The 57,671-nt window shown below is 41.8% G+C and carries 58 protein-coding genes, 11 tRNA genes and 1 rRNA gene (2 of these 70 cut by a window edge); 5 read left to right on the top strand and 65 right to left on the bottom strand.

The features are described from left to right. The 3 genes from tsaB to BRLA_RS02130 form a co-directional block, all read right to left on the bottom strand. A protein-coding gene (tsaB, locus tag BRLA_RS02140; protein ID WP_003333527.1) for a tRNA (adenosine(37)-N6)-threonylcarbamoyltransferase complex dimerization subunit type 1 TsaB crosses the window boundary here: on the bottom strand, window positions 1-467 show its 5' portion. It extends 247 nt beyond the left edge of the window; only the first 467 of its 714 coding nucleotides appear in the window; its start codon is at window positions 465-467; its stop codon lies beyond the left edge, outside the window. Further along, entirely contained in the window at window positions 448-918 is a 471-nt protein-coding gene (gene tsaE, locus BRLA_RS02135; protein ID WP_003333528.1) for a tRNA (adenosine(37)-N6)-threonylcarbamoyltransferase complex ATPase subunit type 1 TsaE, read from the bottom strand. The genes tsaB and tsaE overlap by 20 nt, the downstream gene beginning before the upstream one ends. Window positions 919-983: 65 nt before the next feature. Continuing rightward, the gene (locus tag BRLA_RS02130; protein ID WP_003333530.1) at window positions 984-1,448 is read right to left on the bottom strand and encodes a SprT family protein; all 465 of its coding nucleotides are present in this window, start codon (window positions 1,446-1,448) and stop codon (window positions 984-986) included. 118 nt (window positions 1,449-1,566) lie between these two features. On the opposite strand from BRLA_RS02130, the gene BRLA_RS02125 reads away from it, so the two are divergent. Both BRLA_RS02125 and cmpA read left to right on the top strand, forming a co-directional pair. Next, entirely contained in the window at window positions 1,567-1,902 is a 336-nt protein-coding gene (locus tag BRLA_RS02125) for a hypothetical protein (protein WP_031411755.1), read from the top strand. A 111-nt stretch (window positions 1,903-2,013) separates the two neighbouring features. Continuing rightward, a complete protein-coding gene (gene cmpA / locus BRLA_RS23540; RefSeq protein WP_003333532.1) occupies window positions 2,014-2,139 on the top strand; it encodes a cortex morphogenetic protein CmpA in 126 nt (41 codons plus the stop codon). 71 nt (window positions 2,140-2,210) lie between these two features. Here cmpA and BRLA_RS02120 read toward each other — a convergent pair whose 3' ends face one another. From BRLA_RS02120 to pstB (BRLA_RS02080), 9 genes are all read right to left on the bottom strand, one after another. Then, window positions 2,211-4,370 (bottom strand): Tex family protein, encoded by a 2,160-nt coding sequence (locus BRLA_RS02120; RefSeq protein WP_003333533.1) that lies wholly within the window; start codon window positions 4,368-4,370, stop codon window positions 2,211-2,213. Window positions 4,371-4,599: 229 nt separating this feature from the next. Beyond that, the gene (locus tag BRLA_RS02115) at window positions 4,600-4,950 is read right to left on the bottom strand and encodes a type II toxin-antitoxin system PemK/MazF family toxin (protein ID WP_003333534.1); all 351 of its coding nucleotides are present in this window, start codon (window positions 4,948-4,950) and stop codon (window positions 4,600-4,602) included. 3 nt (window positions 4,951-4,953) lie between these two features. After that, window positions 4,954-5,253 carry a CopG family ribbon-helix-helix protein gene (locus tag BRLA_RS02110; protein WP_003333535.1) on the bottom strand — a complete coding sequence of 100 codons (300 nt, stop codon included), beginning with the start codon at window positions 5,251-5,253 and terminating at the stop codon, window positions 4,954-4,956. Between the two features lie 144 nt (window positions 5,254-5,397). Continuing rightward, window positions 5,398-6,603 (bottom strand): alanine racemase, encoded by a 1,206-nt coding sequence (gene alr, locus BRLA_RS02105; RefSeq protein WP_003333536.1) that lies wholly within the window; start codon window positions 6,601-6,603, stop codon window positions 5,398-5,400. Window positions 6,604-6,606: 3 nt separating this feature from the next. After that, window positions 6,607-7,050 carry a hypothetical protein gene (locus BRLA_RS02100; RefSeq protein WP_003333537.1) on the bottom strand — a complete coding sequence of 148 codons (444 nt, stop codon included), beginning with the start codon at window positions 7,048-7,050 and terminating at the stop codon, window positions 6,607-6,609. A 227-nt stretch (window positions 7,051-7,277) separates the two neighbouring features. Next, window positions 7,278-8,309, bottom strand: a complete 1,032-nt coding sequence (locus BRLA_RS02095; protein WP_003333538.1) for a DUF4367 domain-containing protein — start codon at window positions 8,307-8,309, stop codon at window positions 7,278-7,280. Window positions 8,310-8,630: 321 nt separating this feature from the next. Beyond that, window positions 8,631-8,957, bottom strand: a complete 327-nt coding sequence (locus BRLA_RS02090; protein ID WP_003333540.1) for a gamma-type small acid-soluble spore protein — start codon at window positions 8,955-8,957, stop codon at window positions 8,631-8,633. Window positions 8,958-9,167: 210 nt separating this feature from the next. Beyond that, a complete protein-coding gene (locus BRLA_RS02085; RefSeq protein WP_003333541.1) occupies window positions 9,168-9,500 on the bottom strand; it encodes an ArsR/SmtB family transcription factor in 333 nt (110 codons plus the stop codon). A 185-nt stretch (window positions 9,501-9,685) separates the two neighbouring features. Beyond that, window positions 9,686-10,438: a phosphate ABC transporter ATP-binding protein PstB gene (gene pstB, locus BRLA_RS02080; RefSeq protein ID WP_003333542.1), complete on the bottom strand. Its 753-nt coding sequence runs from the start codon at window positions 10,436-10,438 to the stop codon at window positions 9,686-9,688. A gap of 194 nt (window positions 10,439-10,632) precedes the next feature. Here pstB (BRLA_RS02080) and BRLA_RS02075 point away from each other — a divergent pair, with 194 nt between their 5' ends. After that, a complete protein-coding gene (locus tag BRLA_RS02075; protein WP_003333543.1) occupies window positions 10,633-10,827 on the top strand; it encodes a DUF378 domain-containing protein in 195 nt (64 codons plus the stop codon). A gap of 107 nt (window positions 10,828-10,934) precedes the next feature. Here the strand turns inward: BRLA_RS02075 and BRLA_RS02070 are convergent, their stop codons facing one another. From BRLA_RS02070 to BRLA_RS02045, 6 genes are all read right to left on the bottom strand, one after another. Beyond that, on the bottom strand, window positions 10,935-11,456 hold the full coding sequence (locus BRLA_RS02070) for a GerMN domain-containing protein (protein WP_003333544.1): 522 nt from the start codon (window positions 11,454-11,456) through the stop codon (window positions 10,935-10,937). Window positions 11,457-11,478: 22 nt separating this feature from the next. Further along, window positions 11,479-13,152, bottom strand: coding sequence for an N-acetylmuramoyl-L-alanine amidase family protein (locus tag BRLA_RS02065; protein ID WP_003333545.1), 1,674 nt, complete (start codon window positions 13,150-13,152; stop codon window positions 11,479-11,481). Window positions 13,153-13,417: 265 nt separating this feature from the next. Beyond that, a complete protein-coding gene (locus BRLA_RS02060) occupies window positions 13,418-13,759 on the bottom strand; it encodes a hypothetical protein (RefSeq protein ID WP_236867750.1) in 342 nt (113 codons plus the stop codon). Between the two features lie 155 nt (window positions 13,760-13,914). Then, window positions 13,915-14,172 (bottom strand): stage VI sporulation protein F, encoded by a 258-nt coding sequence (locus BRLA_RS02055; RefSeq protein ID WP_003333548.1) that lies wholly within the window; start codon window positions 14,170-14,172, stop codon window positions 13,915-13,917. A gap of 147 nt (window positions 14,173-14,319) precedes the next feature. Further along, the gene (locus BRLA_RS02050) at window positions 14,320-15,936 is read right to left on the bottom strand and encodes a peptide ABC transporter substrate-binding protein (protein WP_003333550.1); all 1,617 of its coding nucleotides are present in this window, start codon (window positions 15,934-15,936) and stop codon (window positions 14,320-14,322) included. A gap of 181 nt (window positions 15,937-16,117) precedes the next feature. Next, entirely contained in the window at window positions 16,118-17,755 is a 1,638-nt protein-coding gene (locus BRLA_RS02045) for a peptide ABC transporter substrate-binding protein (RefSeq protein WP_003333551.1), read from the bottom strand. A gap of 582 nt (window positions 17,756-18,337) precedes the next feature. Between BRLA_RS02045 and BRLA_RS02040 the strand changes: the two genes are divergently transcribed. Both BRLA_RS02040 and BRLA_RS02035 read left to right on the top strand, forming a co-directional pair. Further along, the gene (locus BRLA_RS02040; RefSeq protein ID WP_003333552.1) at window positions 18,338-19,498 is read left to right on the top strand and encodes a HesA/MoeB/ThiF family protein; all 1,161 of its coding nucleotides are present in this window, start codon (window positions 18,338-18,340) and stop codon (window positions 19,496-19,498) included. A gap of 15 nt (window positions 19,499-19,513) precedes the next feature. After that, the gene (locus BRLA_RS02035) at window positions 19,514-20,737 is read left to right on the top strand and encodes a PqqD family protein (RefSeq protein ID WP_003333553.1); all 1,224 of its coding nucleotides are present in this window, start codon (window positions 19,514-19,516) and stop codon (window positions 20,735-20,737) included. A 125-nt stretch (window positions 20,738-20,862) separates the two neighbouring features. Here BRLA_RS02035 and BRLA_RS02030 read toward each other — a convergent pair whose 3' ends face one another. From BRLA_RS02030 to BRLA_RS01800, 47 genes are all read right to left on the bottom strand, one after another. Continuing rightward, on the bottom strand, window positions 20,863-21,717 hold the full coding sequence (locus tag BRLA_RS02030; protein WP_003333554.1) for a MetQ/NlpA family ABC transporter substrate-binding protein: 855 nt from the start codon (window positions 21,715-21,717) through the stop codon (window positions 20,863-20,865). 31 nt (window positions 21,718-21,748) lie between these two features. Further along, complete coding sequence (locus BRLA_RS02025; RefSeq protein ID WP_003333555.1) at window positions 21,749-22,432, bottom strand: methionine ABC transporter permease; 684 nt, start codon at window positions 22,430-22,432, stop codon at window positions 21,749-21,751. Further along, entirely contained in the window at window positions 22,432-23,463 is a 1,032-nt protein-coding gene (locus tag BRLA_RS02020) for a methionine ABC transporter ATP-binding protein (RefSeq protein ID WP_164496772.1), read from the bottom strand. Before BRLA_RS02020 ends, BRLA_RS02025 begins: the two co-directional genes overlap by 1 nt. Window positions 23,464-23,690: 227 nt before the next feature. Then, on the bottom strand, window positions 23,691-24,725 hold the full coding sequence (locus BRLA_RS02015; RefSeq protein ID WP_119912794.1) for an LCP family protein: 1,035 nt from the start codon (window positions 24,723-24,725) through the stop codon (window positions 23,691-23,693). A 126-nt stretch (window positions 24,726-24,851) separates the two neighbouring features. Next, entirely contained in the window at window positions 24,852-25,130 is a 279-nt protein-coding gene (locus BRLA_RS02010; RefSeq protein WP_003344839.1) for a hypothetical protein, read from the bottom strand. 51 nt (window positions 25,131-25,181) lie between these two features. Next, window positions 25,182-27,947, bottom strand: a complete 2,766-nt coding sequence (locus tag BRLA_RS02005; protein WP_164496773.1) for a calcium-translocating P-type ATPase, SERCA-type — start codon at window positions 27,945-27,947, stop codon at window positions 25,182-25,184. A gap of 202 nt (window positions 27,948-28,149) precedes the next feature. After that, window positions 28,150-28,797, bottom strand: a complete 648-nt coding sequence (gene ytaF, locus BRLA_RS02000; protein ID WP_041751911.1) for a sporulation membrane protein YtaF — start codon at window positions 28,795-28,797, stop codon at window positions 28,150-28,152. Between the two features lie 216 nt (window positions 28,798-29,013). Next, window positions 29,014-29,445 (bottom strand): BrxA/BrxB family bacilliredoxin, encoded by a 432-nt coding sequence (locus BRLA_RS01995; RefSeq protein WP_003333562.1) that lies wholly within the window; start codon window positions 29,443-29,445, stop codon window positions 29,014-29,016. An 80-nt stretch (window positions 29,446-29,525) separates the two neighbouring features. Continuing rightward, the gene (gene rnjA, locus BRLA_RS01990; protein WP_003333563.1) at window positions 29,526-31,178 is read right to left on the bottom strand and encodes a ribonuclease J1; all 1,653 of its coding nucleotides are present in this window, start codon (window positions 31,176-31,178) and stop codon (window positions 29,526-29,528) included. Between the two features lie 324 nt (window positions 31,179-31,502). After that, window positions 31,503-32,279: a phosphate ABC transporter ATP-binding protein PstB gene (gene pstB, locus BRLA_RS01985; protein ID WP_003333564.1), complete on the bottom strand. Its 777-nt coding sequence runs from the start codon at window positions 32,277-32,279 to the stop codon at window positions 31,503-31,505. Between the two features lie 18 nt (window positions 32,280-32,297). Beyond that, window positions 32,298-33,188, bottom strand: coding sequence for a phosphate ABC transporter permease PstA (gene pstA / locus BRLA_RS01980; protein WP_003333565.1), 891 nt, complete (start codon window positions 33,186-33,188; stop codon window positions 32,298-32,300). Then, the gene (gene pstC / locus BRLA_RS01975) at window positions 33,188-34,114 is read right to left on the bottom strand and encodes a phosphate ABC transporter permease subunit PstC (protein ID WP_051876135.1); all 927 of its coding nucleotides are present in this window, start codon (window positions 34,112-34,114) and stop codon (window positions 33,188-33,190) included. Before pstC ends, pstA begins: the two co-directional genes overlap by 1 nt. Window positions 34,115-34,224: 110 nt before the next feature. Continuing rightward, complete coding sequence (locus tag BRLA_RS01970) at window positions 34,225-35,157, bottom strand: phosphate ABC transporter substrate-binding protein (RefSeq protein ID WP_003333567.1); 933 nt, start codon at window positions 35,155-35,157, stop codon at window positions 34,225-34,227. 256 nt (window positions 35,158-35,413) lie between these two features. Beyond that, complete coding sequence (locus tag BRLA_RS01965) at window positions 35,414-36,034, bottom strand: SCO family protein (protein WP_003333568.1); 621 nt, start codon at window positions 36,032-36,034, stop codon at window positions 35,414-35,416. A gap of 10 nt (window positions 36,035-36,044) precedes the next feature. Next, complete coding sequence (locus BRLA_RS01960) at window positions 36,045-36,467, bottom strand: hypothetical protein (RefSeq protein ID WP_003333569.1); 423 nt, start codon at window positions 36,465-36,467, stop codon at window positions 36,045-36,047. A gap of 19 nt (window positions 36,468-36,486) precedes the next feature. Continuing rightward, entirely contained in the window at window positions 36,487-36,798 is a 312-nt protein-coding gene (locus BRLA_RS01955; protein ID WP_003333570.1) for a rhodanese-like domain-containing protein, read from the bottom strand. Window positions 36,799-36,918: 120 nt separating this feature from the next. Then, a complete protein-coding gene (locus BRLA_RS01950; RefSeq protein WP_003333571.1) occupies window positions 36,919-37,938 on the bottom strand; it encodes a cytochrome d ubiquinol oxidase subunit II in 1,020 nt (339 codons plus the stop codon). A gap of 19 nt (window positions 37,939-37,957) precedes the next feature. Beyond that, on the bottom strand, window positions 37,958-39,274 hold the full coding sequence (locus BRLA_RS01945; protein ID WP_003333572.1) for a cytochrome ubiquinol oxidase subunit I: 1,317 nt from the start codon (window positions 39,272-39,274) through the stop codon (window positions 37,958-37,960). Window positions 39,275-39,668: 394 nt separating this feature from the next. Beyond that, on the bottom strand, window positions 39,669-40,247 hold the full coding sequence (gene lepB, locus BRLA_RS01940) for a signal peptidase I (protein WP_003333574.1): 579 nt from the start codon (window positions 40,245-40,247) through the stop codon (window positions 39,669-39,671). A gap of 49 nt (window positions 40,248-40,296) precedes the next feature. Further along, on the bottom strand, window positions 40,297-41,253 hold the full coding sequence (locus tag BRLA_RS01935; RefSeq protein WP_003333575.1) for a hypothetical protein: 957 nt from the start codon (window positions 41,251-41,253) through the stop codon (window positions 40,297-40,299). 68 nt (window positions 41,254-41,321) lie between these two features. Beyond that, on the bottom strand, window positions 41,322-42,101 hold the full coding sequence (locus BRLA_RS01930; RefSeq protein ID WP_003344864.1) for a hypothetical protein: 780 nt from the start codon (window positions 42,099-42,101) through the stop codon (window positions 41,322-41,324). Window positions 42,102-42,145: 44 nt separating this feature from the next. Further along, window positions 42,146-42,619: a hypothetical protein gene (locus BRLA_RS01925; RefSeq protein ID WP_003333577.1), complete on the bottom strand. Its 474-nt coding sequence runs from the start codon at window positions 42,617-42,619 to the stop codon at window positions 42,146-42,148. A 291-nt stretch (window positions 42,620-42,910) separates the two neighbouring features. Continuing rightward, window positions 42,911-44,095, bottom strand: a complete 1,185-nt coding sequence (locus tag BRLA_RS01920; protein WP_003333578.1) for an HD-GYP domain-containing protein — start codon at window positions 44,093-44,095, stop codon at window positions 42,911-42,913. A gap of 45 nt (window positions 44,096-44,140) precedes the next feature. Next, a complete protein-coding gene (locus BRLA_RS01915) occupies window positions 44,141-44,764 on the bottom strand; it encodes a response regulator (RefSeq protein ID WP_041751910.1) in 624 nt (207 codons plus the stop codon). Further along, a complete protein-coding gene (locus BRLA_RS01910) occupies window positions 44,736-46,316 on the bottom strand; it encodes a sensor histidine kinase (RefSeq protein ID WP_003333580.1) in 1,581 nt (526 codons plus the stop codon). Before BRLA_RS01910 ends, BRLA_RS01915 begins: the two co-directional genes overlap by 29 nt. A 442-nt stretch (window positions 46,317-46,758) precedes the next feature. Continuing rightward, complete coding sequence (locus tag BRLA_RS01905) at window positions 46,759-47,859, bottom strand: citrate synthase/methylcitrate synthase (protein WP_003333582.1); 1,101 nt, start codon at window positions 47,857-47,859, stop codon at window positions 46,759-46,761. A 425-nt stretch (window positions 47,860-48,284) separates the two neighbouring features. Continuing rightward, window positions 48,285-49,184, bottom strand: a complete 900-nt coding sequence (locus BRLA_RS01895; protein ID WP_003333585.1) for a LysR family transcriptional regulator — start codon at window positions 49,182-49,184, stop codon at window positions 48,285-48,287. Window positions 49,185-49,203: 19 nt separating this feature from the next. Then, window positions 49,204-50,307: an NAD(P)H-dependent flavin oxidoreductase gene (locus tag BRLA_RS01890; protein ID WP_003333586.1), complete on the bottom strand. Its 1,104-nt coding sequence runs from the start codon at window positions 50,305-50,307 to the stop codon at window positions 49,204-49,206. A 48-nt stretch (window positions 50,308-50,355) separates the two neighbouring features. Next, window positions 50,356-50,736, bottom strand: a complete 381-nt coding sequence (locus BRLA_RS01885; RefSeq protein ID WP_003344880.1) for a cupin domain-containing protein — start codon at window positions 50,734-50,736, stop codon at window positions 50,356-50,358. An 80-nt stretch (window positions 50,737-50,816) separates the two neighbouring features. Beyond that, a complete protein-coding gene (locus tag BRLA_RS22950; RefSeq protein WP_003333588.1) occupies window positions 50,817-50,993 on the bottom strand; it encodes a cold-inducible protein YdjO-related protein in 177 nt (58 codons plus the stop codon). Window positions 50,994-51,102: 109 nt separating this feature from the next. Beyond that, on the bottom strand, window positions 51,103-51,348 hold the full coding sequence (locus tag BRLA_RS01880) for a hypothetical protein (protein ID WP_041751909.1): 246 nt from the start codon (window positions 51,346-51,348) through the stop codon (window positions 51,103-51,105). Window positions 51,349-51,665: 317 nt separating this feature from the next. Next, complete coding sequence (locus BRLA_RS01875) at window positions 51,666-52,316, bottom strand: response regulator (RefSeq protein WP_003333590.1); 651 nt, start codon at window positions 52,314-52,316, stop codon at window positions 51,666-51,668. Further along, window positions 52,295-53,119, bottom strand: a complete 825-nt coding sequence (locus BRLA_RS01870; protein WP_003333592.1) for a sensor histidine kinase — start codon at window positions 53,117-53,119, stop codon at window positions 52,295-52,297. Before BRLA_RS01870 ends, BRLA_RS01875 begins: the two co-directional genes overlap by 22 nt. 215 nt (window positions 53,120-53,334) lie before the next feature. Further along, window positions 53,335-53,889, bottom strand: coding sequence for a signal peptidase I (lepB, locus tag BRLA_RS01865; RefSeq protein ID WP_041751908.1), 555 nt, complete (start codon window positions 53,887-53,889; stop codon window positions 53,335-53,337). Between the two features lie 652 nt (window positions 53,890-54,541). Then, entirely contained in the window at window positions 54,542-55,651 is a 1,110-nt protein-coding gene (locus BRLA_RS01860; protein ID WP_236867749.1) for a hypothetical protein, read from the bottom strand. Window positions 55,652-56,165: 514 nt separating this feature from the next. After that, window positions 56,166-56,239: transfer RNA gene (locus BRLA_RS01855), tRNA-Gly, on the bottom strand. A gap of 4 nt (window positions 56,240-56,243) precedes the next feature. Then, window positions 56,244-56,320 (bottom strand) — tRNA-Arg (locus BRLA_RS01850). 8 nt (window positions 56,321-56,328) lie between these two features. Then, window positions 56,329-56,404: transfer RNA gene (locus BRLA_RS01845), tRNA-Gly, on the bottom strand. Between the two features lie 104 nt (window positions 56,405-56,508). After that, window positions 56,509-56,584, bottom strand: a tRNA-Lys gene (locus tag BRLA_RS01840). Window positions 56,585-56,590: 6 nt separating this feature from the next. Beyond that, window positions 56,591-56,665, bottom strand: a tRNA-Gln gene (locus BRLA_RS01835). Window positions 56,666-56,672: 7 nt separating this feature from the next. Continuing rightward, a tRNA-Thr gene (locus BRLA_RS01830) sits at window positions 56,673-56,748 on the bottom strand. A gap of 36 nt (window positions 56,749-56,784) precedes the next feature. Then, a tRNA-Asp gene (locus tag BRLA_RS01825) sits at window positions 56,785-56,861 on the bottom strand. Between the two features lie 6 nt (window positions 56,862-56,867). Further along, window positions 56,868-56,944 (bottom strand) — tRNA-Met (locus BRLA_RS01820). Between the two features lie 18 nt (window positions 56,945-56,962). Then, a tRNA-Val gene (locus BRLA_RS01815) sits at window positions 56,963-57,038 on the bottom strand. A gap of 7 nt (window positions 57,039-57,045) precedes the next feature. Beyond that, window positions 57,046-57,122: transfer RNA gene (locus BRLA_RS01810), tRNA-Glu, on the bottom strand. A 12-nt stretch (window positions 57,123-57,134) separates the two neighbouring features. After that, window positions 57,135-57,211: transfer RNA gene (locus BRLA_RS01805), tRNA-Met, on the bottom strand. A 46-nt stretch (window positions 57,212-57,257) separates the two neighbouring features. Further along, window positions 57,258-57,671: ribosomal RNA gene (locus BRLA_RS01800) — 23S ribosomal RNA — on the bottom strand (it continues 2,516 nt past the right edge of the window).

Below are 57,671 nucleotides of genomic sequence, written 5' to 3'. Positions count from 1 at the left end.
GTTTCTTGTTGGAGCAGATCCAACCAATCTGTAAGCAATATAATTCGTTCAGGAAGCAAAGCGTCTAGCGTCTGACAATCCTTGCTTCGATACAGGCCTGTGTATACTTGACCTCGCCTTGCATCAAAGAGCGGGACAATTCCTCCTGTAAAAGAAAGAGCATTCATTCCTACCGCTTCTAGACTTGAGATACCAATCACAGGAATCCCAAGAGACCAAGCCATGCTTTTCGCCGTAGCTACCCCAATCCGAACTCCTGTGTAAGAACCAGGTCCCTTTGCTACAGCAATTCCTGTCAATTCTGCCGGGTCAATATTTAGTTCATCTAGCAGCGTGGATATCCCGTCCATTACTGTGACGGAATGATTTTTATTTAAATTACTTGTCCATTCTCCCCGCACTCGTGAATCATCGACCACAGCGACGCTAAGCACGAGATTGGAGGTATCAATTGCCAGCACGCACATGTTGATCAATCTCCTTACCTACCTGTTCACTTCGTTTTCCTACTACCTCAAGTCGGCATAGGCGAACATTCTCTCCTTGTTGAAGCAAATGAATCGTCATTCGATCCTCCGGTACATGATTCGGGATTAAAGAAGCCCATTCTACAACACAAACACCTTCACCATAAAAATACTCATCAAGCCCTAAATCATCCACCTGATCAGCGACCCGGTATACATCCATATGATAAAGCGGCAAACGTCCAGCATACTCTTTAATAATCGTAAAGGTTGGACTATTGACCACACGTTTCACCCCGAGTCCCCGTGCCAATCCTTGTGTAAACGTGGTTTTACCAGCCCCCAAATCCCCTTCCAACGCCAAGAAATCCCCTGGCATCAAAAGCTGAGCTAGTTTTTCTGCGAATTCCTGGGTCGCTTGCTGACTAGTAAATTCAAATTCATACGTCATTGCCTTGCCATTCCTCCATTCTTTTTATTATAGCCCTGTCGAAAATGGCATGTAAAGGCGGGTTCCTACCCCTGTGACAAGGGCTCGATACGTAATTTACCTCGACACCTGCCACACACATAGCGAGCTAGGTTAATCTTTCTCTTTCTTTTATACGAAAATCCACAGTCCGTGCAGATTAGTTGATAGCGATATGGCAGCACGATTTTTTGTCTGCTAAGTCTGGAGCAGTATCTTGCTCCACCTACCTGCTGTAATAATTGAATAAAATCCGGATCACGATGTCGATAGCCCTTTCCTTCCAGATGAAGGTGATAATGGCATAGTTCATGCTTAATGATACCAATCAGTTCTTCCTTACCATGTTCTTGAAGATGAAGGGGATTAAACTCAAGATCATGCGAACGCAATAAATATCTACCACCAGTCGTGCGCAAACGTGAGTTAAAACGAGCATGATGACGAAACGGCTTGGCAAAATCACCTACCGATATCTCTTCCACTAGTTTTTGCAATTCCTTATCGTTCACACACGTCTCCCCCTAGTCTTTCCGACTGTACTTACTATAACAAAATCTCTTGAATTCTGCTTGAAGGATACGCTACACTTGTGCATGAACGCAAGTCAATTTACAGATGGAGGCTTTCATGCGCTACCTACTTTTGCAAAAAAAGAGCGAGCTTTTTTTTGTACAAATGCCGTCATCACATATGTATCAGCTTTTAGCCCTGCTTAAACGGCTACAAAAAGAACATAACAAATTAACCGTAGTCACTAGACCCGAATTACCGTATATGCTATGCGAATGTAGTGATCTTGAACTTCTTTCACAAGAACTAAAGATTGTAGATGGTCTTTCCTATCTGAATGAATTAGAGTCCAGCTTTTCCTGTTTGAATGAAACAGAGTACCCACTCCGTTCCTTATTAACCGAAATTCGCGCTCTGCAAGCACAATTAGAAGGGTTAGCAGAAGACGAATAGAAGGTTATCTTGTACCCAGACATTAGAATTAGGTAATGACCTATACAGACAGGTACCTCCACCTTTCTTCCTGCATACAATGCCAGTAAGAAAGCGCAGGAGGTATTTTTTATGCCACAATGGATGCGTAAACAGCTACAACGCGCCTTCTTTGGGAAGGATGTAAGACAAATTCGATTGCTAAACAGCTGTTGGTTTCTATATTTAGAAAAGCAAAGTAGCCGCCCTGAGGAATAGGACGGCTTTTTGTCCGCTTAGAGACATTAACTAGTTGAAAAACCTGCTCTTTTACAAAATAATGATTGGCACTATTCTTCGGGAGAAATCATGGTCATACCAACCCGCTGACGTTTCTCGTCAATATCCATTACCCAGACATCAACGATATCTCCAACTGCTACAACATCAAGAGGATGTTTTACGAATCCCTTTTTCAACTGAGAAATATGGATCAGCCCATCATTTTTTAGCCCGATATCAACAAATGCCCCAAAATCAACCACATTGCGAATCGTACCCTGCATCTTCATTCCCTTGCTCAGGTCTGTTATTTTCAAAACATCTTTACTTAACAACGGCTTAGGCAGCTCATCTCGCGGATCACGTCCTGGGCGTAAAAGGCTATCTACAATATCTTTTAGGGTTGGTTCACCAATCTCAAGCTCTGCTGCCATTTGTGGCAAAGAAATATTCATGACCTGCTTCTTACAAGCCTCACTGCCAATTTCCTCAGGCTGGATTTGTAAATGTGTTAACAGCCTGTACGTAACCTCATATGACTCTGGATGAATAGGAGTACGATCAAGAGAGTTCTCTCCGTCCATAACACGCAAGAAGCCGATGCATTGCTCATAGGTTTTAGCACCCAACCGAGGTACCTTTTTTAATTGGGATCGGTTTGAAAATTTCCCATTCTCTTCACGAAGTTTCACAATATTTGATGCTACTTGCTTGTTTACTCCGGATACATATTGAAGCAAAGAAGCAGAAGCTGTATTCACATCCACTCCGACGTGATTAACTGCTGATGATACCACGAATTCAAGACTTTCCGCTAAACGAGTTTGCGATACATCATGCTGATACTGTCCAACACCCACTGATTTTGGGTCGATTTTTACCAATTCAGCCAGCGGATCTTGTAAACGGCGAGCGATAGAAATAGCACTTCTTTCTGCTACATCCAATTCAGGAAACTCTTCCTTCGCTAACGCTGACGCCGAATACACAGAAGCTCCTGCTTCATTCACAATGATATAGGAGACATCACGCTTTGCTTCTTTTAATACATCAGCGATAAACTGCTCAGTCTCCCTAGAAGCTGTACCGTTCCCGATTGCAACTACATCTACCTGATATTCATCAATAATTTTTTTCACGGTTTCACTAGCTTCTTTGACTTTGCTTACTGGTGGCGTTGGATAAATCACATTTATGTAAAGCTTTTTACCCGTATCATCCACCACGGCAAGCTTACAGCCAGTACGAAACGCAGGGTCAACACCCAATACCACTTTTCCTTTAAACGGAGGCTGAAGCAGCAAGTTGCGTAAATTCTCAGCAAAGATATGAATCGCTCTCTCTTCAGCTACCTCTGTCAATTCATTCCTTACCTCACGTTCAATAGAAGGAGCAATTAAACGCTTGTAGCTATCCTCAATTGTTTGCTTGATTGCATCCTCAACGACCGTCTTCTGGGTTAGTATTTTTCTTTGAAGAAATGCAATGATATCCTCCCCAGGCGTTTCTAAAGAAACCTTAAGAATCCCTTCCTTTTCACCACGATTGATGGCCAGAACACGATGAGGAACTACTTTTTTGACCGGCTCGGAGTAACTATAATACATTTCGTAAACATTTTTTCCGTCTTCTTCTTTTTCCTTTTGCTCCGTGAGCAGGATAGCTTTCATGAACGTTTTTTCACGAATCCATTTCCGATATTCTGCATCATCGGAGATTTGTTCAGCAATAATATCCATTGCCCCCTGCAAGGCATCTTCTGCTGTTTCAACACCTTTTTCGGTGTCTATATAACGACTAGCTTCTGAGGAAGGATCACCTGTCTGCGGTAAGGACAGTATATAAGCGGCAAGAGGCTCTAATCCTTTTTCTTTGGCAATCGTAGCACGTGTACGGCGTTTTTGCTTATAAGGACGATAAAGATCCTCCACCTCCTGAAGCTTGGTGGCCTTTTGAATTGCGATTGATAATTCTTCTGTTAGCTTTCCTTGCTCCTCAATTAAACGAAGAACCTCTTCTTTTCTGACAATTAAATTTCGTAAGTAACGTACACGTTCTTCAATAGTCCGTATTTGTGTCTCGTCTAATTGACCAGTCATTTCTTTCCGATAGCGAGAAATAAATGGAACGGTATTTCCTTCATCAAGCAAGGTTATTGTTTGTACGACCTGCTGAACACCTACACCTAGTTCTCGTGCAAGGGTGGCAGCCATTTGTTTAACATCCATGTACCTATCCTCCCAAGGTTTACAGAAGTTCTCAATCTTTTTACATCTAACTAGTATGATAGCCCCCTGAGGTTTCGTTTACAAGTTTACCTAGGCTGAGGGACAGGGTTTCCTCTCGGTTTTGTAAGGACCTACGTTGTAATAAAGAGACTTCCAGCTCTGAAATCTACTCTTGATGAAAAAAGGACCCTTCGCCTTTAATCGCGAAAGATCCTTTTTTCATCCGTTATTAAAAATCTATTAATCCGAGGCTGATCTGAAGTGATTCATTCACTCTTTCCATCATCTCATCGTCTAGATGAGTGATTTTATCAGTCAACCTTTGCTTATCAATGGTTCTTATTTGTTCCAATAAGATGACAGAGTCACGATCAAACCCATATGTTTTTGCATCGATTTCCACATGCGTAGGCAGCTTTGCCTTTTGAATCTGAGCAGTGATCGCAGCGACGATAACCGTCGGACTAAATCGATTTCCAATATCGTTTTGTATAACTAATACCGGTCTAACTCCACCTTGCTCGGAGCCAACCACAGGGGAAAGGTCCGCGAAAAATACATCGCCACGTTTAACATTCACATACTACACCCCGCTAACTAAGCGGTCTAAGGTAAGATCGGCTTCCTCTTCTGCTTCAAAAGCCTCCGATGCCATATTGAGATTGATTTTAGCCATTTCCAAATAGCCACGTTGCATTGTTTCTCGTATAAAGCGTTTTTTTCGTTCCTTGAGGTAGAGACTCATCGCTTGACGAATCAATTCACTTCGGTTTGATCTCTCTTTCTGCACGACGCCGTCTACCTCTTGCAATAAATGTTGCGGCAAACTGATCATGATACGTTTTGTATTGCTTTTAGACAAGACAAATCCACCTCCAGCCATGACCGTACCCTCTGTTCTCGAACGCTTTCCGTTCTCTTCTGATCTTATCAGTACCATTATGTCGAACCATATGCAAAAATATACCTTTTTGATGCTTTTCACCGATGCATGATGCCCACCTTAAAAGGTATTCGATCTTTTCCGCTAAATTCCTGCCATTTTTCGATATTCTTCCAAGAATTTATTGGCAATTCCATGACAGATACCGACAATTTTCCCATTTCGTAAGTAAACGCGAGGAATGCGATAATTGAGCATACATGTTACTTCATAATTGATTGTTCCCAAACACTCGGCTATCTCGTCGAGCGTAATTTCTTCATTCCCTTGTTTTCCGTACAAAACCACTTCGTCCCCCACCTGGGCATCTCCTGAGTGAATATGAAGAATGGTTTGGTCCATACACACTCTGCCTACAATAGGCACTCGTTTGCCATGACATAAGGCGACACCTCGATTAGACAATAAACGGGGAAAGCCATCACCATATCCGATTGGCACAGTGGCTATCTGTTCTTGATCGGTGGTTGTATAGGTGGCTCCATAGCTGATTGTGGAATGCGGGGGCATATTTTTCACATGGGAAATTCGGGTTTTTAAGCTGAGAGCTGGTTTTAGATCAAGTACATGCTGTTGTTTTATGAAGTCGGAAGGATACAATCCGTATAAGCCTATGCCCAATCGAATCAAATCATAACTCCATTCTGGAAAAACAATAGCTGCAGCCGTATTATTGCAATGAATGAGAGGAAGCTTATAGCCTGCTTGCTCAACAGCTTTCAGACGTTCCTGAAATAAGGTGTGCTGTCCTTTTACATGTGTAGTGTCTTCCTCATCTGCGCAAGCAAAGTGCGTGAATATTCCAACCCAACGCATGGAATCATTTGTAGTTATCGTATGGATAAGCTCCAGTAATTCTTTTTCATCACTTACCCCGATGCGTCCCATACCTGTATCAACTTTGACATGAATCTCCAACTTTTTAGAACTGCCTATCAAAAGACGGGCAGCATCTTGCAGCCACTGAAGATGATAAACGGTCAATTGAATATTCTCTTCTACAGCGGTTTGCATAGCATCTACGGGGGTATAACCTAAAACAAGGATCGGTGCTGTAATACCTGCTCGTCGCAGCACAAGCGCCTCGTCTAAAGCAGCTACCGCCAGTCTGGTAGCTCCATGCGCAAGTGCTTCTCTGGCCGTATATTCTGAACCATGACCATATCCATCCGCTTTAACTACTGCCATTATTTCTGAGTGGGCAGGGATATGTTGGCGCAGGGCAGAGACATTAGCCGCAATCGCATCCAGATCAACTTCTATCCATGTATCGCGGGCATATGGCTTCATGAATTATCGCCTCTTATTCTTTCTGTTAATAACATGTAGTCTCTCGTTTAAATGAGCTAGAAATTTATGAGATATCATGAGGGGCATACGTTTTCCGTTAATACGATACATATGTCTCCCTTCAATAATCGGCTCTACTTGCGTCAGTGGATACGCTGTTTCCTGTCCACGAATATTGATAATGAGATGAGATTTCGTCACAGTGTAAGCTGGTCGAAGTCTCCACTTATAAAAGAACGGAGCCAAGCCCACCAGTGCTACAGCACTTGCTATGGCGATTACTTTAAATACTGTGCTATCCCGATCACCAAAAAAATTCGACAGCAAAATCATGATTATCACAAAAAGTACCGTTTCCATAATTCGCATTTTAGCGTCCTTACGTAAGAATAAATCTGAATAGGTCGCTTTTTCATGATAAAGTACCTCACCATATTCATGTTTCATCTGAGTTGAATCACCCCTTATAAATAACTCGTTACGTATCTTACCGTTTTTTTGGGGAGCCTGTCAATGAAGCAACATGAACTGTCAGAAAAATTTGTCTATATTTGCCGATTAGATACTGCTTGAGTGGGCAAGTAATATCTCTAGTTCGTACATATACTCTTCTTTCCTCATGATACATAGAAAAAGAGACGAAGACACCCTTCGCCTCTTGTAGCTGCGATGCTTTATTTACCGCCTACACCATAAGTAGATTGTGCTACTTTTAGCATTTCATCTTCAGGCAAATCCCCAGAGAGTGTGAATTCGACACCATCCAGCTCCCATTTAAGAATGCGTTTTTCTTCAGCAGTCTGATACAGAACACCAATGGTAAAACCAAGATCTACAGGCATTCCTTGTTCATAAGAAACGGTAGCAGCCGTTGGGCGGCTTTCCATCAAGGAGTAGTTGTACTCTCCTTTATATTGTAACAATACGCTCTTCTCGTTATTATGAGTCACTGGTTCAATGTTGTTTAGTTTAATTCCTGCCGGTACATAAGTTGGCTGTATAACCCCAAATTGGCTCGTAGGCTTCTTCACACCTGTTTCAGTTTGACCCATAGTAGGAACAGAAGGGAGGGCACTAGTCATGTTCTTATCTTTATCGAACGCGTCCTTTGGAAATTCAGGGTTAAAGTTGAACTCAGTGAAATTAATTTCTACCAGCTTATTCATATTATTGTCCATAATCTCGGCTCTCGTTGGTCTCAAATCATTGCTCATCCAGATTTTTTGCTTACTAAAGGAACGATTGCCACTGTAGTTCGCTTTTACTTCAAAGACATACTCCTTATCATCCATTTTCAATTTACGATCAGCATCATTTACAATACTGTTAACCAACGTTTCATATAAGTAGAGAGGTCCATTGTTTTCTGGCCATCCACTTTGAAAACGGAAGCTTTTTTTCAGATGTGGAGTTAAGACAAAAACACCTTCATCATTACGTAAAATAATTTGTGTAATGTTGCGCTGTTTAGATGTGAGAGCTACACGATAATTATTTTGTTTAGAATACCAGACCTCCACATCATATTCTTGTGGTGTGGTACCGGTTTGCAGAGTTAACACTGCATTGGTCTTGTAACCGGTAATTTTGTCCATCTTCCCTCCTAATTCATTCACTACATCCTCTGGTGTCTTTGTCCCGAAGCATCCCGTCACGAGCAACGAGAGCACCAATAGCATGACTAAACCTAAAGCTCTACGTTTCATTACCTCAACTCCCCTTGTCTAGTTTCGACAATGAAGGGCTTGACTGTCTATTTCCTAGGAAATTTGTCAGATAGCTCTCCAGCCAGCTCCAGTCAACATATTCTACAAGCCGACTGAATCTTGCACATTCCGCAAATATTCCTGCGCTAACAGAACTTTAGTAAAGTCTGTAGAGCTAACAGTTTCCCCTCCTGCTCTATGCGTTATATATCTATGAGCCTTTTCGTCCCAATATGCAGACAAGTTAGAGTTTGTCTTGGATAGCCTGCAAAAATCTAAAAAGACCCTCACCCCAGGGGTGAAGGTCTTTCGCGAAACCTATTATTTAGTAGCGTTGTTTTGTTGAGCAGCGCGGGCAGCAGAAACTCGGTTCTGCTTTTGCACTTGAGCTACGTTCGTTTCGCTTGCGAACTCAGTCGCTGTATTTTGTTGTGCAGCAGCACGAGCAGCAGATGCTTGATTTGGAACTGCGTTTGTTTCGCTTGCGAACTCAGTTGCTGTATTTTGTTGTGCAGCAGCACGAGCAGCAGATGCTTGATTTTGTCTTTGTACTTGAGCAGCATTTGTTTCACTTGCAAACTCAGTTGCTGTATTTCGTTGTGCAGCAGCACGAGCAGCATTGTTCAAATCTTGTTGTTTGTTTCTCATGGATATCTCACCTCCCTTGATGACACATATAATTTGTGCGTAATCAAGAGAGCGTATCCACACCTTATTTTAACAGGTATATCTCAAAATAAACTTTTAAACGATCATTTAAATCGAATATTTTACCCGGAATATCTTCGTCATTTCCGTATGAATATACAAAAAAGGAGCCTTTACTAGCACTCCTTTTCGTATGATGGTCTTCTCTATCTAACTGCTTAAGGTAACACGCTGTTGCTTTTCAACAAGTGGCTTAACATCAGGCAAATGCTCAAGAATGATCTTCATAACTGGAGCAGCCTCGTTGTTTAGGGAGTAAAATACCCAGGCCCCACGGCGTTCTTCCTTTACCAATCCTTGTCCTTTGAGTTTCGCTAAATGTTGGGAAACGGATGGCTGAGAAGCTTGTAAAATTTCTACCAAATCACGTACACATAGAGATTGAACTTGTAACAAAGCCATAATGGTTAATCTCGTCTTGTCACCGAGTAGTTTGAATAAGTCAGCAAGCACCATCATTTGAATCATATCTGTGGTCTCCATATTCTTCCCACCTTTGTATAAACTTTCTTCACCAAGTATACTATATGGATAGTGAAAATTGGAATCCAAGGTTTTGATTTCTCTGAGTAATAACACGATTTTTACAGTTACACTTGAATTGGAGAAAAAAAAGAACGGCTTTAGCCGCTCTTCAAAATAAAGGGGGGTATAGCTGTATCTCATAATCAGCCAAAACGGCCGGAGATATAGTCCTTCAGGCGTTGATCTTTAGGATTCTCAAACACCTCAGTGGTTTGGTTCATTTCAATGCATTCACCTTGTAAAAAGAATGCTGTTTTATCAGAAATACGAGCAGCTTGTTGCATGTTATGCGTTACCATCACCAACGTATAGCTTTCCTTTAATTGTATCAACAGCTCCTCTATTTTAGCTGTAGCAATAGGGTCGAGGGCAGATGTCGGTTCATCCAACAAGATGATCTCTGGTTCTACGGCTAGAGCCCGTGCAATACATAAACGTTGCTGCTGTCCACCTGATAAACCATGGGCGGGTTTATGCAAACTATCCTTTACCTCTTCCCACAAGGCTGCCTGCCGCAAGCTAGCCTCAACCAATTCCTCTAGTTGCTTCTTATCTCGAATCCCATGTAATTTCGGACCATATACAATGTTTTCATAAATGCTTTTTGGAAAAGGAGTAGGCTTTTGAAACACCATTCCGACTTGCTTACGTAATTGCTCCACATCCCAATTGGCATCATATATATTTTTACCTGCAATCTGAATGCTTCCGGTGATTTTCACATGCAAAATCATATCATTCATGCGGTTAATTGTCCGTAAAAAGGTTGATTTCCCACAGCCGGAAGGACCGATTAAAGCGGTAATTGATTTTGGTTCAATTTCCATTTCAATATGCTTTAAAGCATGTGTTAATCCGTAATAGACATGCAGGTCTTGCACCTTAATCATGCTCAAGAACTTCGCTCCTCTCCTTGCTTGTATTCACAGATTACACGACAGACATGAAGCCTGTATGAGATTTATGTAAATTTTTTTTTAAGGTGTACAAGTAAGAGCGGGCTTTCCTTTTGGGTCAAAGCCAGCATGAATAATCTAAATTTGAAAAGGAAATCATGAAACTACTTATAAAGAAAGGAGTGAGTAGGCGCATGGATAAATTAGTATTGCTTCTTGTTATTATCGGTGCTATCAACTGGGGGCTAGTTGGCTTATTCCAACTTGATGTGGTTGCCACCTTGTTTGGGGGTATGAACTCTACTTTAAGTCGTATTATTTACACGATTATTGGTATTTCCGGAATTTATGCTATCAAGTTTTTTGGGAGCGACCGTCAACGTACCTAGAAATTAGCTATGTGTACAAGCCGACTCATATAAAACGAAAAACGGTGCGTCATGCTAGACACACCGTTTTTTTGTTTCTACCTCATATTCTATTCAGGCTCGTTCTGTTAGGGTGTAGAACGAGTTAATGGTTCATCAATGCTAACATGCCCCATGAGGGATTCTGTCTTTTTCCCATCTACGAAAACAACGATTTTCATAACCTCTGGGAACTGAAACATGGTTTGTTTCAATGCATCAATAGCAAAGGCTTCACCACTAGAGCCCATATTATATTGGTTTGTCCCCTTAGCATCAATGGTTAACGTACCGTTTTCAAACGTAATGGAGTGGTAACCAAAATCTTTCCACAGCGCATTATGTTCTGGCTTGGATGGTTTCCCCAGCAATTCCATTGCCTTTGCATACTTGTCCTTGTCAGATGCAGGCGCTGTAATCTGCTGCTTCTCTTCTATTAGTTTGGTTAGATCATTGTCTGCATAGTAAAGGGTAAGAGTTAGCTGTTGTGTTTCCTTCACAGGTTGTTCTGTCTTGGCATCTTTAGATGGTTCCACTGGCGTAGAATTGTTATTGCATGCAGCCACTAGTAAGGCTAGAAGGGCACACATGATAAGAGCTATTCGTTTCATCTCACACCTTCCTTTCGTTTCCTTAGTAGGTTTGGTAATACTCAAAGATCGCATCTGCTAATGATTTTGCTACTTTATCTTGAAACTGTGGGGACATTAATTGAGTATTTTCGATTTGATTCGTGAGAAATCCTGTTTCTGTTAATACAGCAGGCATTTTTGTGTTCTTTACAACATAAAAGTTGTTTTGTTTCACTTTCCGATCAGGGAATTGAGTGGCCGCCAACAGGTGCTTATGAACCACACGCGCTAAATCCAAGCTATTCTGATTGTAATAATAGGTTTCGGTTCCGCGCGTTTCCGGATTAAAGGAGTTGGCATGTACGGAGATAAATACATCAGCATCTATCTCATTGGCTATATCTGTACGCTCCTTTAGCGTCAAATACGTATCGGTGCTGCGGGTTGCGATGACTTGAAATTCTTTATGCTGTTTTAGGTATTCAACTAAACGATTAGCTACAGATAAAGTAAAATCCTTTTCATAGTTGCCGACCGTTCCTTTGGCTCCTACATCATGACCACCATGCCCCGCATCTACAACAATGAGATACCCCGTTTTTTGCGGTTTAGCTTGTAATTGCAGCTTTACACCATCATTTGTCGACACTAGCTGATATTTACTTGAGCGATTCAATTCCACTACAACTCTGACCGTTTTAGGATTGTCCTGATATTGGCTGTATCGAATCGATCGAATAAGCGGCTGAGTTTGTTGGCTGACTGCGCTAATGGATGCGTCATTGGAATCTCCATCACTTAGCTCCAATTTTTCTGGACTATCCATATTAGAGGAGGAATAATCGGAGGAACTGCTCTCTTTCCTTTGATCAATCACTATCTCTTTGTTTTCCTCGTCACGCATTTTATTGGATAGTTCCATTTCCGGGAAATCCATGACAATCCGATAGGGATTTTGTAAGACTGACACAGTTGGCGATACCTTATATCTGGTTTGAATCTGAACACTTTCATCCTGTGGCTCAATATCTGTCAATCTGTTCATGCGAGTAATAACCACTTCATTGCGCTTTTCGTCCCATTCAGCTACATCTGTTCCGATACTGTCTGTTATATCTTGTAAGGATATAACGGTCGTCGAATCAATTACTTTCTTCAAGCTGGCCTTGGCAGTCAGCTCGTCTTGGGAAACTCCCAATCTGTCTGCAATCGTCTTCACTGGTAATAAAACCTTATCCTCCCAATGATATACTTTCTCAGTAGCCGGTAAAGATTGTCCATTAATTTGCGTCTGAACAGGTTGGTTGACAATTACGGTCCGGCTGTCATTATCCCATCCTACCGTCGCTCCTAATGCTTCCCCCACAAACCGCAGAGGTAGTAGCATCCGATTATTAATGAGCTCAGGCGTGGCCTCTAAGGTCTGTGCTTTCCCGTTTATGTAGGCTTTCTTGCTGCTTAACTGCAAAATTACCTCTCGGTTATCTTTCGTAATCTTAGCCTTTCGCTCCTGTTGGTTCCAATCAATTTTTGCTCCCAAGCCCTCTGCAATAACGCGAACAGGGACAAGGGTGCGTCCGTTGGAGATGAGCGGAGGAACTTCCGCATTAACGCTCCTACCCTCGATCCGTAATTGTATATTGCCCTGTGTCGACTGTCCTGCGGCATCTATTGCTTGAGGCGCCATCCAAATAAAACTACTCAAGGCAACCAAGCCTAAAACAAACTTTTTCAAAATTTCTCCTCCCCTATCTTGCTGTTCATTACTTTAGACGTTACTTGATGAGAAAAGTTTTTAGGCTTTTGGTACTAAAAATCCTTACACTAGCTTCAAGTGACGATAATTTATAATAGCAAAACAATTGAGCTAGTGGTTCATTATTAGCCGTATAACAGTAAAAAAACTGCCCCCAGGTCTTTAACTTGCGGGGGCAGCTTTTCACCGTAATCTTTTTTACAAAATTTACTTTTCTCTTTTTGGTTTTTATAAACCATTTTCGTTACCGTTTTTTTGTCTCATATTTAACTGGAATAGGTAAGTTGTTTGTTTGGAGGTTGCCTAATATCTGTTGGATTACATTAGCTACGGCAGGATTAGAAAGAATCTGCATGGTATCCTTCACCTTAGATTTCGATAACTTTGGCATCACTTTGCTAATTTCCGGCATTATGGAAGATAGCTGGGGGAGCAACGGTAGCACTTGCTCCAAATTAATTCCGGGACTTGGTTTTGGTGGTTCTTGCACAATGACAGGCTCTGGCGGCTTCCCTCTCCTAGGAAAAAGACTAAAGCTAAGCCGTTTACGTTCTGGCTCGACAGGTCGTAGCCTTCCTAACATCATTTTTATTTCCTGAATTTCTCTTCGGAGATGGGCCATTTCTTGTTGAACATGTGCATGTTGGTTTTGCTGAATTGTGGATAGCATCCTTAGTTGATTGCTTTGGGTTGAGTTTCGTCGTTTTAGTGGTGTCTTCTTTGAAATGACAACCCTCTCCTTTACTTCATCCCTTTTTTGATTCTGTCTAAATCACTTTGGTCTAGGCCCTTTTTCTTTAATTGATCCAGCATGCTGCCAATGTCTTTTTTCTGCATAAGTTTCTTTACTTGCTCTGTATAATTGTCCAAGTCCCTTTTTGATAAATCTTTACCTGATCTACTTGCTAAATCCTTGATAACCTCACGAATTCCTGATTCCGTTTTTAATTTATTCTTGTCAACTGTCGCCGCCAATTTCAAAATTTTTCCCCAGTCCATAATCATCCTCCCCTGATATCATCGTTCTCTTTACTCTATGAAATAGATGGTAAACTCGCTTGGTCATTTGTCCTATCAAAACGAAAAAAACAGAATTCCCTCTGGAACTCTGCTTTTTTCTGTTACCATTTATTTGGTTTTTAACGTTTATTCAAAAGAAGACCACTTGAAATCTACATTACCCATAGCATCTACAACAGCACCTTTAAGGTTGTCATTTTGTAGCCAAACATTGGAATCAAAGTAGATCGGAATAACTGGCATTTCATCAATAATAATTTTCTCTGCATCTGCCAAATACCCTTTGCGTACCTCTGGGTTTGTTTCAGCATCAGCTTTATTTAACAGTTCTTTGTATTTTGCATTTTCCCATTTGGTATCGTTGTTTCCACCAGTTTTATCTTTATAGATCTGTAAGAAGCTAATTGGATCATTGTAATCGGCATTCCAGCCATTGCGACCTACTTGGTAGTTACCTCTGTGTAGGTCATCAATAAATACTTTCCATTCTTTGTTAGTCAGCTTCACGTCAATATCAAAAGCCTTTTTCCATTGATCTTGAATCGCTTCCGCAATCTTCTTATGCTTTTCCGCAGTATTAAAGGAAATTTCAATTGGTGGAAGCTTCGTTAAGCCCTCCTCCTTCATACCTTCAGCAAGAAGCTTTTTCGCTGTATCTACATCACCATCTTTAAAGAAGCCCTCTTTTGCTAAAGCCATAGTTGGAGGCAGCAGATTAGTAGCAGGGGTTTGGCCAGATTGTGTAATGTTATCTGTGATTGTTTTGCGATCAATTGCATATGCAAATGCTTTACGGATTTTTACATTATTAAACGGTGCCTTCTCCGTATTAAATTTGTACCAATAGATACCTGCTTTTGGCTGAACATGCAATTTGCCAGACGCCATGTTAGGAGCGATTGCATCAATTGGCAGCATACCATTAGGCTGACCTGCCCAATCAAGGTCCCCATTTTCGAACATGGACAGCTCGGTATTTTCATCATCAATCATTTGATAGACGATTTTTTCCAATTTTACGTTATCTTTATCCCAGTAATTATCATTTTTCACAAGAACCATTTCGTTTTTGTGCTTCCAGGATTCCATTTTAAACGGTCCGTTACCAACATGCGTACTTGCCTCTCCTGCCCATTTTTCGCTAGATGTTACAACTTTCTCATTTACAGGATAAAGCGTATAGAATGCTGTTAGCTCTAGGAAGAACGGAGTTGGATTGTTCAAGGTGACTTCAAGCGTATGCTCATCAAGCGCTTTTACACCAACATCCTCAGCCTTGGCTTGCCCTTTGTTATAAGCTTCTGCATTTTTCAAATAATACAATTGATAGGCATAAGAAGCCGCTGTTTTCGGATTTAGTACACGTTTCCAGGCATATTCGAAATCTTTTGCTGTTAATTTTTCACCGTTAGACCATAGTGAATCGCGTAAAGTAAATGTATAAGTTTTGCCATCTTCAGAAATTTTATAATCTTTCGCTACAGATTTTGTTATGTCCCCGTCTTTACCTGAGCGCATCAAGCCATCAAAAGTCGCTCTCAAAATGGCAGAGGAAGCATTGTCATCCGCAAGGCCAGGGTCCGCAGTAGGTGGTTCAGAATGCAGATTCACACGTAGGACTTGCTCATGAGTACCACTAGCCGCTCCTGTTTTATTCTCAGAGGCTGCATTGCCACCACAGCCGGCCAATGCTGTACTAAGAACTAAAATGGAGCTTACAGCTGCAAAAACGCTTTTATTCATGTGTATTATGCCCCCTAAAAAAAGATATATAGAATTAAATATACCTTGTTTTTTTCGGTAACAAACACTTTTATAACGAAAATTAATTTTAATTTATGTTACAAAATTTACATTTATATGTTCAAAAAAATAAAGAGGAGCATCATTTGCCCCTCTTTTATCTATCTGATTTCTAGTAATCTTATTGTTCTAAATCTGCCCATTTCCAGTCAATGTTACCCATAGCATCGAAGCTTACACCCTTCAGCTTAGGATTTTGCACCCAGGAATCGGTGTAGAAGTATACCGGGATAACTGGCAGTTCGTCCATGAAGATTTCCTCTGCCTTTTGTAATAACGCATCACGCTTTGCTTTGTCTAGCTCTTTTTGAGACTCGTTCACAAGTCGTTTGTATTCAGCATTTTCCCAGTTGGTATCGTTGTTTCCACCCTTTTTATCACGGAACAACTCAATATAGTTAATTGGATCGTTAAAGTCAGCATTCCAACCCATACGTCCGATTTGGTAGTTACCTTGGTGAAGTTTATCCAAGTATACCTTCCACTCGGAATTCTCTATCTTCACATCAACGCCCAGACCTTTTTTCCATTGGTCTTGAACAGCTTCTGCAATTTTTTTATGGTTTTCAGAGGTGTTGATTGAAATCATAACTGGAGGCAGCTTATCCCAGCCCATTTCTTTCATACCTTCTGCTAAGAGCTTTTTAGCTTCGTCTACATTATTATCTTTAAAGTAGCCCTCTTTTTTAAATGCCATAGTAGGTGGTAGCATTCCCATTGCTGGAATTTGTCCGGACTGTGTTACGTTCTTAACGATCGCATCACGATTTACAGCATAGGCAAATGCTTTACGGATTTTGGCGTTATTAAAAGGAGCCTTCTCCGTGTTCATTTTATACCAATAAATGGATGCCTTTGGCTTTGTAATCAACGTATTATTTTGTTGCAGAGCAGGAATTGAATCCAACGGAATATTGCTTAGAGGGTTACCTGCCCAATCCAACTCACCGTTATCATACATGGAAAGCTCGGTATTTTCATCCTCTACCATAGAGAATTCAAGCTTGTCGATTTTTACAACATCGGCATCCCAGTAGTGTTCATTTTTCTCAAGAGTCATTTTGCTCTTATGTTCCCATTTCGTCATTTTAAATGGTCCGTTACCAACGATGGTCTTAGCTTCTTTAGCCCAATCTTTGTTGGATTCAACCAGCTTTTTATTTACAGGATAATACGTATAGAAGCTAGTAAGCTCTAGGAAGAATGGTGTTGGATTTTCCAATTCTACTTCCAAGGTCTTATCGTTAATCGCTTTAACACCTATATCCTCTTTTTTACCTTTTCCAGTGTGAAATGCTTCCCCACCTTTAATGTAATACAGTTGGTAAGCATAGTTGGATGCTGTCGCTGGATCTAATGCACGCTTCCAAGCGAATTCAAAATCGTGCGCTGTTAGCGGCTCGCCGTTACTCCATTTAGCATCTCTTAAATGGAAGGTATATTTCTTGCCATCAGTTGAAACATCAATTTTTTCAGCTACGGATGGCTGTGGTTTTCCTTCGCTATCGGTACGAGTCAAGCCATCAAAGATTGCACGGACCACTGCACCAGAAGTGGAGTCCTCCGCAATGCCAGGGTCTGCTGTTGGTGGTTCAGTATGCATGTTCAAACGCAATACCTTCTTCTCACCTTTTGAAGCTTCTTGTTTCGACGCATCAGTAGCTGCCGGTGCTGATGTGCTTGTGTTACCTCCACATCCTGCTAAAGCTGCGCCCAAAACCAAAACGGAACTCATTAGTACAAAGATATTCTTTTTCATCTTTTTGTGTCCCCCTTTTTTCTTTCTCATATGCTTTACTATACTCTTTTTCAGAATAATATAATATAATTTTCTTTTACATTTAATTATTTTTTATTAATTATCAAGATAAATAAATAAAAATAAAGTGTATTTTTGGTAATATAGAACTAAAAATTACTGTAATAGGATTTTATGGTTCTAATTTACTAAAAATGAAATAGTTTTGCAATTCGGTAATTCTGTCAAATTGCACAAATCGATTCCGGTTAGGTAGCCAAAACATTTTGTTCTACTCCTAGTTTTATCCTTTTCTCCTATAAGTATCCTTGTGAACCGTTTTCGTTTTCTTACGAACTTTGGGACCACCAACATGAGACATCCTGAATGATATTAATGAAAAAAGCAGTCCTTTATACAGTTTCAAGCAAATGACTGAAAATTGTAAATTTATATTGAAATACGCTTAACGAAACGATACAATCTACGTTAGATAATTCTGACAATTATTTGTTTTATTCCTGTTTATGATTGCAAGTGGATTATGGATCGTTGTTACACTACTCTTATCGTCGTTTCTATACCTATAAGGAGATGTATTGTATGGAACAAAAACCTATCTTAAAAGAAATCCACCCTATTATCGAAATTGGCTCTGACACTCTCCAAATTGGACAAGTATCGGGCTTCCTCAATCATATTCCCGATGAAACGGGGTCTATAAAAACATTACTTCAGCTACTTGATGGTACCCGCACTAGTAAGCAGATACACCAGGAGCTAGTCAGCAAGCATCCAGAGGTCACATTTGAAGAGTTAACAGAGGCAATTACTGCTCTGAACTCTCTGGGTTATCTTGAAGATCAGACCTGGGAAGAAACAACTTCTCTCTCAACCGCTCAAAAGGATCGGTATCGGGCAAATCTTCGCTTCTTTTCGATTTATTCGGATATAGACAATCCTCCTAGCAAGATTCAAGAAGATTTGCTGCAAAAGAAAGTAACTATTCTTGGATCAGGGGCCTTTGGCTCTACTCTTCTCTCTAGCTTTGCTGGTCTGGGTGTTACAAATGTCCGAATTGCAGATTTTGACCGTGTGGAGCTGAGTAATTTAAATCGCCAATTATTATTTAAAGAAAGTGATATCGGGCGGTTAAAAATCGAAGTAGCGGAGGAATTTGTTACAGAACGCAATTCAAGCATGTCAGTAGAAACCATTCGGAAGAAAATCTCCTCTGCTGACGATGTTAAGGAGCTTATAGCAGATAGTGATCTTGTTATTTTAGCTGCTGACACCCCTTTTTTCTTCATTCAAAGATGGGTAAACACAGCATGCGTTGAATTAGAAATCCCTTATATTGCAGGTGGAGTCAATGTAACAGAAGGAACCTTTTATCATATTTCCCCGAAAAAAACACCCTGCTTGGATTGTTTCCATCTGCATCACTATGATCAAAACCCAGATCAATATGAACAGGATCTCAGATATTTGGTGGATTCAGGATATCATCTTCCTACAGCTACTATTGCTCCGAATTTATCCATTATTACAGGAATTATTGCTTCTGAAGCATGCAAAATTCTCACAGGTACAAGCCAAGTTCAATCTCAGGGAAAATTCGTATCGATCAACTTCTTAACTTATGAAACAAAAATCATTTCCGAAACGGAAAGAAAAGAGCTGGATTGCCCGACCTGCGGTGAAGGAAATCGCACACTTTCTATCTTTTCGCTGGAGCAGTCAGCCGAAGAAGTGCTTAGCTAACGGAGGAACGTACCAATGAAATTAACAAATACCAGTAAGCTGCGTATGCATCCCTTACAAAAACGTCAGGTCAATGAAGAAGAAACCATAATTGGTCGACCCGATAAAAGTGAATATATCATGCTGCCTACCTTCGCAGTCGAAATCATTGAGATGCTAGATCAGGGGCAATCCATCACTCAGGTAGCTGAAGAAATGGAAAAGCGCTTTGGTGAGCCTGTTGATGTTCGTGATTTTGCACTCGATCTGATTAACGAATATCAATTTGTATACACAGTAGATGGAGCAGTCGTAAATGAAAAAGAGATACGCGTCGATCATTTACCATGGATATCCGAACGTGTTGGGAAAGTATTATTTAATAAATTTACCTTCTCTTTCTCTATTGCCTGCTTTTTATCTGCTGTTACTCTTCTCTTAGTTCATCATGAATATTTTCCCGTGTTTACCGATATTTTTAGCTCTGCATCCTTGACCGCTTCTCTTTTGCTAGCAGTTGTTGTTAACTATCTGTTTTTGTTCATCCATGAGACAGCCCACTTAACTGCTGTGCGTTCTCTTGGGGTAGGAAGCCGAATCGGTTTTAGCCATCGCCTATTCTTTCCTGTGGCAGAAACAAATATGTCAGACATCGTGCTAGTGGAACCCAATAAGCGTTATACAGCCTATCTGGCGGGGATGGCTGGAGATGCCCTCTTTTTTAGTATGGGTGTCTGGCTTCTGTACGCTAATGATGTAGGAGTCATCCTGCTATCTGATTTTCTACTCTCCTTTATTAAATTAATGAACTTGAATTTCTTAATGGCTCTGGGCTTTCAATTCATGTTCTTTATGCGAACGGATATTTATTATGTCTTTACTACCTTTTTTGGCTGTAATAATTTATTTGATAATACACAACTATTTCTACGTAAATTTTACCGAAAATGGACGCCTGACGAACAAGAGACATGGGACTCTGTAGATATGCGAGAAAAAAAGGTGATCCGCTGGTACTCTATTTTCTTTTTGCTGGGCTTTTGTTTTGCGCTTTACTTCTTCTTCAATTTCTTTTTGCTCCAGTCAATCGAGATTATTCGCCGAATTACGACTGATTTCTTACAATACCCCATCCTCTCCTGGCAATTCGTGGATGGTATTCTCTTACTTCTTTTAACGTTGCTCCCATTTGGCATTGTCATCTGGTCATGGAATCGGCAAAGAAAAATAACCCGCAATGTAACCCGTCAGGTATCGTAACCCTTCCGTCTAATGAGCACAAAAAGATGACCTAGAGAAAAATCATGGGTCATCTTTTTGTATATCCTCTGTGCTCATTTCAACGAAAAAACTGCCGATTTTATTCGACAGTTTTTTCGACATTGTTATTTAAGCTGTCCTACAAACACTACAGCACCATTATACTTCTTATCAATGAAGTCCTTCACTTCAGGGGAAGTCATAGCTTTAGCAAGCTTCTTAATTACTTCACTATCTTTATTGTCTTGACGAGTCGCCAATACATTTACATTTGGGTTATCTTTACCCTCTTCGATATAAATAGAGTTCTCTGTTGGGTTTAATCCAGCTTCCATCGCAAAGTTAGAGTTAATCACGGCTGCATCAATACCCGGATCGTCAATTGCACGTGGCAACATCGCTGGTTCTAGCTCTTTTAATTCTATTTTTTTCTCAACGATGTCAGCTACAGTGCCATTGGTAGCCACTCCATCCTTTAATTTTAACAGACCCGCTTTTTCAAGAAGGGCAAGAATACGGCCTTGCTCTGCAGAAGCATTCGTAATTGCTACTGCTGCTCCCTGCGGAAGAGCTGCTAAATCCTTGTAAGCTTTAGTTTTATTAGAGTAAATTCCCATTGGCTCAATGTGAATGCCTGCTACATACGTAAGGTCTAACCCTTTTTCTTTATTCGTTTTCTCTAACCAAGGAATGTGCTGAAAATAGTTCGCATCTAATTCCTTCTCAGCAAGCTGAGTGTTAGGCATGACAAAGTCTTGGAACAGGACAACATCAAGATTAATATTCTCCTTCTGTAGCATCGGTTTAACCACTTCATTTAAAATCTCCGCATGAGGAACAGCCGTTGCCCCCACCTTTAGTGTGACTGGTTGTCCTTCCTGTGGTGTAGCTGTGCTATTATCGGTTTTATTACCAGCACCGCACGCCGCCAAGCTTAAAGCTAATACCCCAATCGCTAGTGTAGAAAAAATCTTTTTCATCCTTTTACCCCCCTATTTTCATGCATTATAATCAACGATGATCCAGCTTCCGCGCAATCGCGTCACCAATCATCTGAATGATTTGGACAAGAATAATCAGCAAGACAGTCGTAACCAGCATGATATCTGGCTTAAACCCATTAAAGCCATAGTTGAATGCCATCGCTCCTAGGCCACCCGCACCTACGACACCTGCCATCGCTGTGTATCCTACCAGGCTAACAGCAGTAACCGTAATACCTGAGACAATACCTGGAAGCGACTCTGGAATCAAGATTTTATAGATAATTTGCCAGTTGCTAGCACCCATGGATTGGGCCGCTTCAATCACGCCTCGATTTACTTCACGAATGGAGGTTTCCACCAGACGAGCAATAAACGGTGCTGATCCAACAACAAGACTGAGAATCGCCGCGTTAGGTCCGATTGAAGTCTGTATGAGTACGCGCGTGACTGGGATAAGGATAATAATTAATACAATATAAGGAATCGATCGAAAGATATTCACAATAAAACTAAGTAATTGATATAAAGCTGGCATCGGCTTTAGATGTCCTTTGCTTGTCACAACGAGTAAAATGCCTAATGGTATACCAATAAGTGCCGCAAATAGTAATGAAAACAAGACCATGTAACCTGTTTCCCAAATGGCCTTCTGAATTAAATCCCAGAATTTCACGACGTTCGGTAAATAAGTTAACAAGAAATCATTCATCAGCGATTACCTCCTTCTGCACCTCGAATGACATCAACAATAATGCCACTCTTCTTTAGGTAGGCAATAGCATTTGATTCGGTATCAATATCACCTGGAATCTGAATGTATAGAGTACCAAAGGCAACATCTTTTAAGCGCTTAATCTGTCCCTGTAAAATATTTGCCTGCACCCCAACCTCACTGACTAACTGACTAATGATAGATTGACTAGCAGAACCACCCAAGAAGGTTAGACGCAGGACTGCACCCGGTCCCAAGCCATCCAAAAATTCAGCAGATAGCTGATCATTACCAGATACTTGACTCAGGAATTCTTTGGTTGTAGTTGTTTTAGGATGGGAGAAGACTTCTACGACATCCCCCGCTTCAATAATTCGCCCGCTTTCCATTACAGCTACCTTATCACAAATTTTTTCGATCACATGCATCTCATGCGTGATTAAAATAATGGTTAACCCTAGTTTGCGATTAATATCTTGTAATAATTCCAAGATAGAATCGGTTGTCTTCGGATCCAGAGCTGATGTTGCTTCGTCACACAACAGCACATCAGGCTGATTGGCCAATGCACGAGCAATACCTACACGTTGCTTTTGACCGCCAGATAATTGAGATGGATACATATCTGCTTTATTTGACAACCCTACCAATTCTAATAATTCTTTTACCTTTGCTTGATGCTGTGACTTTGGCACGCCCGCAATCTCCAATGGCAATGCTACATTGTCTGCTATTGTCCGCGACCACAGCAGATTAAAGTGTTGAAAAACCATACCGATCTTGCGTCTTGCCTTACGTAATTCTCTTGGCGTTAAATGATGGAGATGTGTGTCACCCACAGTAACCTCACCACTAGTTGGCGATTCTAGTAGGTTAATCATACGGACTAGCGTTGATTTTCCAGCTCCACTGTATCCAATGATGCCATAAATATCTCCCTGCTGGATTGTCAAATCGACACCATTTAGGGCCGTAAAGGTTCCAAAGCGACTTTTAAAAACCTTTACAATGTTTGTTAGTTTAATCATGAGAGTAGAATCGCCCCCTGTTTCACCCACGGCTCTAACCGAACGGGCAATAAATTACGTAAAATTTTTCGAAATCTTCGAAATTTTAAGATATATATCAATTCCTACACAATCACTAGGAATTGGCTAAATCATCTATAAGAATAAAGAATTAGGCATCCTGTGTCAATGGAAAAATAATAGAGATGGTTCATGATAAACCATCTCTATCAAAATAAATTGCGTTTCTAAGAAGCATGCTTTACAGAGGAATCTTGATTGGTGTTAGAGGAATCTTTCTGTTTTCCTTCTTCATCCTCTGCTGCGTCACTTTTATTTAGCTGCTCGTCCACATATTTGATGACGTCTTTTTCAGATGGAATTAGCACAGCACCTTTGCCAGGAACATGGGCTTCTTGGAACTTATGCATCGGTGGCAATTGATGACCACCTTCTCCTGACTGTTTAAGCGACATCCCCAATGAGCCTAGTTTGATCATATCAAGTGTGGCAAGATTGGTTTGGATATAAGGCTGTACACTATCCAAAATCTTAGGAATTTGAAAAATAGTAGTGGTAGATTTTAATTCGGTAGCCACTGCGCTTAATAGCTTACGCTGTCTCTCTGTACGCGTATAGTCAGAGGTGGCATCATGTCGGAAACGAGCATATTGCAATGCTTTCTCACCATCTAAGCGTTGCAATCCCTTTTTTAAATTAATATCGTACTTTCCTTTATCTGTCGGGTCATGATAGCGCATGTTCTTTTCTACATCTATCTCAACACCCCCAACAGCATCAATCAAGCTCTTAAAGCCTTCAAAATCAGTGATTACATAGTAATGGACTGGTTGTCCTACAAAATCACTGACTGTTTCCATGGCAAGCTCTGGGCCGCCATACGCTAAAGCTTCATTTACACGCGTTTTGCCATGTCCGGGTATACGTACCAGCGTGTCACGCATAATAGAGAATAGGTCATACGTTTTCTTTTTTGGATCAATGCTCACTAGCATCATGCTATCAGAGCGTGGAAGTTCATTTGGACGCATCTCACGTTTGTCTACACCCATTAATAGAATGTTAACACGCTCGGTTCCCGTCCATACAGGTGGAGCCTCTGGCTTTGTAGCAGCCGGATTCGATGGAAAGATTGTCGTGTCTTGAATCCCTGACAAAAAACCAAAGATTTTATATGCAAAAAAAGCCGCCGTAATCAAAATAAGAAATACACATAATAATAGAATACGCTTAGTTCGAATGCTCAAACTGGATTTCACCATCCTTGTCAGTCCGTGTCAAAATTTGTTGGCTTGTTTCATCCTACTAGTATACTCGAAACGGCTGTTTTGCGAATCATTTTTCTTTACCACTTTTGGAGAATAGAAGAAAAAGGAGCTACCTGATGGTCAGCTCCTTCTTTGCATTTTCTCTTCATGATATGGGGTATTCACTCGTGATTCCAGTTCTTTCGGAACTTTAACCTTGTATACCTTTACCCAAGCGTGATTTTCATGAATCAAATGTTTTTGACTATGATACTCGATTCCTCGTTCCTCCAAGTGCTTGCACCATTGGACAAATTCCGTCTTATCCGTAGTTCGAAGTAGGGTTACCCATAATCGCTCCTCAAATAGATAAGCGATGAGCGAACAGGCCAGCGTCATCACAAGAAAAAATGTTTCCATAGCACCCCCTCCTGTTGCTACTGTATGCATGCCGAGGAGAGTACGCTTCTATTAGTTGGCTTTATAAGCCTCTTTGGGCTGGGAGGAACGAAGAACTCCACCCATACCAGCAACAAAAGTTGGAATTCCCGCTGCAACAAAGATTAAAGCCCAATCTCGTAGGGAGAGGGAGGTGGTTTTAAAGATTGGCTGCATGACATCCCAGTAAATAACCACTAGCACCAAAGCCATTGACGAGAGCACTGCCCAGACCAAGAACTTGTTGCTAAATGGATTGCGGTGAAAAACGGAATGCTCGCTACGGCAATCAAATACGTGAATGAGTTGTGCCAGAACTAAAGTAGCAAACGCCACTGTTTGGGCATGAGTAAGATCATTCGGATTTTCATAATACGCAACGATAAAAGCTCCTAGGGTCATCGTTCCAATTAAAAACCCCCGACTAATAATCTTCCAGCCCAATCCACGGGCAAAAATATTTTCATGTTTTTTACGCGGTTTATGTCGCATTGTGTCTCCCTCAGACGGATCAATCCCTAATGCCATAGCCGGTAGTCCGTCCGTCACCAAATTCACCCATAGGATTTGGATCGGAAGTAAGGGTAAGGGTAGTCCCATTAGCATAGCGAAAAACATAACTAAAATCTCTCCTACATTGGATGCAAGTAGGTAGCGAATAAACTTTCGAATATTATCATAGATGTTCCGGCCTTCCTCAACAGCAGAAACAATCGTAGTAAAATTATCGTCTCGTAATACCAGGGATGCTGCTTCCTTCGTAACATCTGTTCCCGTAATTCCCATTGCAATCCCTATATCAGAAGCCTTGATGGCAGGTGCATCATTTACACCATCACCTGTCATCGCTACAATATGACCACAGTTTTGCAACGCTTTGACAATACGTAGCTTGTGCTCTGGAGACACACGTGCATAAACATATACCTTTTCAACCGTTTGCATCAATTCTTCCTCAGTCATTTCATCAATAGTGGCTCCTTCCAGCACATGGCTGTTCCCTCCCGGCATCAGACCAATTTGACGTCCTATCGCTTCTGCGGTAATTTTATGATCCCCTGTAATCATTACTGTTTTAATACCTGCTTGACGACATAGCTGGATAGCAGACTTTACCTCCTGACGTGGGGGGTCAATCATGCCAACCATCCCTAAAAATGTAAGATTCGTTTCCAAGATTGATGAGTTTTCACCTGATTTATAGTTTGGGAGTGATCGGTAAGCAAATCCTAGGACTCGCAGAGCTCTACCTGCCATCTCTTCTGTTTGCTTAGCAACTTCTATACGATGTTCATTTGTCAGAGGTATAATTTCTCCCTGCCAATAGATGTGAGAGGAGTTCATTAACAGAGCCTCAACAGCTCCCTTTGTTAATAGCTCTGTTTTTCCATCTGGAAATTGTTCTACTACAGACATCATTTTACGCTCAGAATCAAATGGTAATTCGTCTATGCGAATAGTGGGGTCGCCTTGTTTTTTCCCCTCTTTTAATGCCTTGTAGGCTAAGCTAAGCAGGGCTCCCTCAGTAGGATCTCCAATCACATTCCATGTGGAAATATTTTTAGACAAAATGAGCTTGGACCTCTCCTTTTGCTGAGCATTTACTAATTTTGCATTATTGCATTTTTCGGCAATTTGACAAATCTGAGTTAGTCCTTGATCGATCGTTGCCTTGATAGATTTTCCTTGCCATGTAATTTCCCCATTGGGCTCGTAGCCATTCCCCGTTACATCAAAGCTTTTTCCGCTATGCCACAGGTGAGTCACTGTCATTTTATTTTCAGTAAGAGTCCCTGTTTTGTCAGAGCAAATGACTGACGCACAACCAAGCGTTTCGACAGAGGGGAGCTTGCGAACAATGGCATTTCTTTTAATCATTCTCTGCACGCCTAGAGCAAGGGCTACTGTAACGATTGCAGGCAATCCTTCCGGTATAGCCGCTACAGCAAGACTAACCCCTGAGAGAAACATTGTCATTAATTCTTGTCCATGCCAAACCCCTGCTACAATGACAAAGATCGTAAGTAGCAATGCAATCCAGACGAGTGTTTTCCCCAACTGTTCCAATTTAATCTGTAAAGGAGTTTCTATCTTGTCAGCTTGATTGATCAAATGCGCAATTTTTCCGATCTCGGTAGACATGCCTATTTCAATAGCAATTCCCCTTCCAGTTCCTCCGGCTACCATCGTTCCCATAAAAGCTAGATTCTTCTGGTCGCCGAGTGGAACAGCTCCTGTTGATTCAATCACATTCGCAGTTTTCATTACTGCTATCGATTCTCCCGTAAGCGTAGATTCCTCTATCTCTAACCGATTGGCATTAATCAGTCTCATATCAGCAGGAACACGATCCCCTGCTTCAAGAAGGATAAGATCGCCTGGAACTAATAGGGTAGCAGGGATCATGTCCAAATTTCCGTTGCGAATGACACGGGCCATAGGGGCTGCCATATCTTTTAAAGCGTTGAGCGACCTTTCTGCTTTCGCTTCCTGAATAAAGCCTAACACGCCATTTAAAAAAATGATGGCAATGATGGCGATAGCGTCTAGGTACTCTCCTAAGAAAAAGGAGAGGATGGTGGCAACCACTAGCACTCCCACCATAAAATCTTTAAACTGATTCATAAACACAACATAAAGTGGGATTTTCTCGGCCTCAGCAAGCTGGTTTTTACCATATTTTTGTCTACGAGTAGCCGCTTCCTCCTGTGTTAAACCGTTTTGAACGTCACTACCTATCATTCTGGGTATTTCCGCTAGAGGGACTTGGTACCACGGTTTATTCGGCTTCAATACAATCTCCTCCAATGCTCTTCATCAACTTATTCTCATATCTATGCAGACAAGCCGACTAGTATGAAAAAAGCTTGAAATGAAAAACAGCGGATGCACGAAACACTTTTGTCGCCTCAATCCCTCGGATAGCTAATCGTCCATGGAATCGAAAAAGCTTCGGTTTCTTCTCTTAAAACTAAGATACCGAAGCCCTCCGTTCGTTCCCTCACCATTTGAAAAGACCTATTCCTATTAAAAGGATTGCCGGGAGAAATGATAGCCGTTGAAACCATCCAACCGACGAAAAATGCCGTCCCACCTTGATCCCCGCCCACAATAAGATCATGCTAGTTAAAGCCACCCAGACCGAGGTCAAGAGAGGTGCAAACCCCAATAGAGTTAAACTAATTCCAGAACCAAATGCATCAAGGGACAACGCCAAACCTAGCATGACCGCTTCTGTTCCTACGATATGCCCCGAATGATCTGTATCCGCTTTGGCAGGATTGCGTAAAATGTGTATCATTAAACCAAACATTCTGATTGTCCAGCGAAATTCCCGATATGTTGCCTTCTCCTTTACCGGTAGGATATCTGACTGCTTCTGTTTACTAACTGCCATTTTCCAAAAGGTTACACCTCCTATCAGAATAAGCACGGTTGCTCCAATTTTAGAACTAAGTTCAGAAGTTACCCAATATTGAAGCCATTTTCCTATTGTCATAGAAGCAAAGATGACGGTAAAGGAACACAGACCAATTACCATAAACGAAAGAAACGGCATTTTCATTTTACGTAAGCCATATGACATCCCAACGCCGAAACCATCCAGACTGATTGCTAAACAAATCAGCAATAACGACACTAGCCCCATATCTATATCCACCTCTTCTTTCATCCCATCATATGAAAGATAGCGGGGGGCCGGTTACCTTTAGTGCCTAAAGTATTTTTACACTTGTCTATGCACCACTGTTCGCTTTCTAGGCCATCGTGTCTTATTCTCTCGCATTCCCTGTAATACCGGGGATGTTCAGAATAAAAAAACGCCCATTCCTATTATGGAATGGACGTTCTAATTCCCTGCTATCTATTTGCAATGTTGATCATAAGCATCAGTTAGGAGATTCGCAATGGATTCAAGCTCATTGCCTTCAATTTGATGGCGTTCAACCATCGCTACCAGCTTACCATCCTTCAATAGTGCGTAGGAAGGAGAAGAAGGTGGGTACCCTTCAAAATACTCGCGTGCTTTCGCAGTTGCTTCTTTATCTTGGCCAGCAAACACTGTGTAGAAATGGTCTGGCTTAGCTTCATGGCGAGTCGAATAGATAGCTGCGGGACGAGCCAATCCTGCTGCACAGCCGCATACAGAGTTAACCACTACCAATGCAGTTCCTTTTAGGTTCGAGATAGTTGCTTCTACTTCTTCTGCTGTGCGAAGTTCTTCAAACCCAGCATTCGTTAACTCATCTCGCATTGGTTGTATAACCTGGCTCATATATGCTTCATAAGACATCATAATCGTTCAACTCTCCTTTGAATACATTTCTTCTATTATACCTGTTCTCGTATCAATCGAGTACAGCGGATCTACATTTATTACACTTCCATTACAATGGTAAGAATCATCGGGTTGCGTCCCGTTTTTTCAAAGATGAACGGCTTTAATACCTGGTTAATCTGAGATTTCAATTCAGACCACTCTCTGACTTTGCGATCTAATGCTTCCAATAGCTTCTGTTTGACTAAAGCAGTAGCTTCCTGGATCAGCGATTCGGAACCCCTCACATAGACAAAACCACGACTTACGATATCTGGACCAGTTAGAAGCTTAAATTGTTTCATATCGATGCTAACGACAACAACCATTAATCCATCCTCGGCAAGATGTTTACGATCGCGCAATACGATATTACCAACATCACCAATACCGCTGCCATCAATAAGCACGATACCTGCTGTCACCTTGCTTGTCACACGCCCTGATTCTCTGGTACAAGAAACTACATCGCCATTATCAATAATAAAGATGTTATCAGACTCTACACCCACTTGTTCAGCTAATCTACCGTGCTGTTTTAACATCCGATACTCTCCATGGATTGGAATAAAGTAGGTAGGACGCAAAAAGCTCAGCATAAGACGCAATTCTTCACTACTGCCATGACCGGAAGCATGAATATCAAACGCTGTGTTTTGTACTACGTTAGCTCCAGCACGGTATAGCTTATCAATAATGCGACTTACATTAACTGTATTTCCTGGAATCGGCGATGCAGAGATAATGACTGTATCGTCTGGATAGATCTGAACGGAACGGTGTGAACCAGACGCAATACGCGTTAGCGCTGCCATCGGTTCTCCCTGACTACCTGTACAAATAATTAATACCTTGTTATCAGAGTAATTATCAATGTTTTTAATGTCGATTTGACATCCTTCAGGCATTTGGATATAGCCTAGCTCCTGGCCAATCATGAAGGCTTTTTCCATGCTTCGGCCGATAACAGCAATCTTCCTGTCATCCGCTACTGCTGCATCTACAACTTGTTGCAAACGGTGCACATTAGAAGCAAAGGTTGCCAGAATGATACGACCTCTCGCCTTGCTAACGACATCCATAATGCTATCGCCAACCGTACGCTCTGACATTGTAAAGCCTGGACGTTCACTGTTGGTGCTATCAGACATCAAAGCTAGTACACCATTTTTTCCGATGCGGGCAATTTTTCCAAACTCTGTAGGACGTCCTACTGGTGTCAGGTCAAATTTAAAATCCCCTGTATGAACCACTGTTCCTTCTGGTGTCTCAATCGCAATACCAAACGAATCAGGAATACTATGATTAGTACGGAAGAAAGAAACAGAGAGATTTTCAAATGACAAAATCGTATCCTCAAACACAGGTACCATCTTTACGTCATTTTGCATACGGTGCTCTTCAAGCTTAGCCTTTACCAAACCAAGTGTCAGGCGTCCGCCATAAATCGTTGTCTGGATTTGTTTTAACACATAGGGAATAGCACCAATATGGTCTTCATGTCCATGAGTAAGTACCATAGCCTTGATCTTATGCTGGTTTTCAATTAGGTAGGAAACATCTGGTATCACCAAATCTATCCCAAACATTTCGGTCTCAGGAAACTTTACGCCACAGTCGATGATGATAATCTCATCCTCGTACTCTACGCAATACATATTTTTACCAATTTCCCCCAGACCACCTAAACCAAAAATTTTAACCTCACTCAAAAAAATACCTCCTACAAATACGATGTGGGCCGTTCTATGCACTCTGCCTTTATAGTAACATAATTTTCATATGGATAGTTGTATTCTCCCAAGGCTTTCACACTTTCACTTTTCTTCCACTAAAAAATTAGTATACTCATTTCGACTATAAAACAGACTAAAAAAAGCAAGAATCCGTGAAAACAGGTCTTTCCCATGCCTAAACGCATGAAAGATTGATTTGTACTCAAACAAGTAGCCTATATCGTTATGATTTCCCGTTATATAAAAAAACCAGCAATGACGTAAAGCCATGCTGGTTTTTTCTGTTGTGCCACCTTATTCTTACCCAAAACGACCGCTCAGATAATCTTCTGTCTCTGCCCTCTTAGGGTTATTGAATAATTTGTCAGTGGAGGCTTTCTCCACTAGCTCTCCCATGAGAAAGAAAGCCGTCTCATCTGCTACTCGTACAGCCTGGTGCATATTATGAGTCACAATGACAATCGTATAATCGTGTTTCAATTGGATGATAAGCTCTTCAATCTTCGAGGTAGAAATTGGGTCCAACGCTGAACAAGGTTCATCTAAAAGCAGGATTTCCGGCTTCATTGCGATTGCACGTGCTAAGCACAGCCGTTGCTGTTGACCTCCTGACAGAGCTAGAGCGGAATCATTCAGCCGATCCTTCACTTCATCCCATAAGGCAGCCTTTCGTAAACTTTCTTCCACTATATCGTTTAATTCAGCTTTATTAGTAGTCCCGTGATGGCGCGGTGCAAATGCAATGTTTTCATAAATGGATTTTTGAAAGGGATTAGCACGCTGAAACAGCATTCCGACCGATTGACGCAATCCCTCTTTTTTTACAGAAGGCTCATAGATATTCGCTCCATCTAGCAAAAGTCTTCCTGTCACACGACAGCCTTTAATCTCTTCATTCATGCGATTAATCGTGCGTAGAAAGCTAGATTTCCCACAGCCGGACGGACCGATTAAGGCTGTTACGGTATTGCGTTGCATTTGGATGTGAATATTTTTTACAGCATGCTTGTCGCCATAAAAAACGGACAAGCTCTCTGCTTCAATAATCGCTTTTGTTTGGGCAATTGTTATTGGCATGATTGATTCTCCTTTTCCTTAGGCGGCAATTTTGGTCAAACGCTTGTGCAACCAACGACCAAACCAACGTGCCCCACCATTAAACAGAAGAACTGCGATCACCAGAATGGCCGCCGCTCCATCCGCAATTTCTCGCGCATCTGCAACGAGACCCTCCGCATTAATTTTCCAGATGTGTACAGCTAATGACTCTGCTGGACGAAATACATTCCATGGAGAAGATGGGCTACTTAGATTTAAATTATGAAATTGAATATCAGGAGAGGTCATACCCGCTGTAAACAGTAGTGCTGCCGCTTCCCCAAATACGCGACCTGAAGCAAGTACAAATCCCGTAACCAAGCCGGGCAACGCAGTAGGTAATAGAACGGAAACGATTGTTTTCCATTTCGTTACACCTAATGCATAGCTAGCTTCCTTCTGATCCTGTGGGACAGAACGCAGGGCATCCTCTGTAATCCGAACAAGTAACGGCAGATTAAATACAGTCAGAGCCAACGCCCCAGAGATCAATGAATATCCCCAGCCTGTCATGCTTACAAACAGTAACAACCCAAACATACCTACAACGATCGACGGTAGCGAAGACAGCACCTCAATAGACATGCGAATCATTTGCACCCACTTGCGGTCTGGCGCATATTCTGCCAGATAAATTCCTGCACCAAGCCCAATAGGAACAGCGAAGCACATCGTTAAGACCAATAAATATAGCGAGTTAAATAGCTGAGGACCAATTCCTCCACCTGCGTTTAGCATGTCTGGCGGGGAAGTGATAAAGTCCCAATTTAATTTTGCTGCCCCCTTGCTAATCACAAAACCCAAAAGACCGATCAACACAGCAATTAAGAGAACAGCAATTCCAGTGAGTAAGAGGGTGGCGAGCTTATCCTTTTGTTTGTTAGTCATTATTTGGCCCCCTTCTTTCTACCGATTAAGCGAACCACTAGGATAAATAATAGGGACATAGCCAACAAAACTAAGCACATGGACCAAAGCGCATTATGATAAGGAGTACCTGGGATCGTATTTCCCATATTTAATGTGATACCACTTGTCAGTGTAATCGACGGATCGAATAAACCTCCAGGCAGCTTCAACGTATTTCCAATAACCATTTGAACAGCTAGCGCCTCACCGAAGGCCCGAGCCATACCAAGAACAACACCTGTCAGACAGCCAGACCGTGCTGTATATAGCACAACATGGCGAATTGTTTGCCAGCGAGTGGCACCTAATGCAAGCGAGGCATTGCGTAATTCCTGTGGCACAGTTGCGATTGCATCAGCGGCAACACTGGTCACAGTCGGCAGGATCATAACTGCTAGGACAATTCCCCCTGCAAGTAAGCTAAATCCTAAAATATCAAATTGACTGCGAAGAAACGGAACAAGCAAGGTAAGACCTACATAGCCGTATACCACCGATGGTATTCCAACTAACAGCTCCATAACTGGCTTCAATACTTTTTGGCCAAATCTTGGCGCAATCTCTGTCATATACACAGCCGCTCCTATGCCTAGCGGGGCTGCAATTAATGTTGCAATCAGGGTAACCCCAAAGGAACCTAGTATAAAAGCTACTGCCCCAAATTGGCCGGGCTCTGCTTCTGGGTCCCATTTTGTACCGGTAAAAAATTGCGACACGCTAACCCCGTCCACCATAAAGGTAGCGAGGCCGCGTGAAGCAATAAAATAGAGGATGGAGAGCGTTAGAAGGCCTAACAATCCCGCACAGACAGCTGTAATTAGCTTCCCTGCTTTTTCTTCCCATGCATGTTTTTTATTGATATGGAACCGGTCGGAAAGTTTTTTGGCAGTAGCGGGGTTTCTCATTTGCCCCGCTCTTACTGTTGTTCCCTGCTGTAACAGTGTTGTTCTTTGTTCAGCGCTCACTAAACGCTCCCCCTTTATTTCGTTCACCTTTTTTTGAGCTACACGTTTCTCTATTTTTGTGTAATCTCACCCTTCGCTGTTCTTTCCACCTTCATGGCGGATGCTGGGATATATTTCAGCTCTTGTACGATTCCTGTTTGTACTTCGTCACTTGTCATGAAATCCAAGAAATCTTTTTGCGCGCCTGTTGGCTCACCTTTTGTATACATGTGCTGATAAGCCCACACTTTATATTTATTTGTTACGATGTTTTCTGTCGTTGCTTCTACACCATCTAGTTTTACTGCTTTTACAGTATCATTGAGATAGGAAGTGCCAAGGTAACCGATTGCTCCTGGAGTTTCTGCGATAATTTTGCGAACCGTGCCGGAAGAATCCTCCGTGATTCCTTCAGCCTCCTCTGCACCATCCAGAGCGTATTGCACGAATGTAGCACGAGTACCAGAGTTCTTCGGACGGTTGACCAATGTAATCTTTTGGTCTGCTCCACCGACTTCCTTCCAGTTGGTTACTTTACCCGTGAAAATATCAATTACTTGTTGCTTTGTTAGATTATCTACACCTGCCTTAGGATGAATCACAGCTGCCATACCTACTACAGCAATTTTGTGATCCACTAATTGGTCAGCAGGAATGCCTTTCTTTTCTTCTGCAAAAATATCAGAGTTTCCGATAGTAGCTGCACCATTGGCCACCTGGCTTAAACCGGTGCCACTCCCCCCACCTTGCACTTGAATTTGCACTTGCTGATTTTTCTCCATAAATTTCTTAGCTGCCTGCTCTACTAACGGCTGCATGGCTGTGGACCCTACAGCTGTAATAGAACCGCTGCTGGCTGTATTCGTATCTGGTTTCGTTTCGGTTGTAGCTGGTGCTGGTGTAGCCGGTGCTGTCGCATTAGAAGTGCCTCCTGCTCCACAGCCAGTTAACAATAACCCTACAGATAGCATACTTGCCATAAAAATGGATGAAATCTTTTTCAAAGGAAATCCCCCTCGTCACCTTCAAATCATTTGATTTCTTATACACTCTCATCCTACATCCCGAGCTTAAAGCTAGAATGAACGTAACGTAAAAGGAATGTTAAGGAATGTTAAGGTTTCGTGTAGGAGTGTTTAAAGAAGCGGAATTTTGGGTAAGAAAAAAGCTGCCATATCTCCTGGCAGCCTTCTCAACTATTTATCTAGTTATTTTCACGAAATGGAAATAGTAAACCTACCTCAACCGTTATAAAACCTCTTACTCTTTAACTAGTTTTTTCATTTCACGTAAAATCTTTTCTTTGTCCATATCATCCGCCATACCGTATATCTGACGAATATTTTGATTTTTGTCTAAAAGGAATGTTTTCATAGTATGTACATAGAGGCCATCCTTTTGCTTCTCTGCACCAATCCAAAAATCATTTAATATTGGCTTCATAATATCATCTGGACCACGTAGGAATTGCCAGCCGCTAGGATCGGCTTGAACTGCTTTCGCATATTTCTGTAAAGCTTCAGGAGTATCGTTTTCATAATCAAAAGTGACAGAAATGAATTCTATGTCTTTTCCATACATCCCAGTTTCTTTTAATTCATTCTGTAAATCCACCATATGCTGTGTGGTTAGCGGACAGACATCGGGACAACGCAAAAAAATGAATGAGATGAGACGGACTTTACCATTGGAATCGGAAAGCTTGACATTCTGCCCATCCATCCGCTCCAGTGTAAAATCTTGAACTTTCTTAATAATTGGCATATCAGCCGTTGAAAAATAGCTTTTGTACAAAACACTGCCTACAGCAATCAGAATAATAATGACTCCAAAGATGGGCAACCACTTTCGATAGAGACTCCCTGCTGTTACATCCTCCATTTTTATCCCCCTACTCTTTTATCTCGTAGTTGTATAGAAACGTGTGTACTTGGCCTTGATCATCTTTCCACTCCAGCATGCTCTGCCATTCACCAGGCATCATAATATGCGGGCCGGATTCTTGCCAGTTTGCTTCCTTTTGCTTCTTTAGCTCCTTTTCACTTTTACCATGCGTATCCATGTTAGGCATTTCAAAATGCAACACAGCTCCTTGCCCTGCAGTTGTCTGTGATTTGTCATTGGTAATCGTGACTGTATACGTATTAACTCCAGCTATTCCTGGCTTTATTTTCAGCTTCGCCTGAAAACCATCTTGGGTGGCTTGCAATTCGATGGTCCCTTCCTTCTTATCACTGCCACCACAACCGGTTACGACGAGTAACAGAAACATTGCTCCTAGCCAGCCCAACCATTTTATCTGTTGTTTCGGCATGTTACTCCCCCACTTTACTTTAGCGAGCAATCTCTCCTGGCCAAGCGAGCATGCCGCCCTCCATATTGACTGCTTCAATTCCATTATGCTTTAAAAACTCGCAAGCATGGTAGCTTCTTGCTCCACTGCGGCATACCATGATGATTTCTTTGGAAGTATCAAATCGGTCCAGAGATGCTGGAACATCATTTAAGGGAATTAGGATCGCTTCTTCAATGTGACCTGCCACCCACTCTTCTGGCTCTCGCACATCAATAATTTGAATAGCAGCCTCCTCCTTTAATTTCGTCAACACCTCTTCAGGTGTAACTTCCCTTACGAAATTATTCATTAATAATATCCTCCTCATTTTACGATAATTCAAATATATCATATGTCTCTTACAGAAAAAAAAGAGAAGCAGCCCCAAACTGCTGGAGTACTTCTCTTGTCAAAAATTGTTAACAAATTACTAGTTTTTCTTATCACCTTTGACGTATTTAGCATCAAATAAGAAGAGCCTCATCAACAAAATGAGCGAAGGAACTAATAAACATAGCCCGGCTATGAACCCAACGACTAGCGCCTTCCCCATCTCTGGACTGTTAATACTATCGTTAATTGTGATGTAGGGATACAACAAGTAAGGTAAATGCGCTTTGCCATATCCAAAGAAAGCAAAGAAAAATTGTAGCATGACCGCAATAAACGCCCAGCCATACGCACGTCGTTTATACAATAAAAAGGTCGCTATCAGAAACGAAACAAAAGAAACAAAGAAAAACCATCCGTTTTCCACCATTTTGGCATAATGCTCTGGATTATGCATTTGAATGGTCCAAAACACAAGCAAGCTGGCAATAATAGTTGGAAGGGACCAGATCATTGCATAGGAGTGTAACATCTTGGTCGCATCCTTATCTCCTGCTTTATTAGCATAAAAGGTCAAAAAGGTTGCGCTAATAAATAATACGCTGACTAAAGCAAGAAATATAACCGCATAAGTATAAGGAGTTGCCAGCATTTTGCCCATTAATAGATGAATTTTCCTGCCCTCTTCTACAATAAATCCACCCTCCGATGCTACTAGAACGGTAGATAAAGCAGCAGGAATCAACAGACCCGTAATTCCATAAATTCCATAATAAAGGGTACTGTCCCTAGCCCCGTAATGCGCAAAAGCATAGAAAGAACCGCGTAAAGACACCAGCACTAAAGCTAAACTACCGGGAATTAGCAACGCTGTGCCGTAATAGTAAGCCGTGTCCGGGAAGAATCCGACAATCCCTACAATAAAGAAGATCAGAAACACATTTGTAACTTCCCAGACAGGGGACAGATAGCGCTGAATAATTCCGTTTACGATGTGGTCCTTCTTGCGGCGTCTAGAATAGTAAGCAAAGAATCCCGCTCCAAAGTCAATGGAAGCAACGATCAGATAACCATACAGGAAAATCCACAGAATGGTGATCCCAAGCAATGCAAGCGTCATGTATTTCTACCTCCCCGTCTTATTTTTCCAGTTCCAATTCGACTGGTTTATCTTTAAACATCCGTTTAAGAACAAGGGCGCACACCGTTCCCAGGAAGGCGTACAGCAGGCAGAAAAGAATCAGCATTTCTCCAACATTATTTGCCGTTGTCGCTGCATGCATCGTTCGTAAATAACCATTTAATATCCAAGGTTGTCTACCAATCTCCGCAAACATCCAGCCAAATTCAATTGCTAAAAATCCAAGTGGAGCCCCAAGAGCAGAAGCCCACAGAATCCATTTAGGGGGCATCCGCTTCCGAACCTTGACAATTAAGAAGTAAAGCACTGGAACCAATGCCATATATCCGCCTATAGCTGCCATGCTGTCAAACAAATAATGAATAAACAGTGGAGGCCATTCATCGCGAGGAATGTCATTTAACCCTACTACTACGCCATTTGGAGAGTTAGTTGCTAAAATGCTAAGAGCATAGGGCACCTTAATCGCATATTTAACCTCTTGCTTTTCTTTATCCAAAATACCACCAAAAACAAATTCGGCCTTGTCAGTGGTTTCAAAATGCCACTCCGCTGCTGCTAGCTTCACAGGCTGATACTCCGCTAGAAACTTACCAGCAATATCTCCCCACACAGCCGTTCCCATCGAAAAGATAAACGCAAGCGTCAGCGACAGGTTAAGTGCCTTTTTGTGATAGGAATGTGTTTTCCCCTTCAAAATGCCTAGGGCAGCGATTGCAGCCATCACATACGCACTAGTGGCATACGAAGCAAAAACCATATGCCCCACTTTTGAAGGAGTAGCCGGATTAAACATCGCTACCATCGGTTGAATATCACGTAAAACTCCATCTACGAGGGTAAAGCCCTGTGGCGTATTCATAAAAGCATTCACTGTCATAATAAAAAAAGCAGAACCTGTGGAACCAATTATCACTGGGATAGAGATCAACCAGTGAAGATACGGATTTTTAAATCGGTCCCATGTATAAATATAAATGCCTAAGAAAATTGCTTCAAAGAAGAACATAAACGTTTCTAAAAACAGCGGTAACGCTATTACTTCTCCCGCCAATTTCATAAATGACGGCCACAAAAGACTTAATTGTAGACCAATACAGGTTCCTGTCACGACCCCAACTGCTACTGTCACAGTAAAACCTCGTGTCCAACGCCGTGCCATTAATAGATAAGCTTTGTCTTTTTTTCGAATCCCAATAAACTCGGCAATAGAGATAACCAAAGGAATACCGACACCCATTGAAGCAAAAATAATATGAAACCCCAATGTCACGGATGTTAGTATTCGAGCCAGCATAGTGCTATCCAGTTCCAATCATACTCCCCCCTCATACCATAAATCGTTCGCTTTCAGTGTGAATTTTATCACACATATTCAACTTTTATGTTAAAAACTATCGTTATGTTGTGAACAATGCAGGGCGAATTTTTGTCGAATTTGTAGCTAGTATTTATTTGTGAATAAATTATGTCTAGCACTAGTGTTCTTTTCTAAAAATCAATAAATAATGCTTGATTTCCGTCGATTGCCCATATCCTATTTATAAAAAAATAGGGTCCTGCAAGCGGCATTTTTAACAAGTGAACATCTATTGTGTCAGGGTAAGGAAAGGACTAGCCCTCCTTAGTATAGCTACCTTTCGCTACGAATATGTTTCAAGAAAACAAAAATCCAGCCTACGTCTCAGGCTGGATTTTGTCATATTCTTTTAGACTTCTAAAGGCTTAGCTACTCGATAAAAGGGGAACAGCGATAAGGAAACATATCCCTTAATGTCTGTAATAGGGATTTGGCCAATACTAGGATCGCGGCTATCCATACTTTCACCCAATGTTCGATTATCTCCTAATACAAACATGTGATCCTGAAGAATTGTTAGGGGAGCCATATCGTCTGATACACCTTGCGTATATAGTTCTGGGAGCGGACTATTATTTACATAGACGACTCCTTTTTCAATTTTCACCGTATCACCAGGCAAGCCAATGATTCTTTTGATGATTTCATATCCCTTCGCTTCCTCGTGAATAACTACAACATCACCAAAGGCTGGCTTTGTAAAATGGGTAGGGACTTTATTTAACAGTACAATACTTCCATCCTGCATGGTAGGGTCCATCGAATGGCCAACCACCCTTGTTAGACCAATACTATTTATCATCAGAAAGTAACAGACTGCTAATATCAGGAAAAAACGTAGCCAACTGAAAAGCTCAGCTTGGAATGATTTTTTAGGTTGGTTAGGTGCGGCATCTTTTTCTTTTGTTTTTAGTTTTATCATTTCCATCCTTAACACCTTTTTCCTATAAAGTTGTGGTTTCCTCATTTTGAATAGATCATGGTGTCGGGAGTGATTCCTTTTCTGTGTTTGCTGGGTCTGGAATATCTGCTGGGCGTTCCTGGCTCTCTATTGGATCAGGCCCCTCTACAGATGAGATTGGCTTCTCGTCTGTTACAGATACTTGGGGCATTTCCTGATGCTGTTCAGGTGCTGGCTCCGGTTGTTGTGGCTCGCTTGGTTTTGGAGCTGGCTCCGGTTGTTGCGGCTCACTCGGTTTTGGTGCTGGCTCCGGCTGTTGCGGCTCGCTTGGTTTTGGTGCTGGCTCCGGTTGTTGCGGCTCGCTTGGTTTTGGAGCTGGCTCCGGTTGTTGCGGCTCACTCGGTTTTGGCTTTGGCGCCGGCTGTTGCGGCTCACCCGGGTTTGGCTCTGGTTGCGGCTGTTGTGGCTTGCTCGGATTTGGTGCTGGCGGCACTTCTGGCGTTGGAACCGGCGCTCCTCCCTGTACAGGCGGTTGCGATGGAGTCGGTTTTGTTGGAACAAACTCCAAGGAAGGGGCCTCATAGCTGTCAGCCAAGTCCCTCATTGCCTGCTGCGCACTACTTAAAATAGCATCCATTTTTCTTTCTACTTGCCGTCTATCCTTTTCATTTGAGATATCTAAGTTATCGATGAGGTCACCTGCATAATCTGCTAAAGATGTAAGACGTTTCGCTTTCTCTTCCACAGTGAATTGCTTTAAATCTTCAGCCGATTCTAGAAGTTTCCTTTGGATTTCTGCCTTTAAGCGCTCCTTTTGTAATTGTGTCTCCGTTTTTAGAGCGTCCGTTACCGATTGCTTGGCTACCTCGGTACTTTGTGCATACCACCCTTGTAATAATTGCGTAACATCCACATCAGCATAGGCAACACCCATCGTTAGACCAAAACACATGCTTAAAGAAACAAATCCAAGGAAAATTCGTTTTCGTTCTTTATTACGCCGTTGCTTCTCTTTTTTTGATCTACTTAACACATCTTTCCCCCCTTAATGGGCATTGTCAGAGCTCACACAGAAGCTCTGACAATGTATGATAATAATCTTTATTTAAATTGATCTGCTACTAGTTGATCTAAGCTATTCTTTGCATCCTTTTCAGCCTTAGCACCTGTATCTTTGATCGAATCCTTCGCTTGTTTCTCCAATAATTTAGCTGATTCGTCAACTACTTTTTGGATTTCAGCGACTTTTTCGTCGATAAAGCGTTTTGTTTCCTCTTTAGAGCTAGCTTCTTTCTCACGAATCAAACCATTAATTGTCTTTTTAGCATCGTTAATCGCACTAGTTAGCTCTTGTTTTGCTTTGTCTTGCGCACTGGTAACATTCGTTTTTACTTCTTGTCTTCCTAGTTCTCCAGCTTGGTTCACTTTATTCGTAAGATCGACTATCGAATTGACTTTTGTTTGATTGGCTGCTTTAGTAATTTCCTGCTTTAATCCTTCTACCTTCTGGTTGTATTGGTTCTGCATATTGCCCTTGATTTCATTCGTTTTGCCTCTCAAAGCATTCAAATAATCGTTTTTAGCTGCCGTTACTGCTGCAACAGCACGATTTGCTTCTTCACTACCTGCTTGCTTCACACGATCAGCAACCTGATTCTTTATTTTATTAAGTTCAGCTTCAGTAGCTGCCTTTTTTTCCGTTCCATACTTAAGCGCTTCAGCCGTAATAGACGCCGATGAAGCAGCAAATTGTTTATCATACCAATTTTTTAGCTGCCCGCCTACATCAACCGCCGCAAATGCAGTACCTAAGCTACCAATCAGACCAACTGCCAACACACTAATCACGATTTTACTTTTTACTTTTTTCAACCTCTTCATCTCCTGTCTTTTTTTTAAAGGGAATGTACGGAAACAATGCCCTTCTATTTGTCAAACACCTGTTGTTTTGAAGTAAATTTATGAAGGAATTCAATTGTTTCTTTATTTAGTTCTTCATTGATGTTTTCATTGGATTTTTGGACAAATTGTCTGAAGTCCTTGGGCAATTCCTGCTGCTCTAATATGTTTTGCTTATGATTCAGCCGTGTTTTCTGACGATCTACGTACTCATCAATTGCTTTTTCTCCTGTTTTGGATATCTGAATCATTTCTTGATCTAGCAAGAAAAGGGTTTTATCAGTTGTGACACTAGCTTCTTTCTTTACTTTGTTGTCACTATTCTTTTTATAAGAGTCAGTAGTTGCTTCAATAGTGTCACCCGATTCCATCATCTTCTGGTGGTACCAGATGCTTAACTGATTTTTTACATCAATCCCGGCAAAGCTTAAACTCACAGCTACGGAGGAGGCCAATACAAAGAGGATGGATATAATCTTGATTCCTTTTCCTTTTAACATGACGGTACTTCCTCCATTCAAAATATAGAGACAAAAAGGGATCAGGAGGATCGGCATTCAGGCTAAACAAAAATCCCCTCGTTCAAAGCGTCAGCCTTCCTCGCTTTACTTTTCTTGCTCTTATTGTAAGAAAAGCCCAGAATCTTTTCTTCCACTGTGAGAGGTACTTTAAGCAGATAATCAGTATGATCTTTGTCTACACCTTGCGGATGAGGAAAAGCTCATACTATGTGAATTTTTTCACCTGTTTACAAAACAAAAAAAGACCGGGCTACAAGGTCCCGGGGTTGTTTACATATCGGTTTCTACATTCGTATGGCTTGAAAAAATAGAGGAATAATACCCATGAGCTGCTCCATCTAGCTCTTGACCTTCTACTGCTTGTCGTAATGCATCAATGATATCAGCCCGAAACGATTGATCTTTTAATAATTGTAGCTCTTTAAGCGCTTCTTCCGGACTAAAGGCATTTCGGTAAGGTCTTGGTTCTATCATAGCCAAATACGTTTCAACAGCCCCAACAACCTGAGAAAGGAAAGGAATATCGTCACCCTTCCATTGCTTGGGATAACCGCTGCCATCATACCTCTCGTGATGATAGCGCATCGTTTCGATGATTTGTTGATACTGTGGTAGACCGTCAAGTAGCTCCTTGGCTATCAAGCAATGCTTCTGTACCATTTCATACTCATACGCGGTCAGCTTTTCTTTCTTCTCAAATAAATAGTCAGGCCATTTTATTTTACTGACAAAGTGTATGAGCGACAGGCACTGTAACTCCCAGTCCTGTACATCAACAGGCTTCTTCAGCAGAGAAATCGTTTTTTTCAACAGGTAACGCATCTGCTCAATTTGTCTGCTGGAGGTTTGAGATTTCCGCTCTACTGTCGGCACAAAAGCGTATAGCATCCGATATAAAGTTGCTAAATGCTGGCGCTCCTGCTCCTCTCTCATTCTATTCTCCTGCAAGGCAAATAAACGCATCCACAATAGAGAAAGGACATACCCAACAATCGCAAATACGATTACGGATAAAATGGTAGGAACCGCATTTTCTATTCGACCCATATAGGCTTGCCAGGAAAGGGAAATGATTACGACTACACTATAGACGATACTTCCCGTATGCATGACCTTTCTTTGTCTCGTCATGCTGAGTAATAAAGGGTAGGCCAGAACTAAGCAACCCATTTTAATAGTGGAAAGAGGCGGAGTGAGCAATACAAACAAAAATAAAAATAATATACAAAACGAAACCATCCAGTCTGAATACGTATAAGACTGTTCATATATGCAATACAAAAGATAAACACCCCAGCATACACAGAGGTAAAATAACCAGCTAAGAAAAGAGGGAATCCAGATATCCTTCTGCTCAAAACTATGTGCCAATAGGGTGAAGGTTAAAAACAACGAAGCTAGATAAACCGCATATCGCATCATCTGTTTAGCCAGCTTCTCTTGTTCAAACTTCATTTTGTGAAACTCCTCTCCTATTCCTACCTTTATCCAACCAACTTTTTATTTCATTTTGACTAGTCCCTGCTTTAATGCGTACAACACCGCCTGAGACCGATTTGGTTGTCCCATTTTTCGTAGGATACTGCTTACATGAGTTTTTACAGTCGCCTCGGATATGTATAGTTTCTCAGCGATCTCATGATTACTCAAATTATCAACAATAAGCTCAAATATCTCCCTTTCCCGTTCTGTTAATTGAAGCTGTGTCGTTTGTGTAGACTTTTTCCGTTCTAATTTAGGCTGAAAGCAGGAATACCCCATCAAAATCATGTCGATGGTATGCAAAATCTGTTCAGGCATCGTATCTTTCATGATATAACCATCAATTCCGCCATCAAGAGCTTGAAAGATATCCTCACTATCATCGAAGGCGGTCAAAATTAAAATCTTAATAGCTGGAAGCTGTTCTTTCAAAAGCTTCCCACTTCTGATCACGTTTTGCCCCGGCATTTTAAGGTCTGAAATTATCAAGTCCGGTTTTACCTCCAATGCTTTACCGTACAATTCATCTCCATCAGCCGCTTCCCCTATTAGTTCGAATTTACCTGCCATCTGTAGAATCATCTTGACTCCTTCGCGAACAATCCTATGATCGTCAGCAAGAAGCACCTTTATTTTCTCCAATACTAATTCCTCCTCTAGGGATAAACGCCGTGATTTCCGTACCTTGTAGCTCCGCGGACCGAATTGTAATCGTACCACCTACGCGTTTCATACGTTCTCGCATATTAGAGATTCCAAATGATCCGTTTGAAGCTTTTACGCTATCCGTAGAAAACCCAATTCCATTGTCCTTTATCTGTAGCGTCCATTGTACAGAGGTGGCTTCTAAATATATTTCCACTTGATCTGCTTTAGAATGTTTTAGCATGTTGTACAACGCTTCTTCTACTACACGATAAATCGCTTCTTCTACCGCTAAGCTCTCCTCCAGCACAATTCCTTTTGTCACATAATCGAGCTTGACCCCTGTACCTTTTAAGATACGTTCGCTCATGTCACGAATTGCATCTAAGAGAGGCTCCGCTTCTCGATTAAATCGTAAATGCTGGATGTACCCGCGTACTTTTAGATGACATTCCTTCATCTGTTCTTCCATCCGATCAATGGTGACCGACATTTCCTGATTCATCACAGGAGAAAGCATTTGTTTTACATAATATAGCTGGGCAGATAGAAAAAATAATTGTTGCGCTAAGCTATCGTGCATATCCTCCGCCATTTGCCTGCGAGTCTCTGCGTCCGTACGGAATACCAATTCTTCGGTTTCCTTAATATGGTGTAAATGGCTGGATGTCACGATTGCAAAGCTATGTAAAAAAAGCAGATTAACCATAGACAAAAATTCTGCACTCTGTCCAATAATTAGAATAGCCCCTTGTTGTTTTCTTTTTTGACCTAATGGAAAATACAGCACATCCTCTGGCTGGCCCGTGAAGTTACGTACCGCAATCGTTTTATGCTGTTTTAATTCCTGCCAATTGCTTTCCAATAAGGCAAGCTGATAAAACTCTCTTTGCCAGTCCCTTTGTCCTCTTACTTGATTAAACCAGAAAACAAACACTCTTTTCTTAGGAAAGAGCCGCTGTAAAAAACGTTCGCCTACACGGCATAAGTCAGTGGACTCTTTATTTTTACGTAGCAGCTTAATATAGGACATAAACGCCAACCAGTGCTTAAAGTAAGCTTTACATTTTTTACGAACAATGTGAATGAATCCACACAAAATCGTAGTAGTAACGAAATGCGTACCTAAAAGTCCCTCTGCACGTAAATGAGAAATATCGGTGCTAGGTAGTCCCCCACAGAGTACAAAGAGAATGGCGCTTCCAAAGCCTAGAAAAAGGATACCTAGCATATAACGTAAAGATAAGCGCAAGCTCAATAGTACTAAAGACGTATAAGTAAACCACAAATCAGAAATTCCCCACATTTGCTGAAAGACTTCCCAATATAAAAGAAAGAAAAACTCAGCTGTTACTAACACCTGCCTGACAAGTATGATGCGGTACAGTGTTACTATACTTAGTACCGTTTGTAGCACGAGCAATACATACACCGGGATAGATAAGTAAATATCTGTCGTATCTGTGGTAGCATATAACATAATGAGCAGAACCCAACGAAACAATACAATGATCCACTCCACATTTTTAAACAGTAGATTAACGCCCATAAAAACTCCATTATTTTAATTTTTAGGTAAATTATAACAATTATATCTAGATAAAAATAGATATTTTTGTGACAGAAGACTTACAGATCCCCCATAGCCAAGTAGATATTATTCGTAACTCCCTATCATAATGAATACCACATGGAAAAGCACTACATTATGCCTTAGCTTATTTTATCAGCGCTTGTTTACTTAATAGACTAGAAAATAAATTCAAATTGCACTTCTGGTATCTTTTACATTTTTGCTACATTTCATCTACTTATCATTTGCCTTATCCAATCAGAAGGAAATAAAAAAGAAAAAAGCTTTTCTCCTCAATAGGTATAATACCCTATTTGCTGGAAAGCTTTTTTCTCGTTAGATCAATTCCTTATTCGTATCACTTACATGTAGAATTTTCTCAGGAACATTACATATCTCCCGTTTGTAGGACAAACGATTACGATTTCGGCATATTCCCTGTATATTCTGATTCCGGACGGATAATTCGATTACGGCCTGCTTGATCTAAAATGTGTGCACACCAGCCTACTGTGCGACTAACAGCAAAGGTAGGTGTAAACAACTCTTCGTTCAAACCAACTGCTCTCATAACCGCAGCAGCAAAAAACTCTACATTGGTATGCAGTTTGCGTTTTGGCTTATACTCGGCCAATAATTTTGTTCCTACTTGTTCCACATGGGTAGCTAAATCAAACCATGGGTCATCTTCCGCCAATTCTGCCGCTACCACACGCAGTGCTGTAGCACGTGGATCAATGGTTTTATATACACGGTGTCCAAAGCCCATTAAGCGTTGACCGCTCTCTAACCGTGCCCGAATCCAGCCCTCTGCCTGATCTTTACTGCCAATCGCATTAATCATCTCTGTAACTTCAGATGGAGCTGCTCCATGTAAGGGACCTTTCAAAGCGCCTATGGCTGCTGTCAGTGCAGAATAAATATCCGATTGAGTGGAAGTTACTACCCGTCCAGCAAAAGTAGAAGCGTTCATCCCATGCTCCTGAGTCAATACTAAATACGCATCCAATGCTCTGACATGCGCGTTACTAGCTACTACACCCTTTAACATATACAGGTAGTTTGCCGTGTGACTTAGCTCCATCCGAGGCTCTTGCGGTTCCCTGCCAGTTTTTCGAGCTTCCCGATAGGCAATGATAGTCGGCATTTTAGCTGTAATAGCAATGGATTGCTCTAAAGTTGGAGGCCAGCTTTGCTCAGCACCCCCCAAAGCAGAGACCGCTGTCCGTAAAACCGTCATCATGTCTCGATCATGGGGAATCGCATCTATGACTTCTTTTACCTCTTTAGGTAAAGCCCTTTGCTGAGCTAATGCAGTCTGGAAACCGGATAATTGTTCTTCTGTAGGCAATGCGCCAAACCATAGCAAGTAAGCGACTTCTTCAAATGTATGAGAAATGGCTAGATCTTGAGCCCAATGCCCCCGATAAACCAATAATCCGTTTTGCCCGTCGACTAGACTTAAATCAGTTTCTGCAACAACTATTCCTTCAAGCCCAATCGCCAACATTTTTTCCATCCACTTCCACTCCTTTCTTTTCATTACAGTATACCAATATATTCTGAAAAGTAGAAATAGATAGTAAATGATTGATTGATTACAAAACGTAATTAATGTCCGCTCATTCAAACGGTTATATGCGCTTCATTTTATATCGAATTGACGCATTAGTAATTAGGGACCTTTTTGGATTTTTTTTCTAAACATTATGCCTGTATGAAGCTTGTACCTGTATGGCAAACTAATCAGAATTACTTCTATTCCCTACAATTCGCTTTCCTAATAATTAGAAAGGAAGATTCCAATATGCCAGCAAAAGAAAAACAAGCTCCTCTTCGCTACATTGCCTACATCTTTATTGGTATCACGCTTTTTCTGGGTGCTATGTGGGGGCTTCTAATGGTTCTTGATATTTTTAATCGTTAACCCAGCTTTCCTAAAGCTTAGGTCACTTTTGGTAAAGGAGCATATAATGTCGCTAGAATATCAACGAATCGTTGCCCCGATGTGATCAAATTATTGTTTGGTAAAATAACATAGGAGGCTACTTTAGGTAGTTCCAAGCCTGGGGTTGGCAATTCCATAAAGCGATTCTCAAACAATTCACGTAAAATGGCGGAACGTGGTAAGAAAGAAATCCCCAGCCCTTCTTCGATAAAGCGTTTGGTCACATCCACATGCGTCACCCCCATCGTGCGAATAGCAAATCCACGTTGTCTAAGCGATGTTAAAAGAGGCTCCCAATAAACGGGATGATTATGCGTTAACAACCTCTTGGTAATTAACTCCTGCTCCCAATCAGGTAAGGGAGCATCCATGTCTCCACCGTAATGCGGTACAGCAAATACGATCGGATCTGTCTGCATCAAATAAGCAGAAAGTTGGCCTTCGCTAGGAATCATTCGAGATAATCCCAAATGAGCCTGTCCACTTTGGACCAAGAGACCAATATCAATGGAGTCCGCTACTTTAATGGTTATATCTACCTCGGGATGTTCTTTGGTATAACGATGAATAAGCGAAGGGAGCGAGGTGCGAGCAATGATCGGAGAGACTGCGATACGCAAGATTTCCTTGTATCCCTGCTTCCACGTCACCATCTCTTCAACACCGGTGTGCCATTGAGATAAAATCAATTTTGCATGCGACAAGAAGCGCTTTCCGGCTGCTGTTAACCTCACCCGTTTGCCTACTCGTTCAAATAAAGCAACATCCAACTCTTTCTCTAACTGACGTATATGCTGCGTCACGGTAGGTTGAGCGATATATAGCGTCTCTGCCGTCTGATGAAAGTTCTCACAGGATGCCGCTACTTCGAACGTTTGCAGAAGCTTTATATCCATATGACTCACCTCAAAGCTTTTATTTTACATGCATCTGGCCTTGTAATCGGTTAAAGCTTTGTTGTGCCTCTTGCAATAAAGCATGCATGATATCTGCTGCGGCTTCTTCTTTTTGAAGCATACCTACCCCTTGACCAGCCCATAACGATAGATAGTCAGCATCCAAGGCTTTTCCCGCTGCTTGGCGAATTTCCTTCGTTAACTCATTCTGAACTGGATACGCCAGCGATCCTATCTGACTTTTAGCAAAATCTCTCATAAATTGATTCACAATTCCCCGCGCTGGTCTGCCCGAAAAAGCTCTGGTAACAGCGGTATCTGTCTCTTTTGCATGAATTAATCGTTCCTTATAGGCCTTGTTAGCTGTACTCTCTGCGCATCCTAGAAATCGAGTGCCCAGTTGCACAGCTTCAGCACCGAGCGCTAAAGCTGCCACTATGCTTTGGCCATTCATAATTCCCCCTGCCGCAATGATAGGCACCTCCCGAATAGCAGCAGAAAGCTGAGCCACTAATGGTAACGTACCAATACATTCTCCCGGCCCATCTTCTCCTGCATCAAACGTACCCCGGTGACCACCAGCCTCACCGCCTTGTGCTACGATTGCATCTACATGCTGACTTACTAATCGTTCGGCCTCTGCTTGTGTGGTCGCCATGCCTACGACCTTCATTCCTGCTGCCTTTGCACTTTCTCCATATTTACCTGGCAACCCCATCGCACAACTAAATACAGCCGGCTTCTCCTCTAAAATGACCGTAAAGCAATCGGTAATCTCGTCATGCAGGGTTGGCCAGTCGCCTTTCCATGGGGGAAGATTGAATCGTTCCCTCTGTTGGTTGAGCCATTGTCTAAAGGCAGGTGTTACCTCTTGCTGTTCTGGTTGTTCAAATAAAAGTAGGTTTACAGCAAAGGGACGGTTGGTTAAAGACCTCACTTCACGGATTCTCTCTCGTAGAGCTTGAGGCGTAACATATGCTCCAGCAATAGTTCCCAAGCCTCCTGACTCTGATACTGCCGCCACCAGTTCCGCTGAATTTATATTGCCGGCCATTGCCGCAAGAATAATTGGGTTTTCAACTCCAAAGATATCGCAAAACCTAGTTTGGAACTGCATAGACATAATCCTCTCCTCCCGTGTATACTATTCTGTCTTTTCAGATCATTCTCGTTACGTCTGGCTATTTCCTTCTTCTGTATACTCTAACATCGATATTCTCCTAAACAAGTCGGTTGCTTCTAAAATAATGGACACCATACCAGACTCTGTAATCGTTTCATGCCATTCCCCCGATTCCCAATAGACAGCATCTCCACTTTGTACATAAACATAGTCGCTTGTATCTGTACGTACCCATCCATCGCCACTGAGCACCAATAGTAATTGAGGCAATGTAGCCTGATGATAACCAATTTTTCCCTGAGGAGATAAATAAGCACAATTCATATAGGTATCTGCTGGCAGCTTCCCAATTCGTGACATGATCAGGTGCAGGCTATCGTAATGAGTGACATTTTTCCCATACGTTAGAGCAAACGAAAATCTCTTCATCCTACTCTCCCCTTTGTACGTAATGAATGCTGATTATCAAACAAAAAGCCAGTTGCTAAGGTGGCAACCAGCTTCCATGTTTATTCAATCCTGATATTTTTCATTTCCTCTTCCATCTTGCTGTTGCACAATGGGCAACGTGGATCCTCAACGATCACAAATTCCTTTCGCGACCAACAGTTACAAGCTGTACACTGCCATACAAGGGTATCCTCATAGACGTGTTCCTTCACCGTACGTTTTGAACGATATGCCATTGTGTCCCCCCATCTTTTCACAAGATTCTTTACTACTTTATGCTGCAAAAGTTACATGTAGAACTTTTCCACCTTTTCTTTGTGTTAAATCCACTGATGACCCGACCGCTTAAGACAGGTCCGCATCAGTTGGCTGCTCTTTGGCTCGATGCAGAAGAGTCCTTACCGCCGATGACTTTTTACGTTTTCTTTTTCCCTTTTTTTTGCCTAAACTAATAAAAGCTAAAATAAGTAAACAAAGTGTAAGTAATTGACTAGTATGCATCACATCTTTCCCAAATAGTTCTCCAATTCCAAGAAGATGCACCAGAATGGCTAACAAAATGACGATTTTATTGATTTGAATGGAGCTCATGTAATCCTCTCCTTTCAATGTACGGACAAAGGACAATTCAGCCAATTACATGCAGAAAAAACCAGCCTTTCTTTCGCTGGTTTTTTATAACGATTACACATGTATCTGGAAACATTGCTCTATATTGTCGCCGGCATTGTCCACCGTGAACTAGTACTCTTTTCACCCTCTCTTATATAGTAGTAATTCGATAAAAGCTTCCTAACTCCTGTCTTCGAGTTCAATTCCTTTATCAGCAAACCTCCTATTATTCTGCCTTCTCATCTGAGAGGAGGAAACCTCGATGCTTGTAGGTTGTACTCTACTCTAGTGAACTGCTAATCCTCAGAGGATAGTCCATGACGCAGTGCATAGGAGGCTAGCTGTACCCGATTTTCTAAATAAAGCTTTTCCAATAGGTTTTTCATATGATTTTTGACTGTATGCTCTGTGATCATGAGACGCTGAGCAATTTGTTTATTCGTCTCTCCCTTTGATACATATTTTAAAATTTCAGTTTCTCTTGGAGTTAGTACGCTCGGACTAGGTTCATCAATGACCGGACCCGACCGAAATTTGAAGAAGAGCTTGCTTGCCAATTCGCGTGAAATATCACTATTATCTTCTAGCAGCGCCCGTAAATATGCCAACCAATCATGTGGATTCATATTTTTTAGTAAATAGCCCTGTGCCCCAAATTGCACAGCCGTAAATAGATCAGCTACATCATCAGATACGCTCAAAATAACGACTTTTATATGGGGATAAGCCTGTTTAATTCGTCTTGTTGCCTCCAAGCCATCGCATACCGGCATGCTAATATCCATTAATACAACATCTGGCTGTAGCTCGCTACAGAGACGTACGCCCTCTTCTCCTTGTTCAGCCTCCCCTACAATTTCAAAGGAAGAATCCTCTGCTAGCATACTTTTTATCGCTGTGCGAGCCAATAAATGGTCATCTACCACTAATACCCTATATTTCTGCACCTTCCGCTCTCTCCTTTAAATGACTCTATCAAGATTTCTGTCCCGCCATGCGTTCCTGGTCGCATCTCAAAGCTGGCTCCTAATTTCCAGCTTCTCTCTCGCATCATGGTCTGACCATATCTCTCACGTTTTAATATCTCTGTATCGAAGCCCATTCCATTGTCTTTAATCAGTAGATACCAGCCTGTCCCCTGAAACTGCCATTGAATCTCTGCATGGCTCGCATCTGCATGTTTGCGAATATTAGTGAACGATTCCTGTATAATGCTAAATAAATGGACTTGTTCCGCTGGTTTAAAGTATTGATCCATTCCATCAAGCTCCTGTTTCACCTCGATTCCTGTGATCAGGCTCCATTCGTGTAGCCACTTTCTCAAGCGATCCGTTAATAATACCCCCTCTTCTGGATGAGAACGGAGATTAAAAATCGCTTGTCTTAGCTGGTTATCAATTTCAGAGATCGTTGCCTTTGCTTCTTCAATCTTTTCTTGATTTAGTTTTACATTTAAAAAGAAAATCGCTTGTGCAATATTATCATGTAGCTCCTGGGCTAAGCGTTCTCGTTCCTCATACACTGCATGCTTGGCTTTTTCCTTTGCTAATTTCTCACTCATTCTTTTGATTTTTCCAAAAACCCAGGTGGCAAATATAAATGAAAGAACCAAAGTCATAATCGTAATGATGACATTTCCTTCATCCATCGTAAAATAAGGCAGCAAAAACTCGTGTCGCGCATATTCAAAGCCACCTATCATAATGGTAGGTAACATAATGCTCGTTAATTTTAGCCATCGATAATTCAAGCGTATCCTCCTGACTGACCTGTAATTTACAATCATAACCAATAATCATGTCCTACTCTATTATAGAGGAAGCGCTTTATTAGCATGTAGGGTCGATTTTTTGAATAAAGCAAATACTATCCACAATTACATGCCGTTTTTATCGCCAAAAGAAAAAAAGTCCTATGCAGTAGTTTGCAATAGAACTTTTCACTGAGCCTCTTATGAAGTACAGCTTATGGTGATCTCACATTCGAAAGTGGCCAATACACGAAATCGGCTCTGCCAACAACCTGTGTAATCGGTACAGGACCAATCATTCTACTATCCTTACTATTTTGTCGATTGTCTCCCATGACAAAAATATAACCAGCCTCAACCGTTACTGGCGGAAAATCCTCCGTTACCTTTTTCCCTTCTGCATGAGCTTTCTTTTTTTGCTCCTCTAAATAAGGTTCTTCTACAGATTTTCCATTAATAAATAGCTGATCGTTACGCATTTCTACCCGATCGCCCGCTATTGCGATTACACGTTTGATGTAGTCTTCCTTTTGGTTTGCATGGAATACAACAATCTCTCCTCGTTGTGGTTCATGCAAGCGGTATACCGCCTTATTTACAACGACCTTCTCATTATTTTGCAAAGTGCTTTGCATGGATTCTCCATACACAACATAGGGTGCTCCCAGCCACGTGTACAAAGCAAATGTGACAATAAAAACTGTTATGATGGAAGTAAGCCACTCCTTAATTGCTCCACCCCATCCGGAGCGAGGTTCTGTCTGATTCATAAAGAATTAGCAGCCTCCTTTTGGTTAGTCTTATTATAAAGGACGTACTTCCTAAAAAAAGGTTTCAAAACGTTATAAAAAGATAGTGCTTTTGCCCTCTTTTGACGTATATGGTTCTGGGAACGGGGGATGGAATTTGTGAGCGGAACTCATTCACAAGATTCAGCTAAAATGGGCTGTTCGTGAACTTCTGGTAGTGGATGAGGGTTTCAATAAACCAGATGTAACATGAATTTTTTTATTCTAGCCTTATATGCTCTAACTATTCTCAAAGAAAAGTCCTATCTTCTATTTCGATAAAAAACTATAACTGCACTGTCTTATACAGTCGTTCTAACGATATTTATGTATCCTGATTAGATGAAGGAAATAGGCCTTAAAATAAGCCACCTTGCAATTTTGCTTGGTGGCTCACCATTGAAAATGTGGCATTGCTAAAGTTTACATGAAGAGGTTTTGCGTCTCTTGTCTGGTTACATAACTGGCGGGCAAGTTCCACCCCTGGTCGTTTACATCTAGTATAAAGAAGCTTTCCGCGTATCAATAAGAAATCCTAGGATGATTGTTCAGCTTTACAACTCATAAAAACGATCGTCTTTCATTTCAGTTTATCTTACGAGGATGTATATAATTTTGAACCTTAGTATTATGTTTAAGTTAGTTTGATAATAGTAAGTGTAGCGTTTGTATTGTTATGAAGCTGTGCTGGCGTATTATTTGCATTCACGAGTTGTACAGTAGTCGGAGCAGTAGTAACATTTATAATTATACTTGCAGCAATTGGACCTCCCCCATCTCCAGCGAGAGGTGTTGGCGTTTGATTAACCCCACCTATTTTCAAGTCAAATAAAGCATTCCCCTGATTATGAATGACAAGATCAAACAGGTAAAGACCTGGTTGTAAAATTAAAATTGTATCAGATGGAGGAGAAAAGACAAACGCTCCACCAACATTGCTACTTAGGTTTGTAAAAGTGATTGGAGAAAAGGCAGCTACCGTATCGGTTCCTGTTCCAGCGAAACTTCTAAATACACTAATAAAACTATTCAAACCTGGTCCCGTGGTTCCTGTCGCTCCTGTGGCTCCTGTCGCTCCTGTCGCTCCTGGTGCTCCCGTTGCTCCTGGTGCTCCTGTTCCTCCCGTTGCTCCTGGTGCTCCTGGTGCTCCTGTCGCTCCCGTTGCTCCTGGTGCTCCTGTTCCTCCCGTTGCTCCTGGTGCTCCTGGTGTTCCTGGTGCTCCCGTTGCTCCTGTTCCTCCCGTTGCTCCTGGTGCTCCTGGTGCTCCTGGTGCTCCTGGTGCTCCTGGTGTTCCTGGTGCTCCCGTTGCTCCTGGTGCTCCTGGTGCTCCTGGTGTTCCTGGTGTTCCTGGTGCTCCCGTTGCTCCCGTTGCTCCCGTTGCTCCTGGTGCTCCTGGTGTTCCTGGTGTTCCTGGTGTTCCTGGTGTTCCTGGTGTTCCTGGTGCTCCTGTGGCTCCCGTTGTTCCTGTTGCCCCCGTGACTCCTGTCGCTCCCGTTGAACCTGTTGGACCTGTTATCCCTGTAATTGGGCAACGAGTAGTAAAGTCTGAGCAAGAAGAAAATGAGGAGGAAGAAGTTGAGGAAGAAGTTGAGGAGGACGTTGAGGAGGAAGACCGTTTTCTACGTGCAAGGAACTTGTTATTACTAATTGGATCCCGTTTCATAAAGTCAAGCAAATCAGGCTCATTAATTTTATTTAATATCCCTTGTAAATCATCGTGATTGTCGTTAAACAAAAAACACACCTCCCTATATGTCATATACCACAATATGTAGGAATTGGTGAATTCGTTATTCCTCATTTCAAATGATTGGTTAAAAAATTTGGAGATGAACTTTAATTATTTCTGAAAGAGCTAAAAATGAATTGCCCTTAAAAAATAGAAGCGGACGGTACAGGCCATGAAAACTATACTTCTAAGAGTTTTGTTTTACAAGATTTATGAAGCACCAATTCATTTGTCAAAGTTTTGCTCTGTTTTAGATTTTGGTATAAAAAAACGCCCCTCTCAAACGAGATAGGCGTTCTCACGTGTTCTACTTATGAAAAAGATATTCAATAACAGGGTTTAATATTTATTCACTTTAAACATATAATTTTTCTGCATCCAACCATGCCAGCAAACCCTATACGTGAATCATAACAGCTCGACTCACTTTGTTGAAAAAATTTCCATCCCCACTTCTGGCAACAATTAAGATGATACGCTAAGTATCTCGAAAAATAAAAAAAGCCTTGCTTCACAAGACTTTTTGCTATGGAGCGGGTGATGGGAATCGAACCCACGCGACCAGCTTGGAAGGCTGGAGTTCTACCATTGAACTACACCCGCGTAATGGCGTGCCCTGAGAGATTCGAACTCCCGACCTTTTGATTCGTAGTCAAACGCTCTATCCAGCTGAGCTAAGGGCACATAATATATGGAGCGGACGACGGGTCTCGAACCCGCGACCTTCGCCTTGGCAAGGCGACGCTCTACCAATTGAGCTACGTCCGCACATGTTTTGTATGATTTGCTTAAAGCTTTTGTTACCTATATACCACTTTAATCTCAACCTAGTTCGTCTTTCAAACCAATAATGACTGCTAAATAAAAAAAAGTGGTGAGCCATGAAGGACTCGAACCTTCGACCCTCTGATTAAAAGTCAGATGCTCTACCAACTGAGCTAATGGCTCATATAATGGCTGGGGTATCAGGATTTGAACCTGAGAATGACGGAGTCAAAGTCCGTTGCCTTACCGCTTGGCTATACCCCAATAAAAATGGTGCCGGCGATAGGACTTGAACCCACAACCCCCTGATTACAAGTCAGGTGCTCTACCAATTGAGCTACACCGGCATTTTTAATATAACCAACAGCCTATTCAATTAAAAATGGCGGAGCTGACGGGACTCGAACCCGCGACCTCCGGTGTGACAGACCGGCGTGAACTCCAACTTCACCACAGCTCCATACTTTGGTTGCGGGGACAGGATTTGAACCTGCGACCTTCGGGTTATGAGCCCGACGAGCTACCGAGCTGCTCCACCCCGCGATAATGGGAAAATAAAAATGGTGGAGGATGACGGGATCGAACCGCCGACCCTCTGCTTGTAAGGCAGATGCTCTCCCAGCTGAGCTAATCCTCCATATAAATGGTGACCCGTAGGGGATTCGAACCCCTGTATGACAGCGTGAAAGGCTGCTGTGTTAAACCGCTTCACCAACGGGCCTTGTAATTGTAATGGTAGCGGCGGAGGGAGTCGAACCCCCGACCTTTCGGGTATGAACCGAGCGCTCTAGCCAGCTGAGCTACACCGCCATATTGTTCTTTCAAAACTAGATAATGAAGTCAGCATAAAGGCAATGTGGATAAGTCCTCGACCGATTAGTATTCGTCAGCTCCATGCATTACTGCACTTCCACACCGAACCTATCAACCTCATCGTCTATAAGGGGTCTTACTAGCTTGCGCTATGGGAAGTCTCATCTTGAAGGGGGCTTCACGCTTAGATGCTTTCAGCGCTTATCCCGTCCGCACATAGCTACCCAGCTGTGCCACTGGCGTGACAACTGGTGCACCAGAGGTGCGTCCATCCCGGTCCTCTCGTACTAAGGACAGCTCTCCTCAAACTTCCTACGCCCGCGACAGATAGGGACCGAACTGTCTCACGACGTTCTGAACCCAGCTCGCGTACCGCTTTAATGGGCGAACAGCCCAACCCTTGGGACCTACTTCAGCCCCAGGATGCGATGAGCCGACATCGAGGTGCCAAACCTCC

Origin of the sequence: Brevibacillus laterosporus LMG 15441, assembly GCF_000219535.2 — a bacterium.
GTDB classification, from domain to species: domain Bacteria; phylum Bacillota; class Bacilli; order Brevibacillales; family Brevibacillaceae; genus Brevibacillus_B; species Brevibacillus_B halotolerans.
Note: the sequence above shows the minus strand (reverse complement) of the source record. Positions and strands in the feature narration are given on the sequence as shown.

Excerpts from the sequence above, each read along its gene's own strand:
- BRLA_RS02030 (WP_003333554.1), bottom strand. The coding sequence starts at position 21,717 with ATGAAAAAGATTTTTTCTACACTAGCGATTGGGGTATTAGCTTTAAGC.
- BRLA_RS02055 (WP_003333548.1), bottom strand. The coding sequence starts at position 14,172 with ATGGACTGGGGAAAAATTTTGAAATTGGCGGCGACAGTTGACAAGAAT.
- BRLA_RS02085 (WP_003333541.1), bottom strand. The coding sequence starts at position 9,500 with ATGGAGACCACAGATATGATTCAAATGATGGTGCTTGCTGACTTATTC.
- pstC (WP_051876135.1), bottom strand. The coding sequence starts at position 34,114 with ATGAGAAACCCCGCTACTGCCAAAAAACTTTCCGACCGGTTCCATATC.
- BRLA_RS02010 (WP_003344839.1), bottom strand. The coding sequence starts at position 25,130 with ATGGAAACATTTTTTCTTGTGATGACGCTGGCCTGTTCGCTCATCGCT.
- BRLA_RS01995 (WP_003333562.1), bottom strand. The coding sequence starts at position 29,445 with ATGATGTCTTATGAAGCATATATGAGCCAGGTTATACAACCAATGCGA.
- BRLA_RS02075 (WP_003333543.1), top strand. The coding sequence starts at position 10,633 with ATGGATAAATTAGTATTGCTTCTTGTTATTATCGGTGCTATCAACTGG.
- BRLA_RS01910 (WP_003333580.1), bottom strand. The coding sequence starts at position 46,316 with ATGGGCGTTAATCTACTGTTTAAAAATGTGGAGTGGATCATTGTATTG.
- BRLA_RS02015 (WP_119912794.1), bottom strand. The coding sequence starts at position 24,725 with ATGGTGAAATCCAGTTTGAGCATTCGAACTAAGCGTATTCTATTATTA.
- ytaF (WP_041751911.1), bottom strand. The coding sequence starts at position 28,797 with ATGGGGCTAGTGTCGTTATTGCTGATTTGTTTAGCAATCAGTCTGGAT.
- BRLA_RS02120 (WP_003333533.1), bottom strand. The coding sequence starts at position 4,370 with ATGGATGTTAAACAAATGGCTGCCACCCTTGCACGAGAACTAGGTGTA.
- BRLA_RS01955 (WP_003333570.1), bottom strand. The coding sequence starts at position 36,798 with ATGAATAATTTCGTAAGGGAAGTTACACCTGAAGAGGTGTTGACGAAA.
- BRLA_RS02100 (WP_003333537.1), bottom strand. The coding sequence starts at position 7,050 with ATGAAACATGAATATGGTGAGGTACTTTATCATGAAAAAGCGACCTAT.
- alr (WP_003333536.1), bottom strand. The coding sequence starts at position 6,603 with ATGAAGCCATATGCCCGCGATACATGGATAGAAGTTGATCTGGATGCG.
- BRLA_RS01890 (WP_003333586.1), bottom strand. The coding sequence starts at position 50,307 with ATGTCTATGCAGTTCCAAACTAGGTTTTGCGATATCTTTGGAGTTGAA.
- BRLA_RS01930 (WP_003344864.1), bottom strand. The coding sequence starts at position 42,101 with ATGAAGAGGTTGAAAAAAGTAAAAAGTAAAATCGTGATTAGTGTGTTG.
- BRLA_RS01905 (WP_003333582.1), bottom strand. The coding sequence starts at position 47,859 with ATGGAAAAAATGTTGGCGATTGGGCTTGAAGGAATAGTTGTTGCAGAA.
- BRLA_RS02060 (WP_236867750.1), bottom strand. The coding sequence starts at position 13,759 with ATGATGTTAGGAAGGCTACGACCTGTCGAGCCAGAACGTAAACGGCTT.
- pstA (WP_003333565.1), bottom strand. The coding sequence starts at position 33,188 with ATGACTAACAAACAAAAGGATAAGCTCGCCACCCTCTTACTCACTGGA.
- BRLA_RS02070 (WP_003333544.1), bottom strand. The coding sequence starts at position 11,456 with ATGAAACGAATAGCTCTTATCATGTGTGCCCTTCTAGCCTTACTAGTG.
- BRLA_RS02095 (WP_003333538.1), bottom strand. The coding sequence starts at position 8,309 with ATGAAACGTAGAGCTTTAGGTTTAGTCATGCTATTGGTGCTCTCGTTG.
- tsaE (WP_003333528.1), bottom strand. The coding sequence starts at position 918 with ATGACGTATGAATTTGAATTTACTAGTCAGCAAGCGACCCAGGAATTC.
- BRLA_RS02020 (WP_164496772.1), bottom strand. The coding sequence starts at position 23,463 with ATGATTAAACTAACAAACATTGTAAAGGTTTTTAAAAGTCGCTTTGGA.
- lepB (WP_041751908.1), bottom strand. The coding sequence starts at position 53,889 with ATGAATCAGACAGAACCTCGCTCCGGATGGGGTGGAGCAATTAAGGAG.
- BRLA_RS02125 (WP_031411755.1), top strand. The coding sequence starts at position 1,567 with ATGCGCTACCTACTTTTGCAAAAAAAGAGCGAGCTTTTTTTTGTACAA.
- BRLA_RS01965 (WP_003333568.1), bottom strand. The coding sequence starts at position 36,034 with ATGGAGGATGTAACAGCAGGGAGTCTCTATCGAAAGTGGTTGCCCATC.
- pstB (WP_003333564.1), bottom strand. The coding sequence starts at position 32,279 with ATGCCAATAACAATTGCCCAAACAAAAGCGATTATTGAAGCAGAGAGC.
- BRLA_RS02040 (WP_003333552.1), top strand. The coding sequence starts at position 18,338 with ATGGAACAAAAACCTATCTTAAAAGAAATCCACCCTATTATCGAAATT.
- BRLA_RS02025 (WP_003333555.1), bottom strand. The coding sequence starts at position 22,432 with ATGAATGATTTCTTGTTAACTTATTTACCGAACGTCGTGAAATTCTGG.
- BRLA_RS01950 (WP_003333571.1), bottom strand. The coding sequence starts at position 37,938 with ATGACGCTTGCATTGCTTGGGATCACCATTCTGTGGATTTTCCTGTAT.
- BRLA_RS22950 (WP_003333588.1), bottom strand. The coding sequence starts at position 50,993 with ATGGCATATCGTTCAAAACGTACGGTGAAGGAACACGTCTATGAGGAT.
- BRLA_RS02045 (WP_003333551.1), bottom strand. The coding sequence starts at position 17,755 with ATGAAAAAGAATATCTTTGTACTAATGAGTTCCGTTTTGGTTTTGGGC.
- BRLA_RS02035 (WP_003333553.1), top strand. The coding sequence starts at position 19,514 with ATGAAATTAACAAATACCAGTAAGCTGCGTATGCATCCCTTACAAAAA.
- BRLA_RS02090 (WP_003333540.1), bottom strand. The coding sequence starts at position 8,957 with ATGAGAAACAAACAACAAGATTTGAACAATGCTGCTCGTGCTGCTGCA.
- BRLA_RS01925 (WP_003333577.1), bottom strand. The coding sequence starts at position 42,619 with ATGTTAAAAGGAAAAGGAATCAAGATTATATCCATCCTCTTTGTATTG.
- cmpA (WP_003333532.1), top strand. The coding sequence starts at position 2,014 with ATGCCACAATGGATGCGTAAACAGCTACAACGCGCCTTCTTTGGGAAG.
- BRLA_RS01880 (WP_041751909.1), bottom strand. The coding sequence starts at position 51,348 with ATGAGCTCCATTCAAATCAATAAAATCGTCATTTTGTTAGCCATTCTG.
- BRLA_RS01920 (WP_003333578.1), bottom strand. The coding sequence starts at position 44,095 with ATGAAGTTTGAACAAGAGAAGCTGGCTAAACAGATGATGCGATATGCG.
- lepB (WP_003333574.1), bottom strand. The coding sequence starts at position 40,247 with ATGGAAATGATAAAACTAAAAACAAAAGAAAAAGATGCCGCACCTAAC.
- BRLA_RS01895 (WP_003333585.1), bottom strand. The coding sequence starts at position 49,184 with ATGGATATAAAGCTTCTGCAAACGTTCGAAGTAGCGGCATCCTGTGAG.
- BRLA_RS02110 (WP_003333535.1), bottom strand. The coding sequence starts at position 5,253 with ATGGCTGGAGGTGGATTTGTCTTGTCTAAAAGCAATACAAAACGTATC.
- BRLA_RS01960 (WP_003333569.1), bottom strand. The coding sequence starts at position 36,467 with ATGCCGAAACAACAGATAAAATGGTTGGGCTGGCTAGGAGCAATGTTT.
- BRLA_RS01885 (WP_003344880.1), bottom strand. The coding sequence starts at position 50,736 with ATGAAGAGATTTTCGTTTGCTCTAACGTATGGGAAAAATGTCACTCAT.
- BRLA_RS02050 (WP_003333550.1), bottom strand. The coding sequence starts at position 15,936 with ATGAATAAAAGCGTTTTTGCAGCTGTAAGCTCCATTTTAGTTCTTAGT.